Raw genomic sequence first — 55480 nt, 5'->3', positions numbered from 1 at the left:
CCTTGGCCCAGCGCTCTTCGAGCGCCGAGGTGCGCGATTTCACGTCGGCCACGAACTTCTGGTCCGCCTTGACGACCTGCACGTTGTTGGCCTGCATGAGGCCCAGCGCGCGGCGATCAACCTTGTCCCAATGGCGGCCGATCAGGCGCGCGGCAACTTCGCCCGAGGCGTCGTCCACCGCCTTTTTCTCGTCCGGGCTGAGCTTGTCGTACTTGGCCGGGTTCATCATGAGCACGAAGGACGTGTTGTACAGGCCCCCGGGGAACATGGTCGCGTGCTTGATCAGCTTGTCCAGCTTGAAGGACTCGATCGATTCGGCCGGGAACAGCGTGCCGTCCATCACGCCGCCGGACAGCAGCTCATACGACTCTGGCGCGGGCTTGAGCGTCACGTTCATGCCCAGCGTCTTCGAGATCTCGTTGACCATGCCACCGCCGACCCGCCACTTCAGCCCCTGCAGGTCCTGCAGCTTGGTGACGGGCGTCTTGGTGTTGAAGACGATGCCGGGCCCGTGCGTGAAGAAGGCCAGCACCTTTACGCCTTCATGTTCCTTCATGAATTCCGGATGCTGCATGGCGACCTTGTTGAAGGCCACCGACATCGGCTCGGCGGCGTCGCCGAGGAAGGGGAATTCGGCCATCTGCGTGAGAACGAAGCGTCCCGGGGTGTAGCCGTGCACCGTGAAGGACACGTCTGCCAGGCCGTTCTTGATGGCATCGAAGGTACCGGGGGGCGCGGCGACCGCGCGGGGCAGGTGGTTGCAGCGGATCTTGTTCTTGCTGTTCTTCTCGACCAGTTCGCACCATTCCTTCTGGGCCACGGTCAAGGCATGGGTCGGCGGAACCCAGCTCGAGGTGGTGAGGACGGTCTGCGCCGAGGCCGGCGCGGCAGCCAGGAAAGCGGCGGTGGCCGAAGCGGCCAACAGACTGCGTTGCATTGCGAGGAACTCCTTGGTTGATGGGGTGACTGTAGGCTGCCGCGGCCCGCGGGGTGGTCATGAATTACCCGCATGCGCAGCAATGCCGAGCGGCCGCAGCCGTCACTCAGCGAGCTTGCGTGGGAAGGGTGTGTGCCTTCCCGCCGTGCGCCACCCGGCGAACTGCGCACACCGGATGCAAAGTAGGACGTTTCTCACAGCCGCGGTGAACAAGCTTGTGGAAAACCGCCGCATAAGCCGGCAGCAGCCGCGCCAGGTCTAGACTCCTGTCGAGCTGCCTGCAAAATCAGCAGCTGGCATCGGAGGATCGCTGCCCCGCACCGGGCCGCGACTACAGGAGAAACGCTAGTGCGCACGAACTTCAGCGCTTCGCGGCTCGTGCGCCTGCTGGACGCGCCGCATCCACATTCGCGCCCGCCGCTGGGCGCCGACTTCGACATCACCGAACGGCTCGGACACTGGGTCAGCGCGTTCGACGCCGTGACGCTCCATGCTTTGCACCAGTCCCTGGCAGCGCTGCCGCGCGGTCGGCTTGCGACGGTGGCTCCAGACGCGCTCGACCAGCTCGAGGCGCAGTTCCGCTCGGTGAGGACGGTGCTGGTCGGCACAGCGGCCGCAGGCCTCGCGATCGCGCAGGAGTCCTGGACGCATGGGGATGCCGCAGGCGCGGCGCAGCGGCCGTCCTTTGCGCCTTTGCGCCGTCACTACCAGGAGCAGCAGCGACAGATGGGACTGAAGATCGACCCGCTGCGTGCCGAGGCGCGGCGCGTCCTCTCGCGTGCCTCGCCCGGCCTGCGGAAACTCGCCATGCTGGACGCCCTGTGGGAGCAGATGCTGGGCGCGCGCGAGCACAAGTCTCTGGCCGTGGTGCCGTCGGTGCTCGAACGCCGCTTTGAAGCCTTGCGCGCCGCGCAGGCCGCCGCAGGCGAACCCGCACAATCCGCCACCTGGTTGCAGGATTTCGCGCACCAGGCGCGTGACGTCCTCGTCGCCGAGATCGACATGCGCCTGCAACCGGTCGCCGGTTTGATCCAGGCCTTGCGCAGTGAATCGAAGACGCAGTGAAGTGAAGAGATCGCAAGCAATGAGCCGATTCGTTTTTGCCGCGGCGTTCGCCGTCGGACTGGTGGCCGTCTCCTGGGTGGGTGCAGGCTTCGTCGGCTCCAGCCCGATCGCGCTGGCCATGACCGTCGTCATTGGCGCGGTGTACCTGCTCGGAGCCTTGGAGTTGCGCCGGTTCCGGGACGACACGGCCCGACTTGGAGCGGCGCTCGGCGCCATCCCGCAACCGTTGACCGCGCTCGGCGACTGGCTCGGGAGCGTCCCCGCATCCCTGCGCGATCCGGTGCGCCTGCGCATCGAAGGCGAACGGGTGGGCCTGCCGGGGCCGGCGCTGACCCCCTACCTCGTAGGCCTGCTGGTGATGCTCGGCATGCTCGGCACGTTCCTGGGGCTGGTCCTGACTTTCCGAGGAGTGGTCCTCGCCTTGCAGGCTTCGGCCGACCTGCAGGCGATCCGCTCGGCGCTCGCCGCTCCGGTGGGCGGCCTCGGGCTCGCGTTCGGCACGTCCGTCGCCGGCGTCGCCGCCTCGGCGGTGCTGGGCCTGCTGTCGGCCATCAGCCGGCGCGAGCGCGCCGCTGTCGCGCGGCTGCTCGAGGCACGCATCGCCGCCGAGCTGCGGCCGTTCTCGCTGGTGCACCAGCGCGAAGAGACCTTGCGTGCCCTGCAGGCGCAGGCCCAGGCACTGCCTGCGCTGGTGGATGCGGTGAAGTCGATGGCGGTCGATCTCGAGCGCCGAAGCGAGCAGCTGCACGAGCGGCTGCGTGGCCAGCAGGAGCAGTTCCACGCCGGTGCCCAGGCGTCCTATGCCGGCCTCGCGACGGAGGTCTCGGGCGCCCTGAAGGACAGTCTCGCTACCAGTGCCCGCATCGCGGGCGAAAGCATCAGGCCGGTGGTCGAGGACGCCATGGCGGCCCTGGTGCGCGAGGCACGCACGTCGCACCAGCAGCAGGCGGAGGCGGCGGCGCGGCAGGTCGATGCGGCCTCGCGGCAGGTCGATGCACTCGCGGTGCGCTTCGGCGCCGCCACAGAGCACGCTGTCGCCCGGTGGACCGCGGCGCTCGAGCAGCAGGCGCATCTCAACGACGCACTGCTCGCGCGGCTCGATGGCAGCCTTGCCGGATTCGCGCAGACCTTCGACGCGCGCTCCGGCGCCCTGGTGGACGCCGTGCAGGAGTCGGCGGCCCGCACCCAGGCCGAGCTCGCCCGCAACGACCAGGAGCGCCAGCGCGCCTGGGTGGGCGCGCTCGAGTCCACCGCAGGCACCCTGGCGAGCGCGTGGCAACGCATGGGCGAGCAGACGCTTGCGCAGCAGCGCGCCACCTGCGACGCGCTGGAGCACACGGCCGCCGAGATCGGCGCGCGCGCGAGCGAGCACGCGAGCCGCACCTCGCAGGCCATCGAGTCCGTGCTGTCCCAGGCGGAGGATCTGATGCGCAGCCGCGCCGACGCGGAGGTGCGCTGGAATGCGCAGCACGCACAACGCATGGACGCCATGGCGGCGCTGTGGCGCAGCGAACTCGCTGCGCTGCGCCATGAAGAAGCGCAGCGCGGGGAGGCCGCGGTCGCACGCCTTGGCGAGCTGCAGGCGGCGCTCGCAAGCCAGCTCGCGCAGCTTGGCGGCGCGATCGAAGCGCCGATGGCGCGACTGATGCACACGGCCGCGGAGGTACCGCAAGCTGCCGCCGAAGTGCTTGCGCAGCTGCGCCAGGAGACGGTCCGCCTCACGGAACGCGACAACGCCGCGCTGCACGAACGCGCCGGCCTGCTGCAGGAGATCGGTGCGCTCGTGCGCAGCCTCGACGCCGCCTGCCAGGATCAGCGCAGCGCGATCGCCTCGCTGGCGGCGTGCGCAACGGGCGTGCTGGATGACGCGAGTGGGCGATTCGCCGGAGCCCTGCAGGCGCAGGCCAGCGCGGCTGCAGATTCCGCGGCCCACATCGCCGGCGGCGCCGTCGAGCTGGCCAGCCTGGGCGAAGCATTCGAACACGGCGTGCGGCTGTTCACCGAGACCAACGAAAAGCTGATCGACGGGCTGCGCCGCATGGAGGCGACGATGGAGCAGTCGATGTCGCGCAGCGACGAACAGCTTGCGTACTACGTTGCGCAGGCGCGTGAGGTGATCGACCTCAGCGTGAGTGCGCAGCAGGGCATCCTGGAAGACCTGCGCCGTCTGCGCATGGAGCCCATCGCGCTGACGGAGGGCGCGGTGTGATCGCCGATTTCGACCGGATAGACGAGGCGCCGGAGCAGGCCGCTTCGGTGTGGGCTGTCTTCGGCGATCTCATGGCCGGTTTGCTGGGTGCCTTCGTGCTCGTGCTGGTGGGTGTGCTGTTCGTCCAGATGGACCTGGTGAGCAGCCTGCAGGCCGAGGTCGCCAAGCGCCGCCAGGAGGAGCAGCGTCGCATGGCGCTCGAGAAGGCCCTCGCCGTGCCGCTGCAGGCCGGGCGCGTCACCCTGCAGGACGGGCGCATCGGCATCAGCGGCAGCGTGCTGTTCGCGCTCAACTCCGACCAGCTTCGCCCCGAAGGCCGGCAGTTGCTCACGAGCCTGGTGCCGCCGCTGCGCGTGTACCTGAGCGAACGTGCGGAGATGCTCATGGTCAGTGGGTTTACCGACGATGCGCGCATCCAGGAGGGCAATCGGCGCTTCGAGGACAACCTGGAGCTTTCGGCGCAGCGCGCCCTGCGCGTGACACGCGCGCTGATCGAGGAAGGCATGCCTTCTTCGCAGGTCTTCGCCGCCGCGTTCGGCGCCGAGCAGCCGGTCGCCTCGAACGCCGACGAACGTGGTCGTGCCCTGAACCGCCGCGTAGAGATGGCTCCGGTGCCCAAGGCCGCGCCGGCGGGTACCCCGAGGCCGTGAGCAGCGACCAAGGTAGCGCGGCCGGCGCAGCGGATTCAAAGCATCCGGCGGAGGATGCTGCCTCGACGCACGCGTTACAGGCGGCGCGAGCGCCATCGACACAAGCCGTACGAGCCGTACAAGCCGTGCAGCCGGTCGCGGCGGTCCAATCGTTGCGGGCAGCAACGGTCGAGGCGGTCGATGTGCCCGGTATGCAGTCTGCGGGGGCTGCGGCGCTCGCGGCAGTGCCGGCGAGTGCAACGAGCGCAGAGCATGCGACTGAACCCAGCTCTCTGCAGGCGCTGCGCGACGTACGAGCGCAGGCGTTCGACCCGGTTCGCTTCCACTACCTCGAAGCCCTGTCCCGGCGCGTGCCGCGCCAGCACCCGGCCGTGCGGCCGATCCTCGAGCGGCGCCTGCAGCAGGCGATCGCCGACTACGCAGCGCGGTTCGCCGAGCGTGCGCGCTGCACGCCCGAGCCGCCGGCCGCCGCGCGCCGCCCCGCCGGCACGCCTGGGGCAGGCGGTTCTGCGTTTCCCACTGCCCCCGCCGAACGAGCCGCACAGTCGCCCGCAGGCGGTACGGCGCCCGGCGTCGTCCGAGCCCCTCGAATCGCCCAACCCACTGCCCGCGCGCACACTGCCCTCGGGCTGCTGAACCTCTACCTGCGCCAGCGCACCGAGGATGCTCCCGCTGCATCGAGCGGCGGGCCTGCGCCGGAGACCGACAGCGTTCATGAGATCCGAAGCGCCCGCCGATTCCGCCAGACCTGGGCGCGCATGGCTGCCGAAGACCAGGTCCGCAACGCGGCGCAGCGCCGTCCTGAGGGCGCCGGTCCGCTCAACTCCCAGGTGCTGGTGCTGCGTTCGCTCGAGTGGATGCGCGAGCTCTCGCCCGACTACCTGCAACGGTTTCTCGAAGTCGCGGACACGCTGCTGTGGCTGGAGCAGGCCGAGCCGACGAAAGCCGCCAGTCGGCCTGGTGCGGGCAAAGCCGCGGGCACCGCGGCCAAAACATCGCCGCGGCGCGGCGCCCGCGCCGGCGGCGGCAGCAGGTAAGGCTCAGCCGGTCGCGCCCACCGGCGTGAACTTCGCGCGATTCGCGTCCAGCCAGTCGCGCGCGCGCCGGTCGTCGTGCTGGCGGGGATGGAAGTCCGCCCGCATGTACTCGCGCCACGGCTTGAACGTCTGGCGCACCAGCCCTCGGCGACCGAAGAAGAAGGCGGCGGCACTGCGCCAGGTCGACCATCGCCAGAGGGTGCCGTCCTGGCGCAGGTTGGAGACCGTCTGGCGCAGCACGTCCGCAACGAAGAACACGCTCACGCGTCGAAACCAGCGCAGGCGCCACGCCTCGTTGCCGCCGAGCGCGCGGTACAGATCGAAAGCCGTACTGCGATGCTCGGACTCTTCGGCGCTGTGCCAGAGCCACAGCGTGGCCAGCCGCGCATCGTCGTCGCCGAGCAGCTCCGGATTGCGCAGCATCCACTCGGCGAAGATCGCGGTGAAGTGCTCGTTGGCGGCCGTGACGGCCAGCCAGTGGCGGATGTCCGCGCCTTTGAACATCCCGAGCCGTTGGCGGGCGCGCGGTTCCCAGTGATTCACCAGCCCCAGCGCTTCGAGGTGCCGGTTGTAGAGGGCGTGCAGGCGACGGTGCGTCGCTTCCTGGCCGATGAAGCCCTGCACCTCCTTGCGAAAGCGTTCCTGGTCCTGCGGCGCGAGCGCCTGCAGGCCGCCGCGCACCGCATCGATGAAGAACTGCTCGCCCACGGGAAAGCTCATGGAAAGGGCGTTGAACAAGGCGCTGCGGAACGCGTCGCCCGCGCACCAGTGCCGGGCGATGGGCTGTTCCATGTCCACCAGGAGGCGGCGCACGACGAGGTCGGTCATGGGGTGGAGGGCGAGCAAAGATGATCTGGACGGTGTCTGCCTGCACCACGGAAACGGCGATGAGGACACCGTGGTACGAAGCGGTACCGATGCTGCGGGATGCTCCTGGTACTGTCAAGTACCATCACCGGGATGTCCCCCCCGGCAGCACGCCATCCCGTTTCGCCAAGCACGTCGGCGCCGCCCGAGGGCGAGCACCTGCCGCGGCTGCTCGAGGCGATGGCGCGCACCGTCGGCTCCAAGGGCTACGCCACCACCACCATTGCCGACATCGTTGCCGAGGCGCAGGTCTCGCGGCGCACCTTCTACGAACACTTCCAGACCAAGGCCGACTGCCTGGTGGCACTCTACGAGCACGCCAGCCTGCAGGGCCTGCAGGTGCTGCGCCAGGAACTCGACGGCCGTTCTCCCTGGCAGGAGCAGGTCGAGCGCGCGCTGCATGCCTATCTGACGTGGATGGCGCGCAATCCCATCCTCATGCGCACGCTGTTCCTGGAGATGCTGAGCCTGGGTCCGCAGGGGATGCAGGCGCGACGGCGGGTGCACGCGCAGCTGGCGCAATTCATCCAGCAGACGGTCAACGGTCCGCGACGCAAGGCGCCGCCTTCTTCGCGCGAGTTGTCGATGGCGGTGATCGGCGGACTGCACGAGCTGGTGCTCGAACGCATCGAGGCCGGCGACGTCGCCGGCCTGCCCCAGCTCGCCCCCGTGGCGGCCGACCTGGTGCGCCGCGTGCTCGCGGTTTCGCATACCTGAGCTTGGACCTCAGGCGTCGAGCACCGAAGCATCGACGTCAAGCCTGGCGGCCCAACTGCGCAGCCCTGCGACAGTGTCCTCGTCGAGTGCGAGGCCTTTCGCGAGCTGCTCGCGGCGCAGCGCCAGTCCGCGTTCGCCCGGGGTGCGCACCGGCTCGCCCGCCTCGAGCGGCGGGTTGGCACGGCAGTGTTCGGCCACCCACTCCATCTTGTCGTTGAACGCGGACACGCCGGCGAAAGCCTGCGGCTCGAGCACCTGCACGAACAGCGTGGCGCCCCAGGGCGCGTTCGCGTCGCCGCGCCCGTGCCCAGACAGTCCGGCCGTGAGAGCCTCCACCATCAGCGACAGCCCGTAGCCCTTGTGCCCGTTGTCCTTGCCGCCCAGCGGCAGGATCGTGCCCTTGCCCGCCCCCAGCGCCGCCGGATCGTCCGTCGGCCGGCCTTCGCGGTCCTGCAGCCACGCATGCTCGAGCCGGCGGCCGGCGCGCAGGTACTGCGCCACCTTGTTGTTGGTGGTCGAGGAGGTGGAGACGTCCACCAGCACCGGGTCAGCGCTGGCGCCGGCCGGAAACCCCGCGGCGATCGGGCTGGGCGAGAACAGCGCTTCGGTGCCGCCGAAGGGCGCGACGCTGCCGCCTGCGGGCGCGGAGGACATCAGCAGCAGCACCTGCCCGCCTTCGGCCACGCGTCGTGCATACGGCGCCAGGGCCGCGACGTGGTGGCACTGGCGCACGCTCACCGCTCCCATGCCGAACTGCCGCGCGCGCTCGCTCGCAAGTGCTATGGCGCGCAGGGTGACCCAGGGCCCCGGCAGACGCCGACCGTCCCACAGCGCTACGGCGCCACCATCGCGCAGCACCAGCGGCTCGCCCTGCACGGCCATTCCGCCGGAGCCGATTTCGCCGAGGTAGGTCGGCAGCAGCCGCAGGCCGTGTGTGCGGTGACCCAGAAGGTCGCCTTCGACCAGCACGGATGCGACATCGACGGCCATCTCGGGCGGCATGCCCGCGGCGGTCAAGAGCGACTGGGCCAGGGACTCGAGCGATGCGGCGGTCAGGGTGCGGGGCATGGGCCCGGATTATCGCGACCGGGCACCGGGGCGCTGCATCGCCCGATACGTCGCGGCGTGCTCCTACACACCGGCAGGCGCCCGGAAAGCCGTCGCGTGCGGGCATGCTGCTAGCCTTGCGGCTCCCGTCACGGGTGATCAGAAAGAGGGCAGGAACGCACGATGGAGAAACTGGATTTGACGGACAAGCTCCGTGCCTGGGGCGCCACGCATGCGCAGGCACGCATGACACGCGCTGCGGCTGCCGTGCAGCGGGATGGCGCTTCGCAGGCGCTCCATGAAAAGGCAAGCGCGCTCGAGCAGCGCGCGAACGCATTGCACCGCGAGATCTACGGACAGCTCGACTTCAAGCAACGCGCGCCGGGCTGAGGCCGCGACGGGCTTCGCTGGGCTGGACAGGCGCGCCGCGCCGCCGGCCCCTTGCGCGCGCCGTCCTGGCTTGACGCAGAGTGCGAGGCCGGATACAGATGCTGTTACCCCCACACAGCACCGGAGACAGCCATGCAGCCCACGATCGATGGCCTCGCGTCCGACCGCACCACGGTCGATCCGAAAGCCCTTCACAGCTTCGCCGAGTTCTACCCCTTCTACCTCGCCGAGCACAGCAACCCCAGCTGCAGGCGCATGCATTTCCTGGGCTCCAGCCTGGGCCTGCTGTGCGTTGCGGCGGCCGTGGCGACCTGGAACCCGTGGTGGATCGTGGTGGGCCTCGTGAGCGGGTATGCCTGCGCATGGATCGGCCACTTCGGCTTCGAGAAGAACAAGCCGGCCAGCTTCAAGCGCCCCCTCTACAGCTTCATGGGCGACTGGGTGATGTACAAGGACATGTGGCTCGGCAAGGTGTCCTTCTGAGCGCTCGGGCACTCCTGTGGCGTACTTTTGTCGCAAGGTGTTAGGGTCGTAAACGCGTTGGCGCTGCGGGCGCCGAACGGCTCCTGTGCGAAACATCTGCATACGCGAGCTCTCTCATCCGACCTCAGCATGCGCAGCTCATCAATACGAGGAGGACGCATGCACAACAGGATTTCGCTCGCCGCTGGTCGGCTTCATCGCGTGGCCGTGCTGGCCGTGCTCGCCGCCGCCACCCTGGCAGCCTGCGGCGGCGGCAGCGCCCCGGCCGTCGAGCCCGGCACGTTGCGGCTGGCGCTGACCGATGCGCCCGCCTGCGGATTCGATCATGTCTGGGTCACCATCGCCGGCGTGCGCGTGCACGCGAGCGGCACTGCCCTGGATGCCGAGGCCGGATGGCGCGAACTGCCGGTCGATCCGCCGCGCCGGATTGACCTGCTGACGCTCACCAACGGGGGCTTGCAGGAACTCGGCGGCCTCGAACTGCCGGCAGGCCGCTACGAGCAGATGCGGCTGGTGTTCGCGCCGACCGGCGAAGCTGGTGCGCCGGTCGCGCCGCATGCTGTGCAGCCGAGCGGCGGCGCGATGGCGCTGCCGCTGGAAGTTCCCAGCAGCCAGCTGGTGGTGAACGTGCCGCTTGCTGTCGATGTCGCTGCCCGGCAGACCTCGGACCTGGTGCTCGATTTCGACGCCTGCAAATCGGTGGTCACCGCGGGTGCCTCGGGGCGCTTCCAGCTCAGGCCCGTGGTGCAGGCGCTGCCCCGTGGTGCAGGCGGCGTCCAGGGCACTGTCGCGGCCGAGCTGGCGCGGCCAGGCACTACGGTTGCGGCGCAGCAGGACGGCGTCACCGTGCGTTCGACGCAGCCCGACGCCAGCGGCAAGTTCGCCATCCCCTTTCTGCCGCCCGGCAGCTACACCGTCGTGGTCAGTTCCCTGGACCGCGCCACCGGCGTGGTTACGGACGTTCCTGTCGAAAGCGGCCTGACAACCGTGAACACCTTGCCCATCGCGCTGCCCGCCTCGGCAATGGCGGAGCTCACCGGCAGCCTCTCACTGAACCTCGAGGCCGACGCCGTCAACGCGGCCAGCACCAGCCCGCTCGCCGACGCCGAGGTTCGCGCATTGCAGTCACTCGCTGGCGGCCTGGCAGTCGAGGTTCGCAGCCGGGCCGTCGATGGCGTGCTGGGCAGCTACAGGCTGCTCGTACCCCGATCCGCTGCGCAGCGCGCCGCCTACAGCCCGTCGGGCACGCTCGCATTCGTACCCGATGCCACCGAGCAGGGGCAATACAGCCTCGACGTGCACCTGCGCGGCGGTGCACCGCTCGAATGACGGTGGCGTTCGCCTGTGCGTCGAGCTGCCGGAGTCATCTGCGTGGCGCTCGATTCCGGAGGGCGAGCTGCCGGGCCTTTGCCGCAGGGGGGCCGCGGCCCTTCTGCCGGGGACGGGCCGATCCGCAGCCGTCCTACCGCTGCAACCGCAGGAGGCCGACGCAGCGCCCACGGGCTCTTTTGCAGCCTTGGAGCGTCATCGTTATCCGCACGAGAGCCGCCATGGAACGCAACGCATCGCACACACCGATCCGCCGCGCAGTCACCCGCATCGCCGGCCTGCTCCTGTTTGCCTCGGCGCTGCCCGTCGCCGCCGGTTCGGCCGGCGAACGGCCGACGCCCAAGACCGGTACCGACCACACGGGCGAGCCCCGCGTGGGCATCGCCTCCTTCTATCACGACCGCTTTGCCGGCCGGCCGATGGCCAACGGCAAGCCGATGCAACCGGACCAGGACAATGCCGCCAGCCGAACGCTTCCCCTGGGCACGACCGCGCGCGTGACCAATCTCGAGAACGGTCAGAGCACCGTCGTCACCATCGAGGACCGCGGCCCGTACGTGGACGGGCGCATCGTCGATCTCTCTCCTGCCAGTGCCGAGGCCATCGGGCTGACCGAGGAGCAGGGGCTCACGAAGGTGGAGGTCGCGCCCATTCGCGTGCCGCTGCCGGACGGCTCCGCCATCATGGGCGCGGGCGCGCAGCCCTGAGTCGGCGCGGAAAGGGCGACCGCGCCCTCCCGGAGCGTGGGGAAGGAGCCTTATCGGAGCGGCAATGCCGATCAGCCAGGTGGCACCCACGGCATGCCACATCGCAGGCGAGCGCGTCAGTGCCGCCGCGGACCTGCAGCTCTGAACGCACGCCTGCGGTTCTGCAGGCCAAGCGCGTCTGCAGCGCGGCGCCTGCCCGGCGAGCTGCTGGCCCGCTGTGCCGCGGACGACTGAGGCAGTGATCACAATTCCAGACCGCTTCGCACCGGCTCCGCGGTGACCTCGCGCGGTCGGATCAGCCGCGGATCAGGACGCCCCCGCTCGGTACCTGTGTCTCCAGCACCGTGCAATCGCCCGGGGGCGACTGCCGGCCCGGGGGCACGCCGGGAATCCAGATGCGGCAGGTGCCTGGCGGCGGATAGTGCCCGGCGGAGATCCGCAGCGAATCGCCCGGTGCGGGAGCCGGCGCGGGTGCTGGTGCGGGAGCCGGCGCGGGTGCTGGAGTCGGCGCCGGTGCGGGTGCCGGCGCCGGCACCGGCGGGGGAACAGGTACAGGAGCCGGAGCCGGTGCGGGTGCAGGAACTGGCGCCGGCGGCGGTGCAGGCGCAGGCACAGGCCCCGGTGCCACCGGGTCCGCGTACCGGCTCGCCCGCGAAATGAACCCGATCCGACGATCGTCCCGCATCGCGAGCGACACCAGGCGGGGCGGCGAGGCCTGCGTGTCCAGGAAGGCGACGCCGTTCACGCGCGTGCCGTTGCCGTGCATGCAGTTCTGGCCGACATAGGTGAGCCGCAGGTCGAACACCTTGCGCCCCGAAGGCCGCGGGGTGGCCTGCCCGGTCAGCACGCAATCGTCCGAGGCGATCCAGTTGAAGTCGCCCGCCTCGCTGATCGCCAGCACCGTGTTTTCGTCCAGCGCATAGCGTCCTGCGAGCGCACCTGGGGAGGCGGGTTCCTCGTAGGACGGGTCGTAGTCCAGGCTCAGGCTGCGCGCACCGGGGGCTTGGGCCTCGATGCGTCGCGGCGCAAGCACCGCTCCGCTGTAGGTCACGTCCGCCACAGAGCCGTCGGCAAAGCGGTACTCCGTCACCGCGGCGCTGTAATTCTGCTGCGCGTCGATGGCGCTCGTACCGCGCGCCCCGCCGGTGATCGCGACGGCATCGGCGTAGACGCCCCAGGTGCTCCCGTCCTCCAGGATGATGTAGTCGGCCCAGCCCCCGGCGGCGGCACGCCCGCTCCAGAAACCTTCCGCCGCACTGCGCGCCGCCGCGTCGCCCAGGCCCAGCGCGCCGCCATCGACCGACCCGTCGCCGCCGCCCCCGCCGCATCCGGCCACGAGACCGGTGAGGGCGAACAGGAGGGCGGTGTGGGGGCGGTGTTTGGGCATCGGGGTCCTGTGTGCTTTCGTGAACTACAGCCTAGTGCAGGCGCCCACCCGCTGCGGAAGAGGCTTACGCATGATTGCAGTTCATACCTCGCGCGACATCCTGCGAGAGCTGCCGAACGGCCTTCGCGGTGCGGCGCTCACAGTGCGGTGTCCAGCACCATCATCAGCGCGAAGCCGGCCATCAGGCCCAGCGTCGCGGCGGTCTGATGGCCATTGCGGTGGGTCTCGGGAATGACTTCGTGCGACACCACGAACAGCATGGCGCCCGCGGCGAGCCCCAGGCCGACCGGGTAGGCCGCCAGCGAGTTGCCCACCAGCATCACCCCCAGCACCGCACCCACGGGCTCGAGCAGCCCGCCGGCTGCGGCGACGCCCACGGCCTTGACGGCGGACACCCCGATGGTGCGCAGCGTCATCGCGACGGCGAGTCCCTCGGGAATGTCCTGCAGCGATATGGCGGCCGTCATGGGCAGGGCCACCCCCAGGTCGCCCTGGGCGAAGCTCACGCCGATCGCCATGCCCTCGGGCAGGTTGTGGATGGCGATCGCAAAGATGAACAGCCACACGCGGTTGCAGCGCTCGTGGCCCGGCCCGCAGGGCCCGGAGCGATCGTGCTCGTGCGGCGTGAACGCGTCGATTCCCAGCATCAGCAGCACGCCCGCACCAATGCCACCCACCACCAGGAACGCGCCCATCCAGCTGCTCCCCGTCAGCCCTTCGCCCGCCTCCAGCGCCGGCAGGAGCAGCGAGAAAAACGCGGCAGCCAGCATCATCCCGGCCGCACCGCCGAGCATCACGTCCTCGACGCGTTGCGGCAACCCCCGCAGGAACAGCACGGGGAGGGCGCCCACGGTCGTCGCAGCAAACCCCGCCATGCCGCCGTAGAAAGCCCAGAGAACGTGCGTGCCTGCCTGCGGTGCGGCATCGCCGGAAATGCCGTGGCCGAGGACGCCCAGGGCGACAACCGCCACGACGAGTCCGGCAAACGAAAGAGGGTGGTTGCGCGCGTGCCGGGCGAGCGTGAGCGCCCAGCCGGCAGGCGGGTTGGTGTGTTCCATCGGCATTGAGGATGGCACCTTCCGCCAGCGCCGCGCCCGAGGAAAGAAGGCTCGACGCTGTCTTCGAAGGCGCCTATGGGCGCTGCCCACGTCGGACGACGCCTACCGCGGCATGCCGGCGGGCGCGCAGTGGCGCAGTGGCGCAGTGGGCTGCATCTCGTGCGCGTGCGGACGGCTGGCGCTCCATGGCGCGCGATCGGTGGCCGGTACCTGCTTAGCTGCGTGCGTGCAGGGTCGAACGCTGCAAACCAGGTCCCGTCGTGCGCGTGTCCGCCGGGCCGACGGCATGAGCGACGGCGGTGCGAACGCGCGGTGACGGACGAGTAAGGGCGGACGCCGGGGCGGCACCTGCGCGGCACCTGCCGGTTGCGCGAACCCGGCTCGGGGACAAGCCGTTGCCGTGTCAGCTCCGAATCCGGCAGCCCGGCGCTTGCTACTGCAAGGTCGGGCTCCCTGGCGCCCACGGCTCGCCGGCATGGGCGTCGGCGCACGAACCCGAGGCTTTCGCGCCCAGGCGGAGCCAGTGCTCGTGCAGGTGCCGCACGGCAGCGCGGAAATTCGGATTCAGTGCCGGATGCCGGTCAAGCTCATCGAGATTCGCGCAGATGCGGTGGGTCATCATGAGTCGGGCCTGCGGACCGCCGCTCGGTGCAGGGCGTTCCGAGAGGCAGGGCGTGCAAGAGGCAGGTCGCCTTCAACCGAGCACGCGCCAGTGGTTGTCCAGCTGAAGCGCTGCATCGACGTCGAACGCCTGCGGCGAACGCGACAGCAGTTGCGCCTGCGATTGCCCCGCGGCCCACAACTCGGATGCCCTGGCATCCACCGCGCAGGCCGTGGCGAGGCGTGTCCAGCCGGTCTGGCGCCCGTGCGCATCGAAGCGGGCCAGGCCGTTGCTGCGCGGGCAGCTCACGACGAAGCTCCCTGCGGCGAAGGCCACGCCGCCGCCGTAGCCGGACAGCGGGGCAGCCGGCGCCCGGCTGCGCAAGGCGCTGCCGTCGAATACGGCCAGCACGGGCGCCGCAGCCTTGGCCACGGGGTCGTCGTGCTCGGCCTGCAGGGCGATGCCCAGCATGCTGTCGCCGCCGGCCGTCCTCCCCCAGGCCAGGTGGCGCAGGCCCAGCCGGGCATCCGGCAGGCGCCACTGTCCGCGCAGCCTGCCGTCCCCAGCATCGAGCTGCACCAGGCTCGAGTCCATGCGGTGCAGCGCGTGCTTGGTGCGGCCGGTTTCGGCAAGGGTCAGGATGCCGCCATTCGCCACCCACACTGCGCCGCCGGGGCCGCGCACCAGCTCATGGGGATCGGCTCCATGGGTCGGCCATTCATCGACCTTCTCCAGCGTGGCGGCGTCGCGCACGCCGAGCAGGCCCTGGCCCGTGAACTGATCGGTCTCGGTGGTGAACAGAAGCCGCTGGTCTGCGCTCTCGAGCGCGTGGCCGTTGAAGCTGCGCCCCGGCTCGGCCCAGGCCCATTGCGCGTCGGCTGTGTCCGGGTGCCAGCGCAGCAGCCAGTCACCCGGCCGGCGGGACACCGCCAGCACCGCGCCCCCCGGCTGGGGCAGCAGGCCGTGGGCCCTGGTGGGCACGTCCACCACGCGATGCGGGCGCAGACTGCCGCCTTCGCGCAGCAACACGCCGATTCGCGCGCCCGCTGCAGCGTCGTTCCAGGCCGCGGCGAAGCGCGTCGGCCCAGCCGCAGCACCCGCCCGCGGCAGCCCCTGCAGCAGCGCGCCGGCGGCAAGCAGCATGCAGTCGCGCCGGCTCCAGCCGGCAGGGGATTCAGTCGCCATCGTTGTCGGAAAAGCCGATCTGGATATCGAGGGCCGCAGCCACGTCCGTTTCGGCCAGGCGCTTGAGGGCGGCCATGGCATTGGCCGCGGCAAGCACGGACTGGGCGTCTGTCGGCTCGGCCCGAGCGAGCTCGCGCGTGGCCTGCGCGCTGGCCTGCGCCAGCCGGTCGGCCAGGGCGTTCGAGCCGCGGCCTCGCAGGGTGGCCTCGAGGGCGATCGGACGGGAGGGCTTCGCCGCGCCTGCGAGCTCGCCGCTCACGCCGAGCGCCTGCAGCGCGCGCCACCGCGCGCCCCAACTCGACGCCGTGCCGCCGCTCGCCATGCGCGGAAATGCCGGCGTCTCGTCCGGGCGGCCAGCGCGTTGCGGCTTCTCCATGTGCGTCCAGCGCAGGCGCTCGAGTCCGCCGATCCACTGGTTCATCGCCTGCTCCATCGCCGCGCGGGCGCCCGCCTCGTCCGATGCCCAGTCGCGTGCCGCAAGCTCGGCGAACGCCTCGCGCAGCGCGCGGGCCTCGTGGTCGATATCGCGTGCCAGCAGCACGGCATAGCGGCAACCAGGCGTCTGCGGCCAGGCGGGGCGGGTCCAGAGCAGCCATTCCAGCGCGGGGAACCCCTTCGCCGGCGTTCCCACCCGCTCCAGCGCCGGCAGGTCGGCCGGTGCTGTCCGCAGGGCACGCTCGATCATCGCCGGGCGCGCCGGAGAGAAGTCGATGCGCATGGCCGATCGCCGCCCGACCAGGGGGCCGAGCGGCACTGCCGAGAGCGTGTCCCAGGTCACGGCCGCCGAGCGCCAGGCCGCGCGTGCCCGCTGCAGCGCCGCCGGGGCCCGGTCGGCCGGCGCCTCGCAATAGGCCTGCAGCGCCGGCGGCAAGGTGGCCGCCTGCTCGGCGAACTCCCGGGCCCTCGGCGCAAACCAGTGGCGGTACAGGCCCTCGGCATAGGCCGTGGCCGTGGGCTGCGCGATCGGCCCTGCCGGCGCCGCATGGGAGGAGGTCGCCGACGACGCGGCAGCCTGGGAAGGAGCCGGGGCGGTCCACGACAGGGCGCCGACGGCCCCGGCGAGGGCGAACACAGGCCAGGCCTTCATCACAGCGACTCCACGAACTTCACCAGCGCGTCGCGTTCGGCGCGCGTCATCTCCAGCACCGTGCGGCGGCTGTCTTCGGCTTCTCCGCCGTGCCAGAGGATGGCCTCGAGCACGCCGTCGGCGCGGCCGTCGTGCAGCAGCCGCTGGTGACCGTTCACCTCGCGCAGCAGACCCAGGCCCCACAGCGGCGGCGTCTTCCACTGCCGCCCGTTCGCCAGGAAATCGGGCCGCCCGTCGGCCAGGGCCTCGCCCATGTCGTGCAGCAGCAGGTCGGTGTAGGGAAAGATGCGCTGCCCCTGCAATGCCTTGCTGGCCAGTCGCGCGAAGGGGCCGCTTGCCGTCACGTACTCCGGCCGGTGGCAGGCCGCGCACTGCGCGCGGGCAAACAGCGCCTGCCCGGCGCGCACCTGCGCATCGTCGGGCGCACGCCGCGCGGGCGGTGCGATCGTGGCGCTGTAGAACGCCACGTCTTCCAGCGTCTTGTCGTCAATCTCCGGCCTGCCGCCGTCACCGCCACGCGGTGCCGACAGGCAGTCCTTCTGCACGGCGGTGCAGGCTTCGCGCGGGAACAGCGACGAGGTGATGCCCATGTCGGCGTTGAAGGCCGCGGCGGTCTGGTGCAGCACCGTGGCGACGTTCGCCTTCCAGCCGAAGCGGCCGAGCATCGTTTTCTGCGCCGCAGCATCCCACACCCGGTTGGGTGTGCCCTTGACGGGGCCCGGCGTGTCCGCCTGCGCGCGCGCGTTGGCCAGGATCTCGCCCTCGGGAATGGCCTCGAGCAGACCCATTCCGATGATCTGCGGTGCGATGCGCGCACTGAGCTGCACCTGCGGGTGCAGCGGCCCGTGGGCCAGCGCGCGCAGGCCAAAGGCCGGCTTGCGCAGCGTGTAGCGGCTGCCGTCGGCGAAGCGGCCGTGCACGAGTGTTTCGCGCAGTTCGACTTCACCCTCGGGCTGCACGCCACGCACCGCGGCGTTGGTGAACTGGTCGCCATAGGTCGGCTCGGGCCGCACGCCCAGGTGCGGGTCGGCATCTCCCGGGATCGACAGGCGCAGCAGCAAGGCCAGTGGTTGCGTGTCGTTGACGCCGTTGAGCAACTGCGGCGGCGCCCCCCGGCCGTCCAGCGTGTGGCAGGCCCCGCAGGAGCGCGCGATGAAGTGCGGGCCCAGGCCGTCGCGCGCCCGCGTCGAGGAGGGCGCCTCGACCCAGTTGCGCTTGAAGAAGGAGTTGCCGATGACGAAGCGGGTGCGCTCCGCATCGGCGAGGTTGGCGGCGGGGAAGGAGAACGCGTTCTTGCCGGTGGCGACGACGGTGGTGGCCCCGCCCGGGCGCGTGTCGTCGGCCCGCGGCTCGGCGGCGGCCACCCCGATGCAGCCTGCCGCGGCGCCAAGGACGGCGGCGGCGGACACGGCAGTAAAGACGGCGGCGGCGCCTTGCGTGCGAGACGGCCGCATCAAGGCTGCACCAGATTCAGCTGGCGGATGCCGATGGCGCGTGCCGCGTCCACGAGGTCCTTGCTTTGCCGGGTGAGGCTGTCGATCGCCGCCTGCACGCGGCGGCGCCCCGGCGCGTCAGCTCCACCCCGGATCTCCTGGTCGAAGGGCGGACGGATGGCCTCGGTCGCCGCCACCGACGCGGCGATCTGCCGTGTGGTCCGCTCGGCCAGCGCAGCGTCCGTCGATGCCACCAGGGCGCGCAGCGATGGCCCCTGGAGCACGCTGCCGTCCGCCCGTCGGTAGCTGCCCAGCCAGACGTTCTGGACGCCGCGCGCGTTGGTCACCGCATCGCGGTGCGTGTTGTCGGAAAAGCAGCTGTGCTCGTCCTCCTGGTCCTGCGTGCTCAGCGCCACCTCGAGCCGCTCGCCGGCCAGCTCGCCGCGCGAGAGCGAGCCCAGGCCCACCACCATGCGCCGCAGCGACTCCTGTCCGCCCCGCTCCAAGCGCGCGCGGTAGTTGCCCTGGACGCCGGGTGCCCACGCCTTCACGAGCGACTGGAGATCGTCCACCAGCAGTTCGGTCACGGTCTGCAGATAGCGCCGGCGGCGGTCGGCATTGGGAGCCTTGCCATCGACGAAGTCCTGGAAGTCGCGCCTGCCCGGCCCGTCGTCGAACGTGTCCTGTCCCCACAGCATGAATTCGATCGCGTGCCAGCCCGTCGCGACGTTCTCCTCGCCCCCGCGCTCGTTCATGGCGGCCAGCGCCTGCTTCGTGATGTCGGCCTTGCGGTCGTTGACCAGCCCGGCACCGGGGCGGCCTGCAACCGAGTCCACATACGACTCGTCCATCGGCCACGCATTGAGGCGCCCCTCGCGGCCGCTCTCGTCGTCGATGGGGCCGCCGTAGAACCGGAATGCCTCGGTCTGCCCGTACACCTCGCGTCCGGCCAGCCAGGCCTTGCGGGCAGTGTCCAGCGCGGCGGCCGAGGGCGCCCGTACGAACGCGTCCACCGCCTTCTGCAGGTGCCGGGCCGCGGCCAGCGCATCCGAATAGCTGGCGTGCACCAGCGCCGCGTAGTGGCGGGCCACTTCGTCGCGGGTGGGCGCGGCGGCGCCGCCGACGGAGGCCGGCCCGGCCGCGACCCACGACGGCGAACCGCCGGCCAGCAAGGCGGCTGCCACGGTGAGGCAGGAAAGCGCGCGCGTATTCATGAGCTATGCGAGAGAGAGTGGCGGGAGAAAAGCATAGGGCATGCGCAAGTCCCCAGCCGGGACCGCACGCGAGCGCAAGCCCACCCGAGCGCGAGCCCGACCACGAGCGCCCGCGCCTCCCCCATGAGCGCTGCTGGACGCCCTACACGAATGCCGCGCTGGAGGACTGCAGCGCCTGCGCTCGCAGCAGCTGAACGGCCGGGGTATTTCGCGATCGGAGCTGCAGACTCATTTCTTCTGCGCGGACCCGTTCGGTGGTTGCGGCTCGGGCACACGGTTACTCGTCGGCGGGAGCGTCTTGAGGTGCGCGAAGATCGCCTTCAGGTCGTCGTCCGAGAAGTTGTTGTAGACCGGTATCGGCATCGGCGGGAGGATCTCGCGCCCGCGCCCCATGCGGCGTCCCGTGCGGAAGGTCTGGATGAAGTCGCGCTCGGTCCACTCGCCCAACCCGGTCTGCGGATCGGGGGTCAAGTTGGCGGTGTAGGTCACGCCCCACGGACCCGCGAACGCGGTATTGGTCGCCGAGGAAATCACCAGCCAGGGACCTTCCGGCAACGCCGGCGGCGGCGGCATCTTCAACGATTCCGGGTGGCCCGACAGATGGCGGCTCATGTCGGGTTCTGGTCCCTTGGGACCCATCTTCATGGGGGTGTGGCAGTCGATGCATCCCGCCGTGTCCACCAGATACTTGCCACGCGCCGCCTGCGCCACCGAGGTGGTTTCGCCCGCACTGCCGGACGCGTGGGCCAGGGGTGCGCACGACAAGGTCATGAGCGCACAGAGCACAAGAGGCGGAGTGTGTTTCATCGGTGGCCTTCCTTTCGGGGTGACAGGTCGTTGATCCATGCGGAGAGCAGCGCGAGCGCCTGCGCGTCGGTGACCTGGGTGCCCAGCGGAGGCATCTGCCGCAGCGGATCGCGCGACTGCATGCGCTGGACCAGCAGGCTCTGCGCAGACTTGCCCGGCGACACGATCGGCGCTTCTTCGTCGGACTGCGCGCGCCAGCGCCCGTTGGCATCGACGGTGGCACGCAGCACCTCGAGCCGCGAAGCCGCTGGATCGCCCGCGCGTTGCGCCAAGGTCAGCCGCACCGAGACGCGGTTGGGGCTGCTGTTGTGGCAGTGGCCGCAGTTGGCGTGCAGGTAGCCGAGCGCTGCGCGTTCTACCGGCGTCGATCCGGCGATGGCCGGCGGGCTCGTGAGCATCGCCTCCGGGAGCTTGACCAGCACCCCTCGCGCGACCAGCGCGCGCAGATCGGCTTCGGCCGTCCCGCGCGGCTTGCCGCCTGGGGCCAGCGGATCGCGTGTGCCGGACAGCTGCACTGCCGAAAGACCCAGCACGGGGACGGCAGCACTGCCGTGGCAGGCGAGGCAGTCCATGCGCGAGGGCAGGGCGTAGCGGCCCTGCGGTGCTCCCTGCACCGCAACGGCCTTGACGCCCTCCGCGGGTGCCAGCACGGCGCTGCGTTTCGCGTCGTCCCAGACGTAGGTTGCAAATCGCCAGCTGCCGTCGGCCTGCCGCTCGATGAAGCGGGTCTCGACCGGCTGCCCTGCGTATTCGAACTGCTTCCACAGCCGGGTTCCCGGCGGGAACTCCCACTGATCGGGGCGGGACGCATCGATGCGGCTGCCCGGCGGCAGCCAGAGCCAGCGGCGCTTGTCCGCGCCGTCCGACCAGAGCGGGTACTGCGGAGAAAACGCAATCACATCGGGGGCGATGGTCGCATTCGAGCCCGGGGCATACAGGCCTGTTTCGTGCAGCGAGGCAGGCAGCCCGGCACCCGGGTCGTGCTGCGGCCGGGCCTGGCCCGGTCCGCCGCGGGCCATCGCGCCGGGCGGCAGGCTCACCGCCAGCGAAAGAACAACTCCACCCGCGAACAGATGCCGGATGCGCATGCTCTTCTCCCATCGATGTCGAGCAAGCCCGTGACCTAGATCTTGATCGGGTCATCACCCGCACGGAACGTGAATTGAGCTCCCCTCGCGCACCGCGTGTCAATCGGCGCTTCGTCCTGTTTTCTGCGTCGATGCGCTTCTTGCGCCGGAGCTTCGCTCGGCAGGCGCGACGGGGCGAACGCCCCGCCGTTCAGAACGTCACCGGCACTTCCGGAGCCTCGCCCCGCTGGATCTCATGCACCAGGCTGGGCGAGCCGTTCTCCCAGACCAGCAGCATCGACCGCTTGGGCGAGTAGCCCCGATGCCGGCAGTAGGCCGGCATGGCGGCCATGTCGCCCGGTTTCATGATGACGCGCGCGAGAGGCTTGCCGGTGTTCTTGTCCGCGCAGTCCCAGTGGATCTCGTCGCACATCTGGAAGAACCACTCGACGCGGTCGTTGCCGTGGATGATGGGCAGGATGTGCTCCTCGGTGGTGGGGCACATGATGCTGTGCTTGACCACGCTCGTAAACGACGGGTTCCAGGTGACCTGGCTGCGCGAGAGGAAGGCGAACAGGTTGAACGCATGCACCTCGTGCTCGAACCCCGGCTGTGGATGCAGCTCGGGCTGGTCCTGCGGCACGTCCGCGAATGCGCGGTTCACCGGGGAGCCGCGCGCGTCGGTGCGCAGCGGCAGGTCGCCGGGCAGGCCTACGCAGCGCGTCGCCAGCTCGCGCGCCCGTGTGATCGCCGGCCGGTTGTGGCCTCTCTTGCGGCCGTAGGGCGTGCCGGTTTCCTGGGGCGCGGCAAAGGGGTCGAAGCCGTCGTTGGTCCAGTCGTCGAGCATCTGCTCGAAGGTGGCGCGGATGCAGTCGGTGGGAAAGTTCTCCAGCAGATCGACGCCGGCGTCCTTGTAGCTGCCGTTGAAGCTGCCGGCGTACAGATCTACCGAGTTGTAGTGGTTGACCGTACCGACGACTTCGTCGAAGTTGACCCATCCGTAGAAAAAGCCCCACGCCACGTCCCGCATCAGCGCACGCAGATAGTCGGCGATGTCCATGGTGTGCGAAAGCGGGCGGCCGTCGCGGGTGGTCCAGCGGATGTGCGCGAAGTACTCGTCGCGCTCGAAGCTGAAGCTGCCCAGCGTGAAGCTCTGGTAGCCGAAGATCGGCTCGGGCGGGGTGGCCGTGATGTCGAACAGGCGGATCGGTGCGTTCATGGCGGATGCTCCTCGTGCGTTCAGGCTGTCTGGCAGATATCGGCCCACTTCTCGACGGAGAGTGGGCCCTTGCAGGTCTGGATGACCGCCACCGCCGCCGAGGCGGCGCGGAACTGATAGGCACTGTTCCTCGGCAGCAGGCCCTGATGGCCGCGCCGCAGCACCATCCAGCCCATGTGCTCGCCTCGAGGGGGCGCTTCGACGAGCACGGCGCCGTTGTGCTCGGCGTCCGCAAGCTGCTGGCTCGCATCGAGCTTGATCAGGTGCACTTCGAGTTCGCCATCCATGCACAGCACGAATTCGTCGTGGGCGCAGGTGTACCAGGGCGAGCGGCCCTCGGCGCGCGCGACCTCCATCACGTAGATCTGGTTCTGGCCGAATACCACCCGCTGGTAGGGAGGGCTCTTTGACGCGATGTCGAAGCAGTTCGAGAAGGCGTAGTGCTTCACGTTGTCGGCGATGGGCTCGACTCGCCCTTTCTCGTGGCTCGCAAGCGAGCCGAACCTGGTTTGATAGGCCACGATCACGGTGTGCTCCTCGGTCCTGCAGCGACAGGCTGCGCAGCCGAATGTAGGTACCTGGGGTCCCTGCCGCTAGGCACCGGCTGCCGTTCGATTCGTTCGCATTTCGCGAACGATCTCCTACCCGGTGCCCCTACGCTTCGATGAGCTCGCTGGGCAGCAGGCCGGCTTCCATCAAGGCCGCGTCCCAGGGCGGAACCGTCGTGAAGGCCGAACGGATGTGCGCGATGAACAACTCCATCTTGTAGGCGCTGCGCAAGGTCGCTGCGTACACCGCGCTGAGGCGAAACGATGAGAGCTGATGCCGCGGCAGCACGATCTGCAGGCGCCCGTCCAGGATGGCGTCGCCGGCAACCAGCGTGGGCAGGCAGACGATACCCGCGTGCTCCAGCGCGTACTCGCGCAGCAGATGCACGCTGTTGGTGAGCAGGGCCGCCTCCAGGTAGGTCGTCAGCTGCTGCCCCTGCTCTGCGTGGAAGGTCCAGCGGTCCCTTGTCGGGTAGCCCGAATAAAGGCCCAGCCTGTGCTGGTGCAGCTCGCGCGGGTCGGCCGGCGCTGCCTTGCGGGCCAGGTACTCGGGCGTCGCGCAGAAGACGCGCCGCACGGGGAACAGCGGTCGCGCGACGAGCTCGGTGGACGCGGCAGGAAAGATCTGCAGCGCGCAATCGACGCCGGCCTTCACCGGATCGACCACCGCGTCGCTCACGTTCAGTTCCAGCCGTATGTCGGGATACGCGGTCTGGAATTCGCGCAGCAGCGCGCCGAAATGGCCGATCACGAAGCCCGTGAGGGCGTGCACGCGCAGGATGCCGCCGGCGCGACCACGCGCGTCGCGCATGTGGTCCACGACGTCGTTTGCGCGGCCGACCAGCTCGGTGCAATCGATCAGGAATGCCTGTCCGAGTTCGGAGAGCCGCACCACGCGGGTGCTGCGATGGAACAGCGGCGCACCCAGGTAGTCCTCGAGCTGCTTGATGCGGGTGGTCACTACCGACTTCGCCACGCGCATCTGGCGGGCCGCTTCGGCAAAGCTCTGGGTCTGCGCGACGCGCACGAAGGTCTCCAGGTTCTGCAGTCGGTCCATGGCGAAAACGACTATAGCCACGGCATTCCACATGCGCGATCGCGGCGGCGCGCCAGCTCTGCTGTCGTAACGGGCACAGCGGCGTCCGGTGACTCGGCACGTGCGTCCCAGGTAGGTCGTCTCCTACCCGGGTCCGCGAAGCCGGACGATGTGCGCCCGTGTAGCGCTAACCACCATGAGGCTGAGCCCCGCGCCCCGTTGCCGCGCAAGGCTTTCGCTGCCCGACGCAGCGGATTCGACGATCCTCTCAAGGAGCCACGACATGCAAGCAGTCATAGGTGCCTTCGACGACCGGGCCCATGCCGCTCGCGCGCAGGAGCAGCTGGTCGAGGCCGGTTTCGCGCCCGGGGACATTCACCTGGAGCGGCACGAACCGCAGCTGGCCAGCGGCAATCGCGAACTGGACACCGCCGAGCGACGCTCGGGCGGCATTGCCGGGTTTCTTGCGAGCCTCTTCACATCGGAGGACCAGGCCAACACCGGACATGCCCACAACTACGAAGAGGCTGCACGGCGCGGCAGCACGGTGCTGGTTGTCCGAGCCGCCGATGGCTCCCTGGCGGAGCGGGCCTGCGCGATCCTGCACGAGGCGGGCGCAGTGGACGTGGACGAGCGGGTGCGTCAATGGCGCACCGACGGATGGAGCGGCGCAGCTGGCGGCCCCTCCGCTGCGCACCCGCTGGACCGCGGAGGCGTGCGGGTGTTTCCGCGCGGCGACGCAGGTTCTGGTCGCTCATAGCGCGAGGCAACGCGTGCGGGGCGTCCGGTGACTGCACGAGCCCACACCTGGACGCCGGCGCGCAACCGGGTAACAAGCGGCGACGTGCCGGATCGGCACTGAGGGAGCGGCCGAGGAGGCTCGGATCGAGGCGTCCCCGCGGTGGAGCGCGGCAGTCTGGGTAGACTGGCGGACCTTGCTATGAGCAGATACACCACTCTCGTTCCCCTGGTCCTATTCCTCGTCGGATGCAACCCGATCAGCCCCTTGGGCGGCTACGAATACAAGGAATGCCAACTGAATCTCGAGAAGCTGCCGCGCAGCTCCGAGCTCGGCGGTGGCGACCGGCTGGTCTTCATCGACCGGTGCATGGCGGAAAAGGGTCTGCGCCCTTCCGAAAGGTGTGTCGCTGCGGGCGCCCAAGGCAAGCGGCATTGCGAATACGAACGGGCATAGCAGGGTGCCCTCCGGCGCTCGCGTGACGTGGGGCGTGCGCGCCGTTCTGCCCGGCTCGGACGGTGGTTCGCTGAACATTCACGCGCTCCATCCTCAACGCAAGCACCACTGCCCGAGGCTGCGGGTCATCGATGCCCGATCGCGGGCTCCGCATGCTCGCTGCCCGCGCGCGTGCGGCATCCGAAGCCGCCAGCTCAATACACCGGACCATCCGTGCTGGACCCGGCACGCTCGGCGGCAACGCTGCGCCGCGGCCTCAGCAGGTAGAGCGGTTTGGCGAGCACGCGAAAGTCGAGCGGCGCGCGCATCGTCGTCACCTCGCCGTCGAAGGCCACCTTGACGCCGCGGCGCCCCTGCGGCAGGGTCGGCCGGACCACGAGGTGCTCGAACTCGAAGCGCTCGACACCGGCCGCTTCGCCCAGGCGGCCCATGGCCCCGTGCAGCATCAGCCTCAACATCGACAGCCTACCGATGGGCCGCAGCACCAGTCCGGCCATGCTGCCGTCCCCCGGAGTGCCCGGAAGGCTGTCTTCCGGCTCCGCGCCCAACTGCTGCAGTTGCAGGCGGTTGTTGCCCGCGAACAGCGCCAGGGCCTCCAGCTCGCGAACCGTGCCACCCATCTCGATGTGAAGCCGAAAGCGACGCGGCGCGCGCAGCAGGGTCGCACCGGCTGCCACCAGAGCCACCCAGCGGCTGCGGCCAAAGCGGCTCTTGTAAGCCTCCCGGTCTTCGAGCAGCTCGGGGTAGAGCCCGAGGCTGGCGTTGACCAGAAACACATGGCCGTTGATGCCGGCCACCTGCACAGGCAGCGGCGAAGCACGCAGCAGCAGGCGGATCGCATCGGCCGGATCCGCCGGAATGCCGTTCACGCGAGCGAAGTAGTTGAACGTGCCCTGCGGCACCACCCCCATGGCGCAGCCAGCGGCGTGAGCGCCCTGCGCCACCGTGTTGAGCGTGCCGTCGCCTCCCACAGCCACCACGGCCGTGCGGATCGACAAGGCCCTGAGTGCCGCTTCGCCTGCGACGCTGGCGAGGTGGGCGGGCTTGCAGAAATGCAACTCACCCAGCCGTCCCTGCGCGTGCAGCACGGACTCGATGACTGCGCGCTTGGCCGCGGCGTCGCTGCTGCCCGCAGCCGCATTGACGACGAACTGGACCGGGGCAGCAGGATCGAGCTCGGGAAGATGCGTCATGCAGGACGGGACCGATCGTATGGATACCGTCGATCTTGGCACGGCAGCTTTCCGCATGCGGTGCGCGCGCGCTCCAGCCTGGTGTGAACTCGCATGGCCTCGCAGCGCCACGACGCATGGATCAAGCACCCTATCAGGAGCACCGTGTCGAGCAGCATGGCGCGTGTGTGCGGTGATGAGGACCTCACGCGCAGCACAGCCGTGAAATCAAGTCCGCGTGGCGCTGCGGGACAAGCGCAGATGAGCTTCGTAAAAAGCATAGTTTCGATCAGCGAATATCTTGTTTTTCCAGGGGCGTGCGTTCACTAAGCTCCCTGGCCATGACCTTTCCTGTTCGATCGCGGTGCGCCTGCCGCACCTCCACACGCGCGAGGGCCCTCGCATGGTGATCCTGAGCTGGCTCTTCTTCGGTGCGCTGGCCCTGGTGTGGACCGGCGGCGCCTTCGTATTCGCCGAACTGGCGCAATGGGGCGCGCAGGCGCTCGCTTCCGGCGTCGCCGGGGACGCAGCCCGGGGCCTGGCGACCCTCCCGGTGCCGCAGTGGATCGTGCTGTGGGTCGATCCGGCCCTGGTGCAGACGGCCCAGTCCATGGTGCTGTGGACGTTCGATACAGCCCGCGAGGCCGTGCCGCTGCTCGGGTCGGCCGCCGGTTGGCTGGCCCCGCTGGTCTGGGTCGTATGGGCTGTCGGCCTGCTCGCTGTGCTGGTGGGCGCGGGAGGCAGCCACCTGGTCCTGCACCGCCTGCGCGGCCGCATCCGGCAGAACTGAGCGGTCCTTATGTCCAAACGACTGGCCGCGACCTTTCGGCGCGCGGCTCGGAAACAGGCGAGCTGCGATGCTGCGGGGCTGCAGCTCACCCTGCCTGGCTTGCTGCACCTGCACGGCAGCGATTCGGCGGCCGTCCTGCTGCTGCTGCTGGCACTGTTCAGCGGCACGCCCATCGCAGGAGCCGGCACGGTGCTCGCCTTCGTCATCCTGGCGCTGGCGTGGCGCTGGCATCGCGGCGCGGACGCAACGCCCCGCCTGCCTGAGCGCCTGGGTCGATTGGTCCTGAGCGAAGCCTGGTCACGCCGCTGCCTGCATGCGCTGAGCTGGCTCTATGGCACCTCGGCCCGCGTGCTGCGCGCGCGCTGGGCGCTGCTGTACCACCCCCGCACGCACGTGGGCTGGGGCCTGTGGATCGGGCTGATGGGCGTGCTGATCCTGCTGCCGCTGCCCCTTGGCAACGTGCTTCCCAGTCTCAGCCTCATCCTGCTCAGCCTGGGATGGATGTTCCGCGACGGCGTTGCCCTGCTGTCCTCGGCGGTGGTCGGCATCGGCGCAGTCGGCTTCGCCCTGACGACCGTACACCTGCTGGCGGACTGGGCCCACACCGGCCTGAGCTGGCTGCAGCGGCTGGCTTGAGGCGCACCGGTCCCGAAGACCTCTTTCTGCTTCAACGCGGCGCCTGGTTCGAGCGGTGTGAGTCGCTCGACCCTTGATGGGCCGTGCACTTGCCATCGATGCGCAAGCGACCCGGCGCCGACTGGCACCAGGCGGTCGATCGGCCGTGCAGCGTCCGCCCCCGGACAGGGCTGGCCGAGCGACACGGCCGCCTCCTACAAGGTGCCGCACCGCCGCCCCGTAGCGTGCACGCTTCCCATCGCCGGCTGCCGCCATGCCCAAATCCACGAAAACCCCTCCCCAGCCCCCCAGCCGCGCAGCCGCGAAGTCCGCCTCCCGCAACACCGACAGCGGGCCGAGCGCCGTCGCCGGTGCGATGCTGGACGCCCCCTCGAAGAAGATGGTGCAGGTGCAGGAGCTGGCCGCGGCCATGCCGCAGAACTCGACCAAGCCGGCCGAGCACGGCTTCGAGAACGGCCTGTCGCCGATGTCCGGCGCCACTGCGAAGCCGGCGTCGCGCCTGCCCACCGGCAGCACGCTCTCGGAGGAGAACACCAACGACAAGGTCGGCACCGTCGCCGATGAAGGCCGCAACCCCCTGGTGAACCCCCTCGACCGCGTGCGCGTGGACTCCTCCGGCCAGGTGCTGACCACCAACCAGGGCGTGCGCGTCGCTGACAACCAGAACTCGCTGAAGTACGGCACGCGCGGGCCGGTGCTGCTCGAGGACTTCATCCTGCGCGAGAAGATCACGCACTTCGACCACGAGCGCATCCCCGAGCGCATCGTGCACGCGCGCGGCTCCGGCGCGCACGGCTTCTTCGAGTGCTACGAGCCGCTGACCGGCATCACCAAGGCGGCGCCCTTCCGCGAAGCGGGCAAGGTCACGCCGGTGTTCGTGCGCTTTTCCACCGTGCAGGGCGAGCGCGGGTCCAAGGACACAGCGCGTGACGTGCGCGGCTTCGCCGTGAAGTTCTACACGGACGAAGGCAACTGGGACTTGGTGGGCAACAACATTCCGGTGTTCTTCATCCAGGACTCGATGAAGTTCCCGGACCTGGTGCATGCCGTCAAGCCCGAGCCGCACCACCAGATGCCGCAGGCGGCCAGTGCGCACGACACCTTCTGGGACTTCGTGTCGCTCATGCCGGAGTCCACGCACATGCTGATGTGGCAGATGAGCGATCGCGCCATCCCGCGCAGCTACGCCACCATGCAGGGCTTCGGCGTGCACACCTTCCGCATGGTCAATGACCAGGGCGAGTCCGTATTCGTCAAGTTCCACTGGACGCCCATGGCGGGCACGCATTCGCTGGTGTGGGACGAGGCGGTGAAGATCTCCGGCGCGGACCCCGACTACCACCGGCGCGACCTGTGGGAGCGCATCGAGGCAGGCGCCTACCCCGAGTACGAACTCGCGCTGCAGGTGTTCACCGAGGAGCAGGCCGAGCAGTTCAGTTTCGACATCCTGGACGCCACCAAGATCGTTCCCGAGGAGCTGGTGCCGCTGCGGCCGGTCGGGCGCATGGTCCTGAACCGCAACCCCGACAACTTTTTCGCCGAGACCGAGCAGGTCGCCTTTTGCGCGGCGCATGTGGTGCCAGGCATCGACTTCAGCAACGACCCGCTGCTGGCCGGCCGCATTCATTCCTACGTGGACACGCAGATCTCGCGTCTGGGCGGGCCCAACTTCCACGAGATCCCCATCAACGCGCCGATCGCGCCCGTGCACAACAACCAGCGCGACGGCTTCCACCGGCAGGCGATTCCGCGCGGCCGCGTGTCGTACGAGCCGAACTCGCTGGCCGGCGGCTGCCCCTTCCAGGCCGGGGCCATGCAGCAGGGCTTCGTGTCGGTGCCGGCGCGCATCCGCGCCGAGGACCAGCAGGGGAAGGTGCGCGCCAAGCCCGAGAAGTTCGCCGACCACTACACGCAGGCCAGGCTGTTCTTCGACAGCCAGACGCCGGTGGAGCAGGACCACATCGCCAACGCCTTCCGCTTCGAGCTGTCGAAGGTCACTGTGCCCGCCGTGCGCGAGCGCATGGTCGCGGGCCTGCGCCACGTGTCCGACTGGCTGGCGAAGAAAGTGGCGACCGGACTGGGAATCGACCCCCTGCCCGATCCGCTGTCGCTGGCGTTGGCCCAGCCCACGCCGCCGGAGGTGGAGCGATCGCCCGCGTTGTCCCTGCTGGCGCGGCCCGGCAACGGGTCGCTGCAGGGCCGCAAGGTGGCGCTGCTCGTCGCGCCGGGCGTACACGGCGCGTCCATTTCGGCGGTGCAGCGGGCGCTGGTCGAGGAAGGTGTCGTCGCGCGCCTGGTGGGCACGCGGATCGGGCGCATGCCGACCTCGGACGGCGACGTGCTCGACGCCGACGCCTCGCTGGAGAACGAGCCCGGCTTTCTCTTCGACGCCCTGGTGCTGCCCGACGGCGAGGAGGGCGTCGCCGCGCTCGCGCAGGACGGCCATACGATGGAGTTCATCAAGGACCAGTTCCGCCACTGCAAGACCATCCTGGCGATCGGCTCCTCGCACCGCCTGATGTCGCGCGCGGGGCTGCCGATGGTGCTGGACAAGAGCTACGAGCAAGGCGGCAGCGGCCTGTTCTTCACGGACAGCGCGACCGCGCGCGAGGCCGCCGCCTCGTTCATCGACGCGATGCGCAAGCACCGGCACTTCGGCCGCGAGATGGATCCGCCGCTGATGTAGGCGCCGAACCGAACAAGGAAGACACATGCCCGAAGCCCCCCACAAGGACGCGTGCGATTTGCTCGACGCGGACCACATTGCCGTCAAGCACCTGTTCGTCGAATACGCGCGGCTCGCAATGGCCATGCCTGCCCAGTCGGTGGAGCAGCGCACGGCGCTGGCAACCCGCATCTGCGACGATCTCACCGTGCACGCGCAGATAGAGGAGGAGATCTTCTACCCCGAGCTGCGCCGCACCGTGCCCGACGCGTCCGACATCGTTCAGGAAGGCGTGGAGGAGCACCAGGAAGCCAAGGACCTCATCGCCCGCATACGCGGTCTGGGATCCGCGGGCGACAAGATGGACGCGCTGGTGTCCGAACTGGCGCGCGCGGTCGAACACCACGTGAAGGAAGAGCGCGACGAGCTGTTCCCGAAAGCCCGGTCAGCCCGGCAGCTGGATCTGCTTGCGCTGGGTGAGCGGCTGCGGGAACGCCGGCAGGCGCTCCAGGGGGCGGTAGCGGCCTGAGGGGCTACACGCAGAGCCCCTGCAGGTTCGTCCTCGTCCAATCAGGTGATGGCGAGCTGCCAATGACGCCTCGTGGTCCGGCAAGCCGGGAATCTATCCAGACTTTGCCGCGGAGCTCCTATAGCGAAGCTGCGAACCACCCAAAGGACTCGCTCTGAACGGGAGTGGTCAGTCGCTGGCCATCGGATCGCCGGATCGCACCACCAGCACCGGAACCGGCGCCGCCCGCAGGATCTGTTCTGTGCCGCTGCCCAGCACGGCGCGGGCGATGCCACGCCGGCCGTGTGTGCCCGTTACCACCAGGTCCGCCTCCCACGACCGGGCTTCGCGGGCGATGAGGTCACCTATGCGATGGCCGGGCGCATCGACCAGGTGCGACTCGGCCGGCACCTCTGCATCGCGGGCAAGTTGCTCGGCCGCCGTCAGCAGCTCGCCGGCCTGGCGATGGGCGGTGGCGACCAGGTCCGGCGCCCAGCCGTAGCCGGATACGAAGTCAAGTTCGTCCAGCACGTGGACGAGCCGGACGCGGCCGCCCGACTCGGCGGCCATCCGCAAGGCCGATTCGAGGGCACGGGTCGAAGGACCGCTGCCATCGACGGCCACCAGGATGCGCTTGTACATGGTGATCTCCTTCAACATGGCCATCATTCGACCCTGGCGACTGCGCCGACTTGAGCCGCATCAAGAAGTGGCCAAGATGCGACGGCCACTGAGGGCGCTCTGAAACCTAGGTGCATCATGGCTGACTGGCGGTGTGCCGCCCAGCTTGAACCAAACCGCAGGACGTGGTGAATGAAAATCCCCATCGGCTCCGCCGACGCCCCGCCGCGCAAACTCTGGGTGCGCGCGCTGCTCATGGCGCTTTTCTCGGCGGCGTTCCAGCTGTCCGCCTGGCTGCTGCTCTGCACGGCAATCATCCAGTTGGTGTTCACGTTGGCCACCGGTGATGCGAACACCCGCCTGCGCGAATTCGGCGGCAGCATAGGCCGCTATCTTTCGCAGATCGCCGATTTCGTCGCGTTCCGCACCGAGGAGTTGCCTTTCCCATTCACCGACTGGCCTTCGCAGCCGTGAGGGCGTCACCCACCAGTCGCCGCTGGTGCCTTGATCGCCGCGCCAACGATCACCCTCACAGCACCCGAATGTCCCGCACCCGCGCCCGGTAAAACGGAAAGTAGTCGTCTGTTCCGAAGAAGTTTCCGCCGTCCACGCGAAACGGAAGCCGGTATCCGCCTACCTGGCGGAAGTCGGACAGCTCGCCGCCGAAGGGCTGCACCCTGAACTCCTTCTGCGGGTTGGCATCGGTCCACCGGGGAATCCTGACCCACAACGGCTGGCCCTGCGCGTTCACCCGGATGTCCACCTCCTGGACCATGCCTCGATGCGTAACGGTGGCCCGAGCCGTGTCCGCGTCCAACTCCCGCCACTGAACGTTGGCCTGGGGCAGCACGGACGCGGGCGACCAGATCGCCGCCTCGGCAACGACCCGGCCGAACGACGCACGCGAGTGATCTGGGCTATCGCCGGCCCGCACAATGGGCACGAGGCCGAACAGCCAGAAGCGCGTCCACGAACGGCCCTGCACCATGCCGTCCGAGCCCGACATGCGCAGCCATCCCGAACCGGCCTGCACGCGCCACACCAGCCCATGTGGAGACACCAGCAGTTGGCGGGCACGCATGGGCTGGTACTTCGGATCCTCCTTCGTGCCGAGGGAGAGCTCGCCCTCCATCGTGATCTCCACGGCCGCTGACAGCTGCGTGCCGGGCTGTATGGCGTAGGCGAAGAACCGTTGCGCCGGTTCGGGCAGCCCGGCCACCATGGATGGATGGAAGCGCTCGGAGGGCGCGGCAGCAGCTCCAAGCAACTGGTCCCAGGCGAGGTCGGCCTGCCGCTCGTCGGCTGTCCGGCGTGAGCCCTGCAGCGCCGCCGCCGTCGCCGCACCGACGGTGACCGCAAGAGTGGCAAGCTTCAACATGGAAGTGAAACGGACAGGCGGCATGACACGCAATCAAGTTCCCGTGCAGTTCAAGCGCGCATCGCCCTTCTCCTCGCGGACGACAGCGGTTTTCATCATGGTCGTGCTAAGTGCTCCTGAAGCTTCTTGATGAAATTCGCGCCGCCCATCGCGCCATCGACCACCTCCGCTACTACACGACGGTGGCTTGTGGCAAACCCGCCGACTCCACCTGCGCGACGCGCCTTACCGTCGCCACGAAGCTGTCTGGGTTCAGCGAGATGGAGTCGATGCCTTCCTCGACCAGGAAGGCCGCGAACTCGGGGTAATTGCTCGGTGCCTGCCCGCAGATGCCGATCTTGATGCCAGCCGCGTGCGCTTTGACGATGGCTTCGTGAACGGCTCGTTTGACCGCTTCGCTGCGCTCGTCAAACAAGGGTGCGAGATCGCCCGAGTCGCGATCGACGCCCAGAATGAGCTGGGTCAGGTCGTTGCTGCCGATCGAGAAGCCGTCGAAGCGCCGCGCGAACTCCTCCGCCAAGATCACGTTCGAAGGGATCTCGCACATCATGTACACCTGCAAGCCGCCTTGTCCCCGGGCCAGCCCGTTGTCGGCCATCGCGGCCAGCACGCGGTCGGCCTCGTCGGGTGTCCGGCAGAACGGGACCATCACGATCACGTTGTCTAGCCCGATCTCCTCGCGCACCTTGCGCAGGGCGCGGCACTCCAGGGCAAACCCTTCGCGATAGCGGTCGTCGTAGTAGCGCGAGGCACCGCGCCAGCCCAGCATGGGGTTCTCTTCGTGCGGCTCGAAACCTGCGCCCGCGACCAGGTGTGCGTACTCGTTGGTCTTGAAGTCGCTGAGGCGAACGATCACCGGATGCGGGTAGAAGGGCGCCGTGATCTTGGCAATGCCCTGCGCCAGCATATCGACGAAGTAGTCCGCCGGGCTGGCATAGCGCCGCGTCAGCTCGCGGATCTCGCGCTGGGCCTCGCGGTCCTCGACGCGTTCGGGGTGCACCAGCGCCATGGGGTGCACCTTGATGAGGTTGCTGATGATGAACTCCATGCGCGCCAGGCCGATGCCGCGCGCAGGCAAGCGCCACCACTGGAAGGCCGCGGCGGGGCTGGCAATGTTCACCATCATCTGCGTGCGCGTGGACGGCAACTTGTCCAGCGCCACATCCTCGACCTCGAACGCCAGTCGCCCGGCGTAGGCGTGGCCCACGTCGCCATCGGCGCACGACAGCGTGATTTCCTGGCCCTCCTGCAGCACGTCGGTGCCAGTGCGTGTGCCGACGATGGCGGGCACGCCCAGCTCGCGGCTCACGATGGCGGCATGGCTGGTGGTGCTGCCGTGGTCGGTGATGATGCCCGCGGCCTGCTTCATGATCGGCACCCAGTCGGGGTCGGTGATCTCGGTCGCGAGAATCGCGCCAGGCCGGAAGAGTGCTAGCTCGCTGGCGCTGCGGATCACGCACACCGTGCCCGTCGCAATCGCCTGGCCGATGGCCGCGCCCGTGACCAGCGGCTGCCCACCCTTGTCCTTCAGTCGGTAGACCTTCATCGCGCCCGCGTCTGCATTGGCCTGCACGGTCTCGGGCCGCGCTTGCACGATTGCCAGCTCGCCGGTCTCGCCGTCCTTGGCCCACTCCATGTCCATCGGGCGGCCGTAGTGCCGCTCGATCACCACAGCCCAGCGGGCCAGCTGCAGGATCTCGTCGTCGGAAAGCACGAAGCTTTCGCGCTCGCGGCGGGTGGTGTCGATGTTGCGCGTGCGGCCGCTGCCGCCAGCGGCATACACCATCTTGCGTTCCTTCTCGCCCAGGCTCTTCTCCAGGATGGGGCGCAGGCGGGGCTTGTCCAGCAGCGGCTTGAACACGAGGTACTTGTCGGGGTTGACTGCTCCTTGCACCACGTTCTCGCCCAAGCCCCAGGCGGCGCTGATCACTACCGCGCCGGGGAAGCCGGTCTCCGTATCGATTGAGAACATCACGCCCGCGCCGGCCAGGTCGGCCCGAACCATGCGTTGCACGCCGATCGACAGCGCCACCTGCAAGTGGTCGAAGCCGCGTGTCTCACGGTAGCTGATGGCGCGGTCGGTGAACAGAGATGCGTAGCAGCGGCGGCAAGCGTCCATCAGAGCACGCTCGCCGCGCACGTTCAGGAAGGTCTCCTGCTGGCCGGCGAAGCTGGCCTCTGGCAGGTCTTCGGCCGTGGCGCTGGAGCGCACTGCGACTGCGACTTCGTCCAGCCCGCTCCGCCGCGACAGCTCGCGCCAAGCACCGCGGATCGCTTCGGCAATGTCCGACGGGAACTCGCCCTCGAGGAACAGCCGTCGGATCGCCTCGCCGGTTTCGTGCAGCGAGGCCTTTCCGCTGGCCTGCGCCTGCAGCCGTGCCTGCATGCGCTCGGCAATACCGTTACGCGCCACGTACTCGCGAAAGGCGTCCGCGGTGGTGGCGAAGCCGTCCGGCACCCGCACGCCCTCGCGCTTGAGGCTGCGGATCATCTCCCCGAGCGAGGCATTCTTGCCGCCGACGCGCGCGACGTCCCCGCGCCCGAGCGCCTCGAACCATTCCACGTAGCGCGTTTGCTGCTGTGCCATCGATCAATCTCCAGGTTTCGATGTGGGCGGATGCGCGGATTCGCATTCGACCGCGCCAGTGTTGGCCGGTCCGATAGCTGCGGCACTTGACCGAGATCAACGAGCGGGGTCGGACCATCGTCGGCTCACCGATGAACGTCTTGACGAGGCGGCGATAGGCGACGGCAGAGCGAGCCGGTCGAGCCCGGCCCGAACCGAGAACTCTGCCGCTGCTGCAGGTACTTTTCTGTGTCGATGGCCAGCCGGGGAGCAGGGCCCGCGCTGAATCTGGCGTTGGCGGGCCGGGCCGGTTTGAGGCCGGGTGGGTTAGCGGCGCCGTGCGGTACAACGCTGGCAAGCGAGGCTGCTTCACGCAGCGTCCCCGTCGCCGTCTTTTCGCATCCCGCTCGGTCGACTCTTGGAATCGTGAAGTAGAAGCAGCTTCCCTCGCCCCGCGTGCTCTCGACCCAGATGCGACCGCCGTGCGCCTCGACCAGGCTCTTGGCAATCGCCAAAACGGGCTGCGGCGGTGCAAGCGACCGGACCCGGGCTAGGTCACCGGCTGGTCGCCAACAACTCCGTGTTGGCGGACATCAGCCAGAGCCAGAGGTCCAGCCGCCGTGAGTGCAGTGGGTAAGGCCTGCACCAGCCATTCACGCGCTCATTGAACGTCTATCTGGCGCGTATCCGAGCGCGCCTTCTTCGGCAGGTCGAGAGTCAAGACACCGTCCGAATACTTGGCATGCACGCCGGCAGGATCCACGTCCTGACCCAGCGAAAAGCTGCGGGCGATGGTGCCGTAGTACCGCTCGCTGCGTAGCACCTTCTCGCCTTCGCGAGTTTCCTTCTCGCTGCGCGCCTCGGCTTCGATCTGTACGAGATTTCCGTCTACACGAACGCTGATGTCCTCCTTTTTCACGCCCGGAATGTCGGCCTTGACCTTGTAGGCCTTGGCGTCTTCGGTGACATCGAGGCGCATCTTCAGGTGTGGCTGATCGGAGTCGAAGAGTGAGACCGGAAAGAACCGACGAAAAGCGTGTTCGAAGTTGTCCCCGAAGGTCGGATCCAGTAGGCGAAGGTTGCTCATGCTGATTTCCTCGAAAGTGGTGGAAGGGTGTGCGCCAAGCTGCGCCGGATTACTTTAGGAACCACGGTCAAAGGCTCTTTGATCCTGCTCAAGACTTGCCTGATTGCACTTCCGAATTCGTGCTCGAGCTCCGGCGCCGTGGGTGCTCGTCCTGGAGAACCGAAACAAGAGGGGCGGCCGCTTGCGCGTAATCAAAGTCCATCCGGCCCCTGGTTCCTACGATGCCCCGCGCATCGCTGCAAGAAGTCTCGTCAGGAGCTGAGGTCCGGTGACCCGCGGCGGCCACCCCTTTCCACATTCTGCAGTTGACTACCGAATGAAGCTCAAGGCCATCGCCCTTGACTACGACGGCACGATCGCCGAGCACGGCCATCTGGTTCCGGCGGTGCGGCACTCCATCGTGCGCGCTCGCGAGCGTGGCTTGGCCGTGATCATTGTCACTGGTCGAATCCACCGGCATCGCACCAAGTACTTGGACGTACCTGTCGCGCCTCAGCATGCCTTCGTTTTCTCGCAAAAAAGCGGCGAGATCGGTGGAAGAGGGCAGGCACCTTGCGCGACTTCGTCCAGTTGCTGGAGCGATGCCCCTCACCCGGTTGTGATGCACACGTGTGGCGCGGTGACTTCTCTCGCTGGGTGATGGATGTCTTCGGGGATCGGGCACTCGCCAGGGACCTGCGCCACCTGGAGGAGAACTACCGACTCGGCCGCATCAGCGACGTCAATGGCGCAATTACCGCGGCAGTGCGGACGCGCTATGAAATCGCTCCTTAGCCAAGTGGCTGGCGATCTGCGGATCTCTTGCGAAGGATCAATTCAGGCTCTCCGGCTATCACTAGATTGGCCCGACCGGCATCACCATGTCGGCGACTGAATTGCTGTGGGACGCGGCCGTCAACGCCGCCCATGTTGGCGTTGCCGTCAATGAGCAGGTCGTCATCTACAGCAGCAGGTGAAACAGGTAAAAAGCATTGTCCTGCGCCTTGTGCCAGATCCCGCGACGACGCCACGCCTCCAGTTGGATCTCGTCTGCCCTTCCCACGTAGTGATCGAAGATGTCATCGAGCCGTGTGGCCAGTGAGCGATCGAGAATGCCCAGGGTCAGCTCGTCGTTGGTTTCGAACGAACGGTCGTCAAAGTTGCTCGATCCGATGGCGCTCCAGGTGCCGTCCACCGTCATCACCTTCTGGTGCAGCAGGGTGTGGGGGTACTCGAAGATACGCACTCCGCACCGCAGCAGCTTCTCGAAATTGCGGTGCGCGGCGTGCTGCACCTTGGGATTGTCGGATCCACTGGTGGCTGGAACCAGTACCTGTACATCCACCCCGCGTGCTACCGCCTCGCCGAATGCGTCGATTGCCGCCGGCTGCGGGATGAAGTAGGGGTTCTGGATCCGGATGCGCTCGCGCGCCAGGCCGATCACCGTGTGGTGCAGGATCTTCACGGCCGAGGCGGATCCCTCCGGCTTGAGGTACGCCGGATGAACGCTGACATCACCTGCTGGCTCCAGGTGCGGAAACACATCCGCTCCGCTGAATACCTCGCTGGTCTCGCCCACCCAGTTCTCGCTGAAGACGCCCTGCAGCACATTGACTACCGGCCCCCGCACCGCGACGCTGAGGTCCGCGTGATGAACATGGTCCTCGGCATTGCCGAGCCACTGATCGACAATGCAGTGGCCGCCCACCAGTGCCTCGCGGCCATCGATTACCACGAGCTTCCGGTGATCCCGGTTGTTGAGGAACCCAATGTTGCGCAGCGCGGTATCGTGGAAGAACGCAACCCGGCAGCCGGCCCTTTCCATGATCGACCGGTTTCCCTCTCCAATGAACCGGCATCCGTTCGCATCGAGCAGCACACGTACCGCGCAGCCTCGCCGCGCGGCCTCGGCGAGGGCGGTTGCCAGCCGCCTGCCGATATCGCCGTCTTTCCACAGAAACGTTTCGACGTGTACCGACCGCCGCGCCGAATGGATGCGCTCGAGCAGGACGTTGAAATAGCGGCCGTTCTCCAGCAACTCCACGTCATTGCCTGCTACGAGTGGCCCCAGGGCGACGCCGGCAAGCGACGGCAGGAGCTGCTCGATGCCCTCCGGGCTCGTCATGCTCAAGCTCACGTCGTGCTGCCGCCGAATAGACCACAGCACGGCTACCAGCAAGACGAGCAGCCCAAGCAGCAGAACCAGCACCAATCCGATTACCAGCATCTGCTCGTTGTTTCTTGTGGGGCCATCGCCTGCGCAATCAGGCCATGGCGAAACCCGAAGTTACATGGGCGAGGCCACCAGGCGATGCGCACTTGATCCGGATCATGCAGCAGATCTGACAGCCTCGTAGATTGCGTGTGAGGAACCCATCTGGCAAGTGCCCCTTCGCTCGGGGTCCGGCCGAATCCTGCTGTTTGAACGATGGCCCATGGCTATTCTGGAGAGCGCGATGCTTGATATCCGATCCATCCTCGTACATCTCGATGATCCGCAATCTGCTGTGCCGCGACTTCAGTTGGCGCACCGCCTCGCGCTCGCCCATGACGCGTCGGTGACCGTTGTCTACGCGGCCGTGCCGTCCCTGACCTTCGCCCCCTTCCCCGAAGAGGGTGGAGCGCTGGTCGTGAACGCGCTGATGGACATCGACGAACAGCGGCGTCGCGATACCCGCGAAGCGTTTGAAAAGACAGCCGCGGCGACCGGTCTTCGCGCGCAATGGACCGAACTCGAAGGTGCGGCGGGCATTGCAAACCTTCTGGGGTTGCGGGCCATGTATGCGGACCTGTTGGTCCTCGGCCAGCATCAAACCACGTCTGCGGGGGGCGCGCCGGGGGACTTCGCGGAGATGGTGCTTGCGCGATCGGGGCGATCGGCCGTGCTCGTTCCCTTTGCCATCGATCCGCCCGCGTCTCTTCGGCGTGTGGCGATCGCGTGGAAGGAGACGCCAGAAGCCGCGCGTGCGTTGGCAGCGGCTCTCCCCATTCTGCGCAGGGCATCGGAGGTTCATGTCCTGAGCTGGGGCGGCGAGCCGACGCAGTGGCGCCCAAGGCTTCAGCACTACCTGGGTAGCCATGGCGTCGATCCGATATGGCACGACGGTGGTCCAGAGCCCAAGTACATCGGTGAAATCATCCTTTCTACTGTTGCGGACCTTTCGTGTGACATGCTCGTCATGGGCTGCTACGGCCACAGCCGCGCGCGCGAGTGGCTGCTGGGCGGCGCTACGCGGACGCTTCTTTCATCAATGACCCTGCCTGTACTGATGGCGCACTGAGCGGCAGCGCCCATCAGGATCGCTATCAGCAGTCCAGTCACCGGATTGACCGCCAGGCCCATCAGAAAGGCTCGGCCAATACCAGCGCCTGCTCCTGCGGGGAGAGCTCCTCGAGCGCCAGCTGCAGCTTATCGAGCACCGTCGCGTCTGCTTCGGACGCGTCACCGCGGCGCGTGGCCAGCCTCTGCCGGAGCACTGTCGGATCCGCCGTGCAGGCCACGATCCCGAACGGAACGCCCATTCGCCGCGCGAGCGCGTGCGCCCTGTCACGCTCCTCGCGCCGGAGGAAGGCGCCGTCTATGACAGTCGGCCAGCCGGCGGCAAGGGCGATGGCAGCCAATTCCAAGACGCGCCCGTAGGTCCGGGTGCTGGCTTCGTGGGTGTAGATGTCGAGGCCGCGGTGCGCTGATCGCTCCGAGGGTTGCAGGCCGAACATGCGCTTGCGTTCGACGTCGGTGCGCAGCCGGACAGCGCCCCAGGATTGCAGCAGGTGTTGGGACGCGAAGGTCTTTCCGGAACCGGGCAGGCCGTGTGTGATGGCCAGTCGCGCTCGTGCCGGTCGCGCAAGGGTCAGGGCCAGTGCCGCATAGTTATGCGCGGCAGCCTGCCCACCGCGCAGCGCCAGCACCTGCGCCCGCACGAGCGCGCGGTAGACCAGTCCATGTCGCAGCAGCGGTAGGCCCGCATGCTCACCGGTCTCATCGAGCCAGAGGTTGAAGAAGCGCCAGCCCAAATCGGCCCGGCTGCGTGCCGCGAAGTCCATCAACGTGAAGCAGGCGTCGTCGATGACGTCGATGAAGCGCAGCGTCGGGTCGAACTCGATGCAGTCGAACGCGGCCACCGCCCCATCCAGGCTTACGACGTTGTCCAGGTGCAGATCTCCATGGCCTTCGCGGACATGCCCCGACACGAAGCGCTCTTGGCGGGTTGCGTGCAGTGCAGCATTGCTCGCCTCAAGCCAGTTCCGCAGAAAGCGCGCATCGCCCGGAGGCATCAGCCTGCGTGCACCGTCCCAGGCGGCGAGTGCGCGGCTACCAACACCCGCGGCCTCGAACGGCCCAGTCCAGGCGGGGGCCCGACGATGCAGGTTCGCAATCTTCACAGCCAGTTCATCGACAGCATCTGTACTGAGCACGTTGCGCATGAGCTGCTCGCTGAAGAGAGCTCCCGACGCGAAGCGGCGCATGCGCACGGCGTAGTCGAGCACCGGTCCCTGCCCATCGATTTCGGGCGCATCGGGTGGTCCGGTCACCGCACTCACGCCGAGGTACAGCTTCGGGGCGAGCCGCTCATTCAGTCGAACCTCCTCCTCGCACCAGTGGCGCCGTAGCGCGAGCGTCGAATAGTCCAGGAACGGAAGCCGCAGCGGCTTCTTCAATTTGTAGGCCGTATTGCCGGTCAGCAGCACCCAGGAGATATGGGTTTCAACCCGCTGCGCCTGCAGCCTGGTGGCCAGGTGCCGTACCCAGGCGGGGTCCTGGTCAGCCGGCGGAGCGTGGGTGTGCGCCATGTCGTCGATGGTCGGCGTCGCTGCGGTGTGTGCTTTGCGCTGCATCAAGCGCCTGGCTTGACCGTGCCAGCAAGCGCCCTCGGCCGTATCCTGGAACGCCATGGACCTCACCTTTTTCGGTGCAACATGCGGCGGAGATCGAAGCATGGCTTCGGCAGATGTCGGCCAAACCCCAGCGAACTTTCGTGACGCACGGTGAGCCTGCTGCCGCCGATGCGCTGAGGCAGCGTTTGCAGGAGCATCTGGGTTGGTCCGCGGTGGTGCCGGAAATGGGGCAGCGCTACACCCTCACTGCTTCCTGATTGCCTGGTGTGGGTCGCCGCGAGTGGAACGCGCGTTGACCCGCCCCATGCACAGCGACGCGTGCGCCCGGCGTAAGCCAATCCCGCTCAGTTCGAGCAACTGGCTCGCGGCACACCCTCATTGCCGTCTGATCTGCACTCGTTGTCCATCAGAAACCGTCGGCGGCGGATAGACGATCAGGGCCTGCCCTGGTTCCAGGCCACTGCGGATCCACGCCTCATTGGCGTTCCGGCCCGCGACCTCCACCGGCTGCAGCCGGGCACGGCCGTTCGAGATCTGGTAGACGGCCATGCCGCCGTCCGCGAAGGGAAAGAGGGCGCCAACCGGGGCCAGCACCGCGTGCGGGACGTCCTGGATGACGATCCGGGCCGTGACACGGAAGCCATCTCCCATAAGTTCCCAGCCCGCGGGTTGCTGATCGAGGTCGATCAGTACCTTGACCCGCTGCTCCTCGATGCCCAGCGCAGAAACTTTGGTGAAGGCAGCGGGCTCGACGCGCCGAACGCGCCCCTGCACCGGTGGTCCGCCCCAGCGTTCGATGATCGCGCGATGCCCCAGCCCGGCCTTGACCGCATCGGTGGTCAGCAGTTCGGCCACCACCTCCATGCGAGCGGGATCGCCGATCTCCAGCAGCGCAGTCCCCGCCGGCAGCGTTGCCTCGCTGGGTTGCGTGACCTTCAGGACTACGCCGTCGATTGGCGCGTGCACCGGCATCGGCTGCGCCGAACCCTTGTCCAGGCCCAACGGCTGCAGCACGGCCGCGGCTAGCGCCTGCTCCTGGATAGCCATCTCGCGCTCGGCTCGTGCGGCGTCCTGCGCCCGGTGCGCGTTCGCAAGATGTAGTCGGACAATGTCCAGGCGAGCCGCCGACAGAAAGCCTTCACGGGTAAGCAGTTCGGAGCGCTCCAGTTCGATGCGGGCTTCCTCGACCGTAATGCCGGCGCGCTCCAGCGCCGCGTTAGCCCGCTGCACGCCCGCTCGAGCCGCTGCCACCCGAGCGGCCGCTTCGCGGGCGCTGCGCTCATCGACCATGGACGGCATGGCCGGCAGCAGCACGGCCACGGGGTCACCCGCCGATACCCTGTCGCCCTCACGCAGCACGATGCGTGTCAGGCGCGCCGCCACTGGTGCCGAGACGGTGTAGCGGTCCTTGAGACGTGTGCGGCCATCCTCCTCGATGCTTTCCTCGAAGCGGCCGGTCGTCACTGTGGCGGTCTCCACCGCCACTGGGCGTGGCACGAAAGCCCATGTGAGCAGTGCCAGAGTCGCGGCGCCAGCACTGCCCCAACCCAGGATCGAGCGCTTGTTCATCTTCATTCCCTCGTCTTGAGTGCAGCAACCATGTCGAGCCGGTCGATGCGGCGCCGGACCACCAGTGCGCTCGCCACGCCCGCGGCGACCACGCAGAGCCCCGCCCAGGCGTAGGTGCGCGGACGAATCACCACCGGAAACATGAATTGGTCGGTTTGCATAAGCCCGACTACGGCATGGGTCAGTCCCCAGCCGAGGAACATGCCCAAGGGCAACGCCAATGCGATGCCTATGGCCAACTCGCCCAGAAGCAGAGCCGAGACCTCCCCGCGGCTGAAGCCCAGCACCCGCAGGCTGGCCAGTTCCCACGTGCGCTCCGCCAAGGCAATGCGCGCGTTGTTGTAGACCACGCCCACCGCGATTACGGCGGCGAACGCGGTAAGGATCGAGCTCATGATCAGCACGTTGCGTGCGCTGACCTCCTGCATGTTGCGCAGCATGGTGGCCTTGCTGAAGGCTCCAGCGACCTTCGGCAGGTCCTGCGTCGCGTTTAGCACCGGCGTGGCAGCGCTCGGCCCGGTTCGAAGACTGAAGAAGTTGGCGAGATCGCCATCGCCCAACGCCCTGTTAAGGTTGCCGCGCTCGATGAAGGCGTTCAGTCCCATCATGTCGCGAACGGTGCGTTCAACCCTCAGTTGCAGCACCTCGCGCCGCCCTTCACGCAGTTCCACCGTCACCATTTCGCCGGGTTCCAGGCCCAGCTTATGGGCCAGGCGATCGGTCATCAGCACGCCGTGGGTTCCTGGCAGCCGCGCCACCTGTTCCACGTCCACGACGCGTTGCAGGCTTGGGCGGCCGGGGTACGCGTCCAGCAAACCCTTTTCGCTGCGCGGGCCATGGATGAAGCGCACGTTCAGCCGCCGTCCGGCTTCGACCTCCAGCACGCCCGGTAGGCGTGAGAGCTCGCGGGCGGCGGCACCGGCGTCCACCGCCTCGGTTGTCCAGACGACGATGTCGCTGCGCATGCCGATGTTGAACTGCGTGTCCACGATGGTGTCCATGGCGTCACGCAGGAAGTTGCCCATGATCACGATCGCCACGGCGACGGCCATCCCGCCGATGGTGACCGCCGCGCGCAGGGGGCGGCGCTCCAGGTTGCGTACGATCATGCGCAGGCTGGGCGGCAGGCGAAGCCAAGGCACACGCTCGAGCAGCGCGCGCCGGTAGCGGCCGGGGGAGGGTGGTCGCATGGCCTCGGCCGGGGAAAGGCGGACGGTGGCAGCAACCGCGGTGAGGGTGCCCAGCACCGCGGTCATGCAGACCAGGCCCAGCGCCGCCAGCGCCAACCCTACAGGCATGCGGTAGTGGAAGCGCGGAAAGCGAAAGAATTCGGCATAGAGGGCTGTCAGGCCTGCCCCCATCAGATGGCCAAGCGCCAAGCCGAGCAAATAGCCTCCCAGCACCATGGGCGCCACCAGCTTCAGGTAGTGCAGCGCGATGGAGCTGTCGCGATACCCCAGCGCCTTCAGGGCAGCGACCTGCTCGCGCTGCGTCGCCACCAGTCTCGCGGTGACCACGTGCAGCAGGAAGCCGGCCACGCCAAGCAAGATGACTGGCAGCACGGTTCCCAGCACACGCTGCGAGCGGATTTCGTCAGCCAGCATGGCATGCGATCCCTGTTCAGCGCGGCCATGTGCGGGCGCGCCTCCAACGACGGCCAGGCGCCGCGCCAGGTGGTCGAGCACCTTGGGCTCGGAAGCCCCTGGCCCGAGCTTGAGGGCCACGTGGTTGAAGGCGCCGACCATGTCGGTGGCCGCAGCCAGCTCGTCGTGGTCGATCCAGAAAACACCGAACGCCCGTAAGTCGGGCATGCCCATGAGGCCGCCGAAGATGTACTCGGGCGACAGCGCGGTGCCGGTGATGCGCAAGTTGCGGCGCTTGCCGTTGATGAGGGCGGAGACCGTCGCGCCCGGGCGCAGGTGGTGAGCTTCGGCGAAGCTCTCCGTCACGACGGCTTCAATTTCGCCACCGGCACCGCGGCCGCCTTCCGGCCAGCGGCCCGAACGAAGCCGCACGCGATTGAGCCGCTGCGGCTGGCGCGCGTCCAGCCCGATCAACTGGCCGATCACCGGATCCGCGCTGCCGGGCACCGTCACGCGTGCCGCGCTCTCAACCGTCGTCTGCACATCCGCCACGCCGGGGATCTCCAATAGCCGCGAGGTCATGCTCAGTGGTGCGCGCTTGACGCTGGCAAACACGTCGGCGAAACGACCACTGGCATAGAAATCATCTCGTGCCCCCGCCAGCGAACCGACCGCCGAGAGCGTAGCCAGGAATCCGCCGATGCCGCTGGCCACCACCAGCGCTATGGTGAGCGCCTGGCTCCAGAGCAGATGCAGGTCCCGCAGCACCTTGCGGTCGAGCGCTTTCATGGCATCACCAAGCCAGTTCGGCTGGCGTGAGGCGCCGCTCGGGTCTGTCGATACTCGCGATACGACCATCGGCAACGCGCACCACGCGATCCGCCATCCCGGAGATCGCTGCGTTGTGCGTGATGACCAGCGCCGTGGTGCCCAGCTCCCGGTTGATGCGCGCAATCACCTCGAGGACCAGTTTCCCTGTGGTGTAGTCGAGCGCTCCGGTGGGCTCGTCGCATAGCAGCAGTTCAGGCCGCTTGGCAATGGCCCGTGCAATAGCCACACGCTGCTGCTCGCCACCGGAGAGCTGCGAGGGGAAGTGATTGCGGCGCGGCATCAGAGCGACGAGGTCGATCGCCTCATCCACGGGCATCGGGTCGCGGGCGATGTCGGTGACCAGGGCCACGTTCTCGGCCACCGTGAGACTGGGAATCAGGTTGTAGAACTGGAAGACGAAGCCCACGTGCTCACGTCGGTAGGTAGTGAGTACATCGTCGCCTACGCCCGTCAGCGGATTGCCGTCGAACAGCAGGGCGCCGGAGCTGGGCTGATCCAGGCCGCCCAGTATGTTCAGTAGCGTCGATTTGCCGCTGCCGGACGCGCCGAGCAGGACGACAAACTCCCCGGCTACCACCTCCAGATCCACATCGCGCAGCGCATGCACGGCCGTGTTGCCGCTGCCGTAAATTTTGCAGAGCTTACGGGCCTCGAGGATGGGCTTCTGGGGGACGTTTGCGGGGTGCATCCGATTGGCGGGGTGTAGGGCGTGGCGCAAAGATGGCGGGGGACGACTTGGGATGCTCGGAGCGATCAAGGGCCCCGGGCAGCGTTGATCACTCTCAAGAGGCCTGCCCAGCAGAGCCGGGCACCAGCACCGCCGCGCCGGTGACTGAGCCGGTGCGCAGTGCCTCGACCGCAGCGGGCGCCTGCTCGAGCGGGAAAACCACGACCTGCGTTCGAAGCGGCACTCGGCTCAACAGGTCGAAGAACGCGCTGCCATCCTCTCGCGTGAGGTTGGCGACGGACCGTAGCTCGCGCTCACCCCACAGCAGCTCGTAGGGGAACCGCGGAATGTCGCTCATGTGGATGCCGCCACAGACCACGCGGCCGGCCTTGCGCACGGTGGCCAGCGCCGCCGGCACCAGCGCACCGACTGGCGCGAAGATCAGGTTCGCATCGAGCAGCTGGGGCGGCGCCTCGTCGCTTCCCCCCGCCCAGGTGGCTCCAAGTTCCCGGGCGAAGGCTTGGCCCTCATGGTCGCCCGGGCGGGTGAACGCGTGGACTTCCTGGCCATGGGCCGACGCCAACTGACAGACGATGTGTGCGGCCGCGCCAAAACCCCAGAGACCGATTCGCCGGTGAGCGGCGCCACCCGCCAGCCGCCACGTGCGGTACCCGATCAGCCCCGCACAGAGCAGGGGCGCGGCATGCGCGTCGTCGTAGCTCGGTGGCAGATCGAGGCAGTACCGCTCGTCCGCCACCACATACTCGGCATAGCCACCGTCCCGGTCGTAGCCGGTGAACGCTGGCGCGTCGCAAAGGTTTTCGAGCCCGCTGAAGCACCAGACGCAATTGCCGCAGGTGTGGCCCAGCCAGGGGACACCCACTCGCGAACCTACCCGGAATCGATTCGCGCCCACTCCCCGGCCAACCACCTCGCCAATGATCTCGTGGCCGGGAATCACCTGGGGACGATGTACCGGCAGCTCGGCGTCGATGATGTGCAGGTCAGTACGGCAGACGCCGCAGGCGCGTACCCGCAGCAGCAGTTCACCGTCAGAAGGGCGGGGAACCTCGCGCCGCACCGGCCTCAGCGCATGGGCTAGCGGATCGACGGCCATGGCAAGCATGGTGTTGGGCATGGGATCAGTGCTCCGTCGAGCAGTATTGACCCCATGTGCGGCGGGCCGCTTGATCTGGCGCAAGCGGTCCGACGGCGCTGTGCCTGAGCCGCAGACGAGTCTCCGAAGCACCCGCAAGTTCGACACTGCCCGACCTGGCGATCGGCTGGTCTTCATCGACCGGTGCATGGCGGACAAGGGCTGCGTCCGTCCGAAAAGTGCGCCGCCGCGGCGCACAAGGCAAACGCCATTGCGAATACGTCCGGGGTTAGCCGGGCGCCCTCCGGCGCTTGCGTCCGGGCGGCTGTGCGTGACGTCCATCGCACGAACCCTCGCAGGCCCGGCTGCGCCGGATCGCTCGCCCCGAGCCGCAATGCGAAGCAGCGGCCGGAGCCGGATTGGGTGAATTGGCGGTTCCGCGCCAATGCGCCCGACCTGCTGTGGGTCGCCGACCTCGATGACGTCCAGACCTGCGCCGGGTTTCTCTACCTGGCCGGAGTACTAGATGCCTCCAGTCGCACGCTGGTGGGCTGGGCTGGGCGAGCGCATGACAACGAAATCATCGCTTGAAGACAAAGTACTCCGTGACTCCTGGGCTCATCGGTACGATGAAAGTGCCCGCACACCGGAAGCCCTGGCTCGAGAAAAACCCCAGCGGCACCTCTCTTGGAGTCATGCTGTGCGCATGATCTGCCCCTGATTCCACCCATTTCATCATTATTTCGTTGGTAACGCATTCCGCAGTCAGCAAGTCGAATACAACTACGCTGCGCTCGCCGGCGACCCGAGCCATCTCAATCAAATAACGGAAGATCGTAAGTATAGAATTTCCGTACAGAACCTTGTGGCTATGGACGAGGTCAATCGACCCGGACGGGGTCGATGAAAACGATACTCCGTCTGCGGGTTGTGCAGTGACTTGGTATGTCTGCACCAGCCAATCCCTCCATGGCTCTGCCGTCTCGTAGATCTCGTAGTACTCCGGCGAGCAGAGCTTCTTGACTTTATCGAGATACCGACCCGAGCCTGGTCCAAGCTCACACACTCGATGGATCGGCTGGTTGAAAGCTCCTAACTCCGACATTTTGTTGATCGTCAGCTGCGTTGTGCCAGGAACGTTGAAAGTTTTATCGATGAAGTCGCCGAGAGACTGACCCGAGCGCTCGGCATCCTTCAACGTCTGCCTGACGGAAATGTAGCTCTGGAATTCCCGACCCTTCCTCACCAGTTCAAGACCAACCGGCCTGAGAGCCTCGTTCGTCCTGTTCAAGACTCGCCTCTTCCAGCTGGTCGTCATACATCACCTCCAAAAAGTGCGTGCCGGTCTTGCTGCAAGTGCGTGGCCACTCGGGGACTCGTCACGAAGTCGCTTTGGTAACGAGGAAGGCAGATCTTGGATCCTTATGGCACTTCGGATTGTTCCGGAACCCGCGGAAGTGTCCATGGGATGAAACTCCCATGTGTCACACTCGAACTCAACCGGTCTTCATATAAGCAACTTCGTCTGCGCACTTCATCGGGTTGTATGTCACGTGGCAGGCAGGACAAAGCGCCCTTCGATCGGTTCCAGCGAGCCCCGACACTGGAAGCCATAGCGACGGTCGCGCGGGAGGTAATTACGAACTGACCACTTGCGTGCACCTGGCGTTAACTGCTCGGGGGGTAGATGACAGACACGACCGGACTGAGCAACGGTCACCCGGCGAAGACTCGTTCGGCGACCATATCCCTGCCGCTCATTATTTCAAGCACCGTGGCCGTTTTGCTCGGTGCGCTCACCATTTATAATGGCCCTTCTGTTATAGCAGCCCCGACAGACGTTTTCATTCTAGTAAACGGCGCCTGGCGTTTGACTCTTGGCCAGATCCCGCATGTGGATTTCCACAATCCCATCGGTGTGTTGACTTACAGCTTGGTCGAACTCGGAATGGCATTAGAGGGTCCTGAGTCTCTCGGGTTGAGCTGGGCGGGGTTCCTTCTGCTCGCTCTCGCCGGACCATGGGCGAGTTGGGCGGCGTATACACGGCTCGACCCCTGGTTGGCCTGCACGTTCGTCATGTTCGTCTCCTTGGTGTGCGTTGCCACGCGCCCCCTTGGCTACGACCCCACCAATCACTCGTACGCAATGCTCTACAACCGCGTCGGTTGGGTGTTTTTATCCATTTTGGTGCTCCATGCATTCTTCGCTCGCGTGGCAGCCAAGCCCCACGAAGAAACGTTAGACGCTGCAGCGCTTGGCGTGCTGTTGGGCCTGCTGTTCTACACGAAAATCACCTTCGCTCTGTTCGGCGTTGCGGCGGTCGCGTTAGCGCTGATCGCTCGGCCCTTGCTACGCAGACCGGTAGCCCTGCTCGCCGGTGGACTTGGCGCTGCGCTACTGATCACGGTGATTTGGATCCTTACTGGTGCTGCGCCAATAGCCTATGTCGCTGATGTCGCTGCAGCTGCGCGTGTGCAGTCTCCTGAACTCCGCGGCCAACAGCTTGTCGCCGCCATCAAGTTCGCCGTCGTTTCCCTCGGACCGCTGACAATGGGACTGCTCGCGGTGGTTGGACGCCGCGTACTTTCCGAGCGTTCGCTTCGCCCCGACATCGTATGGCTCACAGTTCAGTTCGGGTTTCTCTGTGCCGCCGGAATTGCTATTACGGCGGCGAATACTGGTGAGCGCGGCGAGGTGCCTCTTTACGTCTTGGCTGGTATGCTGCTGATAAGCGGTCGCAGGGTGATTACCGATGATCGGTTCCGGCGCAAGATCCTTTGGAGCACGACGGCCATGACCGCTCTCATTGCTTTATTCATCAGTGGGCGGGACGTATATTCGATATTACACACTAGCGCAATGCGCTCTTACAGGACGGATCTGGCGCCCGCCTCTCAGCGCATCGACGCGCCGCCTCTCCGCGACTTCGTTGTGCCGCATGTGTCCGTACACCGAACGCAATTTTGGCGAGCTGACAACATGCCGCAAAAAATCAATGAGGGGCTTGCTTTGCTGCGCGCACACGTAGGCCAGGACGCCCGGCTGATTGTGTTTGCGCTCAGCGATCTGTTCTCTTTCCCACTTCGCCTCGAGCCGCCCACCGGTGTGCCACTTTGGTGGGATCGCAATCTCAGCTACGACTTGAAGGAATACCCGCCGCCAGAGCAGGTGTTCGCCGACGCCACCCATTTGATGATCCCGCAGCTCAGTGCAGATGACGGAGGCTGCTGCAGCGAAGTCGTCACAGATCTCGAGCAGATGTACGGGCGTTACCTGGCCGCCCACTTCGTTGAAATAGCCCGGACCGACACGTGGGTTCTCCTCCGGAAAAGCGCACCGATGGACCCCGTCAGACGCCAATTGAGCACTGCGGTCGGCAGCCGAAAGGATTAATCGTAGAACGACCAGTATCCCGTCCGGGGGTGGGTCACACGTCGAAAAGGGGAGTCATCAAGCGCTCCTGCCAAACACGAAGTGCTTGTCCAATAGGTATTTGATCCAGTTGCCGATAGACAAACCCACCGCCGCACCGACGTATTTCGCAGTACTGGTCTGCCAATAGCGCCACGCGCCCAGCTCGATCGACCAAAAAAGAAGCGCCGTTCCGCCACTGGACAGGCCGTAGAGCGTGACCATGCGAATCTCTGCTTGTTGACCTTCGTACCGGCTCATAAAAATCCATCGCTTGTCTAAGACGTACTTCATGAAGAAGCCCGCGCATGTTCCGATCAGTATGGACACTGTCACTGGTACCGATGCCATCCGAATGGCGAGCTCCTGCGCGCAGATATTGGACAGCCCGGCGAGGATTGCAAACAGCACGTAGCGTGTGAGGATTACCTGCGGAGGTAGTGCGCCCGTATTCCCGTGCATGGTCGGTGAGGTCATGCTGCGCCGACCACGATCAGCGCAATCAGAGCGCCGCACACGAGACTGGTACGGTCCTTGAGGGCGAACTGGATCGGATCGTCGTGGAGCATGCGCCGGCGCGCCAGCATCAAGGTGCGTCCGAGCCAATACATGAGGAGTGGGCACACCAGCCACAGCGCTTGAGGCCGATCGTAGAGCTGTCGCACCGTGTCCGATGACACGTACAGCGCGAACACCGTGACGGCATTGAACCCAGCCGCAGCCGCGAGTGCAGCCACAAGGTCCAGGTCCGATTTCCGGTATTCCCGGTTCGACGGATCGGGCAAACCAGCATCGAGAAGGCTGGCCAGTTCCACATACCGCTTGAGCAGCGCCAACGACGTGAAAATCATCATTGAAAACGCAAGCAGCCATTCCGACACGGGCACGCTAATGGCCGCCGCCCCTCCGATGACCCGGAGGGTGTAAAGCGCAGCCAGGGTGACGATGTCCACCAGCATCTTGCGCTTGAGAAAGAAGGTATACGCAGTTGTCAGGCTGATGTACACGAAGAGGACGCCTGCGAACAGAGGCCCTAGCGCAAGCGCCAGCGCCATCGCGGTGAAGAGCAACGCAAGCGAAACCGGAATGGCCGCGGTGATCGGCACGGACCCCGCTGCCAACGGACGGCGCTTCTTCGAGGGATGCTGTCGGTCCGCCTCAAGGTCGGCTATGTCATTCACAATGTAGGCAGCCGAGGCAGCGAAGGAGAAGGCCAGGAACGCTGCCACGGCGAGTGCAAGGGAAGCTGGCCCGAACTGCTGCGCAGTGATCAATGGGACGAAGATCAAGATGTTTTTCGCCCATTGGTGGACGCGAATGAGCTTCAGCCACGGCTTCATGGAGCCTTTCGTCGGCGCCACGATCGTGACGTGGGAGCCGCGTGCCGCCAGCGCTTCTCGAAGGCCGCGCGTCGGGTCCAGAGCCCACCCCCTTCTGCAGACTTCCCAGACGGGAAGATCGGCTTGGCCACTGCCAGCGTAGTCGAAGCCTTTCTCGCCGAACGCTTCGACCAGTAGCTGCGCCTTGGCATCGGCTGAGAGGTTCGGTGCAGTGCACGAGGCGAACCAGCCGTCCGCTCCGACGTGCTCGGCCACGTCGGCCACGTAGCGCTCATTATTGGCTGAGGCAATGTAGACCCTGCGGCCCTCCCGCCGCGCGTCCCGGATCAACTCCAGAACGCGCTCTTCGTACGGGAGGGTGGATGCGGCGATCGAGGTGCCCGCCGCAATGCCGTCCTTCACCGCAGCCTTCCCGAGCGACAGCAGCCGAAGCAGCAGAATGCGCGCCGGACCAGCTCCCGCACACTCGAGGGCCGACTGCGCGAGGAGGTCGGCGCGCACCAGTGTGCGATCAAGGTCTACGACCAATGGTTCGGTCGCCGCGAGCGGTGCGGTTGCCTCGGCGCAGGCCTCTAGGCTGGTGATGGTATTCATGGAATCGAGTGCTGGGACGTTCAACCTTTGTACGCCGCGAAGAGCACCGACCCAATAGGAGAAGGATCCCGGGTCTGGCGGTCCTTACGCCCCGGTCCGCGCTGTCCGAGGGACTGGGGGAACTGGAGCTAGGCACCAGTGGACGGAAAAGCCTGGTCTTGAAGTTGACCCCTTTTCACGGACGCCTTACCGTTCAGAACGGAAGACTCCAACGTGTCCAAATCCAGGCCGCCATACCCGGCGGAGTTTCGCCGGCAGATCATCGAACTTGCCCGCGCCGGCAAGACGCCGGCCGAGTTGTCGCGTGAGTTCGGTCCGAGCGCGCAGAGCATTTCCAATTGGATCGCGCAGGACGCGCGTGATCGCGGCATGGCGCTGCCCGGCAAAGAGGGGCTGAGCAGCGTCGAGCGCGAGGAGCTGGCGCGACTGCGCCGACAGGTGCGGCAGTTGCAGTCCGAGCGCGACATCTTGGCAAAGGCTACGGCCTGGCTTGCCGGCAAAAGCGAGAAGACGTTCACGCCGTCTACGAACTCGTGAGCGCGATCCAGTAGCAGTTAGCCGCCCAATCCCAAAGGCACAATGTGCTCGTCTGTCAGTCCGTCCGTCGCCTGGCAGTAGATGCAACGACCAACAGGCGCGTAGCGGCGAGGTTTGGAGTTGAAGCACGAAAGTCGGAGGGCCGTCGTCCTTCGCTTCCTTGAGGTGGCGCCAGACTTGCAGTTCCTGAAGGTCAAGCCAGATGTGCCGGCTGGGGTAGTAGGTGTGCTTCGCGCCTTTCGGGTCGATGTACTCCAGCGCCTTGTCTTCGTGCTCCGTCACCTCCACAACCACCTTCGGGTCTCCATAGCCCATCGTCAGCCTCCTAAAGTTCGGGGCAGTTTGGGCTCAGCTATTGGAAGCCAGACGAATGGAAACCAGTGCCTCTCGGCTACAAGCTGGCTGCATGGAGTGCTTGAGAGGCGCTTGGCAGCATGGAGTTGCTACAGTGCCTGTAGCGATTTCTCCAACGCTGACAAGGCTTTGAAGGTGGTGGGTCCTGAAGGATTCGAACCTTCGACCTACGGATTAAGAGTCCGCTGCTCTACCAACTGAGCTAAGAACCCGAGCCCGTCGCCACGGCGGTCCGATTTCGCGGATGGTGGTGCGGGAGCGGCGGCCATTGTAAGGGACCGCAGGGGCCTATCTCGTGATGCGTGGCCGGAGTCGGCTCAGAGACCTGCGAGAGGTGAGCGGTCGATCGCGGTCGTTGCGAGCCCGGCTGCTGCAACCGGGCCTCGCCGGTGGCTACAAAGGTGCAATGTCCCGCGTGGCGCAGCGGCTAGCATGCCGCGCATGACGCATGCCTCGACGGCGATCCCGTCCCCACTCGCTCCGGCGCCGGACCTGAGCCCCTACTACCAGGCGCCACGGCTGGACACGCTGCAGGACTGGTGCAACAGCGAGTCCTTTGCCGTACTGCCTGACGACTGGCTGGTCTTCGTCGCGGATGTGGAGCAGTCCACCCGCGCCATCGAACAGGGTCGCTACAAGCACGTCAACGCCGTCGGCGCCGCCTGCATCGTCGCAGCGGCCAACGCCTGCGGGCGCGACGACCTTCCGTTCTGCTTCGGGGGCGATGGCGCCACCGTGGTGGTGCCTGCCGCTTTCGACGAGGCGCTGTCGCGCGCCTGGCGGGGACTGCAGGCGCAGGTAGCCCAGGGGCTCGGACTGCGCCTGCGGGTGGGCCGCGTGCCGGTGGCCGACCTGCGCGCGCGCGGAGCCACCTTGCGCGTGGCCCGTCGCAGCCTGTCGGCGGGCTTCGAGGTGGCGCTGTTCGCGGGCGGCGCGCTGACCTTGGCCGATCACCTGGTCAAGTCCGATCCGGCGCGCTACCAGCTCGCCGCGGGCGACGAGCCCGCCGCATCGGTCGAGGGGCTGGAATGCCGCTGGAACGACGTGCCGTCCCGCAACGGCCGCATCCTGACCCTGCTGGTGCGGGCCCGCGGCGACGACGCTGCGGTGCTGTCCGAGGTGATGGCGCAGGTCGAGCAGACCATGCCGGTCGCCGCGCCCGTGCGCCTGGACAACCTGCCGCCGATCTGGCCGCCACGCCACCTGGGCGTGGAGATGGCCCTGCGGCGGCCGGGCCGCTGGAGCGGTCGTGCCCTGTTCATGGGGCTGTGGGCCGAGTGCGCTTTCTTCGCACAGCTGATGCGACGCCACAAGCACGATGCGCGCACGTCCGCCGGTCGCTACGCATCGGAGCTGGTCTCCAACACCGACCACCTGAAGCTGGACGACACGCTGCGCGCCGTGCTCGACGTGACCGGCGACCAGGCGGCGCGGCTCGAGTCGCTGCTGGAGCGGCTGCATGCCGAAGGCAAGATCGACTACGGCCTGCACTACAGCGACCATGCGCTGATCACCTGCTTCGTGCGTTCCCTCGAGCGCCACCTGCATTTCGTCGATGGCGGCGGTGGGGGCTATCACCTTGCCGCCGCGCAGCTCAAGGCGAGCGGATCGCAGGCATGGCAGGACGCGCGCGCCGCAGCCTGAGCGGCGGCAGGCGCCCCGGAGATGGCCCACCCGCGGTGCGCGCCCAGGGGGGGAGGGCGAGAGCCTGCCGGCGAGGGCAGATGCGTATCAGGCCACTCGCGGCGTGGCCGCACGGCTCCGCATGCGGCTGACCGGATCGACGGCGGTCATGGCCTCCAGGATCAGCGCGGGCTCCTGCAGCAAAGGCGCCATGCACCAGCGGTCCAGCGCGTCGTTGCCGATGCGCACCATGCCGATGTGCTGCGCCAGGTCGGCATCGCGCGCCGGATCGGGATCGAAGAAGCCCATGCCGAATCGCAACTGCTCGACGGCGTCCTTGGTGCCGGTGAGGAAGGTCCAG

The 55480-nt window shown here is 67.6% G+C and carries 53 protein-coding genes, 1 tRNA gene and 1 pseudogene (2 of these 55 cut by a window edge); 23 read left to right on the top strand and 32 right to left on the bottom strand.

All coding sequences use genetic code 11. The features are described 5' to 3' along the window. Positions 1 to 937: the 5' portion of a TRAP transporter substrate-binding protein gene (locus WG922_RS07620; protein ID WP_340281802.1), read on the bottom strand. The gene continues 80 nt to the left of window position 1, outside the view; only the first 937 of its 1017 coding nucleotides appear in the window; it begins with the start codon at positions 935 to 937; its stop codon lies beyond the left edge, outside the window. A gap of 348 nt (positions 938 to 1285) precedes the next feature. On the opposite strand from WG922_RS07620, the gene WG922_RS07615 reads away from it, so the two are divergent. The 4 genes from WG922_RS07615 (at position 1286) to WG922_RS07600 (ending at position 5898) form a co-directional block, all read left to right on the top strand. After that, positions 1286 to 2002, top strand: a complete 717-nt coding sequence (locus WG922_RS07615; protein ID WP_340281800.1) for a DUF3348 family protein — start codon at positions 1286 to 1288, stop codon at positions 2000 to 2002. Positions 2003 to 2021: 19 nt separating this feature from the next. Further along, positions 2022 to 4211, top strand: coding sequence for a DUF802 domain-containing protein (locus WG922_RS07610; protein ID WP_340281799.1), 2190 nt, complete (start codon positions 2022 to 2024; stop codon positions 4209 to 4211). Next, on the top strand, positions 4208 to 4861 hold the full coding sequence (locus tag WG922_RS07605; RefSeq protein WP_340281798.1) for an OmpA family protein: 654 nt from the start codon (positions 4208 to 4210) through the stop codon (positions 4859 to 4861). Before WG922_RS07610 ends, WG922_RS07605 begins: the two co-directional genes overlap by 4 nt. Positions 4862 to 4986: 125 nt before the next feature. Continuing rightward, positions 4987 to 5898 carry a DUF2894 domain-containing protein gene (locus tag WG922_RS07600; RefSeq protein ID WP_340281797.1) on the top strand — a complete coding sequence of 304 codons (912 nt, stop codon included), beginning with the start codon at positions 4987 to 4989 and terminating at the stop codon, positions 5896 to 5898. Between the two features lie 3 nt (positions 5899 to 5901). Here the strand turns inward: WG922_RS07600 and WG922_RS07595 are convergent, their stop codons facing one another. Next, positions 5902 to 6726: a metal-dependent hydrolase gene (locus WG922_RS07595; RefSeq protein ID WP_340281795.1), complete on the bottom strand. Its 825-nt coding sequence runs from the start codon at positions 6724 to 6726 to the stop codon at positions 5902 to 5904. Positions 6727 to 6858: 132 nt separating this feature from the next. Between WG922_RS07595 and WG922_RS07590 the strand changes: the two genes are divergently transcribed. Then, positions 6859 to 7482, top strand: a complete 624-nt coding sequence (locus WG922_RS07590; RefSeq protein ID WP_340281794.1) for a TetR/AcrR family transcriptional regulator — start codon at positions 6859 to 6861, stop codon at positions 7480 to 7482. A gap of 9 nt (positions 7483 to 7491) precedes the next feature. Here WG922_RS07590 and WG922_RS07585 read toward each other — a convergent pair whose 3' ends face one another. After that, on the bottom strand, positions 7492 to 8550 hold the full coding sequence (locus WG922_RS07585; protein ID WP_340281793.1) for an Ldh family oxidoreductase: 1059 nt from the start codon (positions 8548 to 8550) through the stop codon (positions 7492 to 7494). 162 nt (positions 8551 to 8712) lie between these two features. Between WG922_RS07585 and WG922_RS07580 the strand changes: the two genes are divergently transcribed. The 4 genes from WG922_RS07580 to WG922_RS07565 all read left to right on the top strand — a co-directional run bounded on the left by WG922_RS07580 (position 8713) and on the right by WG922_RS07565 (position 11438). Beyond that, the gene (locus WG922_RS07580; protein ID WP_340281792.1) at positions 8713 to 8919 is read left to right on the top strand and encodes a hypothetical protein; all 207 of its coding nucleotides are present in this window, start codon (positions 8713 to 8715) and stop codon (positions 8917 to 8919) included. 132 nt (positions 8920 to 9051) lie between these two features. Beyond that, positions 9052 to 9402 carry a DUF962 domain-containing protein gene (locus WG922_RS07575; RefSeq protein ID WP_340281791.1) on the top strand — a complete coding sequence of 117 codons (351 nt, stop codon included), beginning with the start codon at positions 9052 to 9054 and terminating at the stop codon, positions 9400 to 9402. A gap of 159 nt (positions 9403 to 9561) precedes the next feature. Beyond that, a complete protein-coding gene (locus tag WG922_RS07570; protein ID WP_340281790.1) occupies positions 9562 to 10731 on the top strand; it encodes a DUF4382 domain-containing protein in 1170 nt (389 codons plus the stop codon). A gap of 221 nt (positions 10732 to 10952) precedes the next feature. Next, positions 10953 to 11438: a septal ring lytic transglycosylase RlpA family protein gene (locus WG922_RS07565; protein WP_340281789.1), complete on the top strand. Its 486-nt coding sequence runs from the start codon at positions 10953 to 10955 to the stop codon at positions 11436 to 11438. A 295-nt stretch (positions 11439 to 11733) separates the two neighbouring features. Here the strand turns inward: WG922_RS07565 and WG922_RS07560 are convergent, their stop codons facing one another. The 12 genes from WG922_RS07560 to WG922_RS07505 all read right to left on the bottom strand — a co-directional run bounded on the left by WG922_RS07560 (position 11734) and on the right by WG922_RS07505 (position 24101). Beyond that, positions 11734 to 12825: a hypothetical protein gene (locus WG922_RS07560; RefSeq protein ID WP_340281787.1), complete on the bottom strand. Its 1092-nt coding sequence runs from the start codon at positions 12823 to 12825 to the stop codon at positions 11734 to 11736. 137 nt (positions 12826 to 12962) lie between these two features. Then, a complete protein-coding gene (locus WG922_RS07555) occupies positions 12963 to 13883 on the bottom strand; it encodes a ZIP family metal transporter (RefSeq protein WP_445322803.1) in 921 nt (306 codons plus the stop codon). 433 nt (positions 13884 to 14316) lie between these two features. After that, entirely contained in the window at positions 14317 to 14502 is a 186-nt protein-coding gene (locus tag WG922_RS07550) for a hypothetical protein (protein WP_340281783.1), read from the bottom strand. A 75-nt stretch (positions 14503 to 14577) separates the two neighbouring features. After that, positions 14578 to 15669, bottom strand: a complete 1092-nt coding sequence (locus tag WG922_RS07545) for a DUF1513 domain-containing protein (RefSeq protein WP_340281781.1) — start codon at positions 15667 to 15669, stop codon at positions 14578 to 14580. Beyond that, positions 15659 to 16756 (bottom strand): imelysin family protein, encoded by a 1098-nt coding sequence (locus WG922_RS07540; RefSeq protein WP_340281779.1) that lies wholly within the window; start codon positions 16754 to 16756, stop codon positions 15659 to 15661. Before WG922_RS07540 ends, WG922_RS07545 begins: the two co-directional genes overlap by 11 nt. Further along, on the bottom strand, positions 16756 to 18210 hold the full coding sequence (locus WG922_RS07535) for a di-heme oxidoreductase family protein (protein ID WP_340281778.1): 1455 nt from the start codon (positions 18208 to 18210) through the stop codon (positions 16756 to 16758). Before WG922_RS07535 ends, WG922_RS07540 begins: the two co-directional genes overlap by 1 nt. Next, positions 18210 to 19403 (bottom strand): imelysin family protein, encoded by a 1194-nt coding sequence (locus tag WG922_RS07530; protein WP_340281777.1) that lies wholly within the window; start codon positions 19401 to 19403, stop codon positions 18210 to 18212. The genes WG922_RS07535 and WG922_RS07530 overlap by 1 nt, the downstream gene beginning before the upstream one ends. Positions 19404 to 19631: 228 nt before the next feature. Further along, complete coding sequence (locus tag WG922_RS07525) at positions 19632 to 20210, bottom strand: c-type cytochrome (RefSeq protein ID WP_340281776.1); 579 nt, start codon at positions 20208 to 20210, stop codon at positions 19632 to 19634. Then, positions 20207 to 21298: a c-type cytochrome domain-containing protein gene (locus WG922_RS07520; RefSeq protein ID WP_340281775.1), complete on the bottom strand. Its 1092-nt coding sequence runs from the start codon at positions 21296 to 21298 to the stop codon at positions 20207 to 20209. The genes WG922_RS07525 and WG922_RS07520 overlap by 4 nt, the downstream gene beginning before the upstream one ends. A 190-nt stretch (positions 21299 to 21488) precedes the next feature. Continuing rightward, positions 21489 to 22496 (bottom strand): hydroxyquinol 1,2-dioxygenase, encoded by a 1008-nt coding sequence (locus WG922_RS07515; protein ID WP_340281774.1) that lies wholly within the window; start codon positions 22494 to 22496, stop codon positions 21489 to 21491. A 20-nt stretch (positions 22497 to 22516) separates the two neighbouring features. Continuing rightward, a complete protein-coding gene (locus WG922_RS07510; protein ID WP_340281773.1) occupies positions 22517 to 23023 on the bottom strand; it encodes a hydroxyquinol 1,2-dioxygenase in 507 nt (168 codons plus the stop codon). 127 nt (positions 23024 to 23150) lie between these two features. Continuing rightward, a complete protein-coding gene (locus WG922_RS07505) occupies positions 23151 to 24101 on the bottom strand; it encodes a LysR family transcriptional regulator (protein WP_340281772.1) in 951 nt (316 codons plus the stop codon). Between the two features lie 262 nt (positions 24102 to 24363). Here WG922_RS07505 and WG922_RS07500 point away from each other — a divergent pair, with 262 nt between their 5' ends. Continuing rightward, positions 24364 to 24840: a hypothetical protein gene (locus WG922_RS07500; RefSeq protein ID WP_340281771.1), complete on the top strand. Its 477-nt coding sequence runs from the start codon at positions 24364 to 24366 to the stop codon at positions 24838 to 24840. Between the two features lie 246 nt (positions 24841 to 25086). Next, positions 25087 to 25275, top strand: coding sequence for a hypothetical protein (locus WG922_RS07495; RefSeq protein ID WP_340281770.1), 189 nt, complete (start codon positions 25087 to 25089; stop codon positions 25273 to 25275). Between the two features lie 194 nt (positions 25276 to 25469). On the opposite strand, the gene WG922_RS07490 is transcribed toward WG922_RS07495, so the two are convergent. Then, the gene (locus WG922_RS07490) at positions 25470 to 26468 is read right to left on the bottom strand and encodes a diacylglycerol/lipid kinase family protein (RefSeq protein WP_340281769.1); all 999 of its coding nucleotides are present in this window, start codon (positions 26466 to 26468) and stop codon (positions 25470 to 25472) included. Between the two features lie 382 nt (positions 26469 to 26850). Between WG922_RS07490 and WG922_RS07485 the strand changes: the two genes are divergently transcribed. The 4 genes from WG922_RS07485 to WG922_RS07470 all read left to right on the top strand — a co-directional run bounded on the left by WG922_RS07485 (position 26851) and on the right by WG922_RS07470 (position 31067). Beyond that, entirely contained in the window at positions 26851 to 27237 is a 387-nt protein-coding gene (locus WG922_RS07485; RefSeq protein WP_340281768.1) for a hypothetical protein, read from the top strand. Between the two features lie 9 nt (positions 27238 to 27246). Next, positions 27247 to 27873, top strand: coding sequence for an exopolysaccharide biosynthesis protein (locus tag WG922_RS07480; protein ID WP_340281766.1), 627 nt, complete (start codon positions 27247 to 27249; stop codon positions 27871 to 27873). Positions 27874 to 28126: 253 nt separating this feature from the next. Continuing rightward, positions 28127 to 30559, top strand: a complete 2433-nt coding sequence (locus WG922_RS07475; RefSeq protein WP_340281765.1) for a catalase — start codon at positions 28127 to 28129, stop codon at positions 30557 to 30559. Between the two features lie 25 nt (positions 30560 to 30584). After that, entirely contained in the window at positions 30585 to 31067 is a 483-nt protein-coding gene (locus WG922_RS07470) for a hemerythrin domain-containing protein (RefSeq protein WP_340281764.1), read from the top strand. A 168-nt stretch (positions 31068 to 31235) separates the two neighbouring features. Here WG922_RS07470 and WG922_RS07465 read toward each other — a convergent pair whose 3' ends face one another. Next, positions 31236 to 31706, bottom strand: a complete 471-nt coding sequence (locus WG922_RS07465; RefSeq protein WP_340281763.1) for a universal stress protein — start codon at positions 31704 to 31706, stop codon at positions 31236 to 31238. 153 nt (positions 31707 to 31859) lie between these two features. Here WG922_RS07465 and WG922_RS07460 point away from each other — a divergent pair, with 153 nt between their 5' ends. Beyond that, positions 31860 to 32141 (top strand): DUF4389 domain-containing protein, encoded by a 282-nt coding sequence (locus tag WG922_RS07460; RefSeq protein WP_340281762.1) that lies wholly within the window; start codon positions 31860 to 31862, stop codon positions 32139 to 32141. Between the two features lie 55 nt (positions 32142 to 32196). On the opposite strand, the gene WG922_RS07455 is transcribed toward WG922_RS07460, so the two are convergent. The 4 genes from WG922_RS07455 to WG922_RS07440 form a co-directional block, all read right to left on the bottom strand. Further along, the gene (locus WG922_RS07455; RefSeq protein ID WP_340281761.1) at positions 32197 to 33045 is read right to left on the bottom strand and encodes a DUF6544 family protein; all 849 of its coding nucleotides are present in this window, start codon (positions 33043 to 33045) and stop codon (positions 32197 to 32199) included. 172 nt (positions 33046 to 33217) lie between these two features. Next, entirely contained in the window at positions 33218 to 35632 is a 2415-nt protein-coding gene (ppsA, locus tag WG922_RS07450) for a phosphoenolpyruvate synthase (protein WP_340281760.1), read from the bottom strand. 125 nt (positions 35633 to 35757) lie between these two features. Beyond that, positions 35758 to 36126, bottom strand: a complete 369-nt coding sequence (locus WG922_RS07445) for an ATP-binding protein (protein ID WP_340281759.1) — start codon at positions 36124 to 36126, stop codon at positions 35758 to 35760. Positions 36127 to 36272: 146 nt separating this feature from the next. Beyond that, entirely contained in the window at positions 36273 to 36698 is a 426-nt protein-coding gene (locus tag WG922_RS07440; protein ID WP_340281758.1) for an Hsp20/alpha crystallin family protein, read from the bottom strand. Positions 36699 to 37014: 316 nt separating this feature from the next. Here WG922_RS07440 and WG922_RS07435 point away from each other — a divergent pair, with 316 nt between their 5' ends. Continuing rightward, positions 37015 to 37338 (top strand): HAD family hydrolase, encoded by a 324-nt coding sequence (locus WG922_RS07435; RefSeq protein ID WP_340281757.1) that lies wholly within the window; start codon positions 37015 to 37017, stop codon positions 37336 to 37338. 300 nt (positions 37339 to 37638) lie between these two features. Here WG922_RS07435 and WG922_RS07430 read toward each other — a convergent pair whose 3' ends face one another. After that, on the bottom strand, positions 37639 to 38904 hold the full coding sequence (locus tag WG922_RS07430) for a phospholipase D-like domain-containing protein (protein WP_340281756.1): 1266 nt from the start codon (positions 38902 to 38904) through the stop codon (positions 37639 to 37641). A gap of 208 nt (positions 38905 to 39112) precedes the next feature. On the opposite strand from WG922_RS07430, the gene WG922_RS07425 reads away from it, so the two are divergent. Continuing rightward, the gene (locus WG922_RS07425; protein ID WP_340281755.1) at positions 39113 to 39958 is read left to right on the top strand and encodes a universal stress protein; all 846 of its coding nucleotides are present in this window, start codon (positions 39113 to 39115) and stop codon (positions 39956 to 39958) included. 61 nt (positions 39959 to 40019) lie between these two features. Here the strand turns inward: WG922_RS07425 and WG922_RS07420 are convergent, their stop codons facing one another. Then, positions 40020 to 41570: a bifunctional aminoglycoside phosphotransferase/ATP-binding protein gene (locus tag WG922_RS07420; RefSeq protein ID WP_340281754.1), complete on the bottom strand. Its 1551-nt coding sequence runs from the start codon at positions 41568 to 41570 to the stop codon at positions 40020 to 40022. Between WG922_RS07420 and WG922_RS21965 the strand changes: the two genes are divergently transcribed. Beyond that, positions 41498 to 41770, top strand: a complete 273-nt coding sequence (locus tag WG922_RS21965; RefSeq protein WP_445322800.1) for an MBL fold metallo-hydrolase RNA specificity domain-containing protein — start codon at positions 41498 to 41500, stop codon at positions 41768 to 41770. The two genes, WG922_RS07420 and WG922_RS21965, sit on opposite strands and share 73 nt — an antisense overlap. Positions 41771 to 41888: 118 nt before the next feature. Here WG922_RS21965 and WG922_RS07410 read toward each other — a convergent pair whose 3' ends face one another. The 4 genes from WG922_RS07410 to WG922_RS07395 all read right to left on the bottom strand — a co-directional run bounded on the left by WG922_RS07410 (position 41889) and on the right by WG922_RS07395 (position 47289). Further along, positions 41889 to 43088, bottom strand: coding sequence for an efflux RND transporter periplasmic adaptor subunit (locus WG922_RS07410; protein WP_340281753.1), 1200 nt, complete (start codon positions 43086 to 43088; stop codon positions 41889 to 41891). Continuing rightward, entirely contained in the window at positions 43085 to 45454 is a 2370-nt protein-coding gene (locus WG922_RS07405) for an ABC transporter permease (RefSeq protein WP_340281751.1), read from the bottom strand. Before WG922_RS07405 ends, WG922_RS07410 begins: the two co-directional genes overlap by 4 nt. 4 nt (positions 45455 to 45458) lie before the next feature. After that, complete coding sequence (locus tag WG922_RS07400) at positions 45459 to 46184, bottom strand: ABC transporter ATP-binding protein (protein ID WP_340281750.1); 726 nt, start codon at positions 46182 to 46184, stop codon at positions 45459 to 45461. 94 nt (positions 46185 to 46278) lie between these two features. Then, positions 46279 to 47289 carry a zinc-dependent alcohol dehydrogenase family protein gene (locus tag WG922_RS07395; protein ID WP_340281830.1) on the bottom strand — a complete coding sequence of 337 codons (1011 nt, stop codon included), beginning with the start codon at positions 47287 to 47289 and terminating at the stop codon, positions 46279 to 46281. Positions 47290 to 47682: 393 nt separating this feature from the next. Here WG922_RS07395 and WG922_RS07390 point away from each other — a divergent pair, with 393 nt between their 5' ends. Next, positions 47683 to 47850, top strand: coding sequence for a hypothetical protein (locus tag WG922_RS07390; protein WP_340281748.1), 168 nt, complete (start codon positions 47683 to 47685; stop codon positions 47848 to 47850). Here WG922_RS07390 and WG922_RS07385 read toward each other — a convergent pair. Then, positions 47840 to 48577, bottom strand: a complete 738-nt coding sequence (locus WG922_RS07385) for a hypothetical protein (protein ID WP_340281747.1) — start codon at positions 48575 to 48577, stop codon at positions 47840 to 47842. The two genes, WG922_RS07390 and WG922_RS07385, sit on opposite strands and share 11 nt — an antisense overlap. A 369-nt stretch (positions 48578 to 48946) precedes the next feature. Here WG922_RS07385 and WG922_RS07380 point away from each other — a divergent pair, with 369 nt between their 5' ends. Beyond that, positions 48947 to 50653: a hypothetical protein gene (locus tag WG922_RS07380; RefSeq protein ID WP_340281746.1), complete on the top strand. Its 1707-nt coding sequence runs from the start codon at positions 48947 to 48949 to the stop codon at positions 50651 to 50653. A gap of 57 nt (positions 50654 to 50710) precedes the next feature. On the opposite strand, the gene WG922_RS07375 is transcribed toward WG922_RS07380, so the two are convergent. Together WG922_RS07375 and WG922_RS07370 are read right to left on the bottom strand one after the other, a co-directional pair. Further along, positions 50711 to 51148 (bottom strand): GtrA family protein, encoded by a 438-nt coding sequence (locus tag WG922_RS07375; RefSeq protein WP_340281745.1) that lies wholly within the window; start codon positions 51146 to 51148, stop codon positions 50711 to 50713. Beyond that, the gene (locus WG922_RS07370; protein WP_340281744.1) at positions 51145 to 52605 is read right to left on the bottom strand and encodes a UbiA family prenyltransferase; all 1461 of its coding nucleotides are present in this window, start codon (positions 52603 to 52605) and stop codon (positions 51145 to 51147) included. The genes WG922_RS07375 and WG922_RS07370 overlap by 4 nt, the downstream gene beginning before the upstream one ends. A 213-nt stretch (positions 52606 to 52818) precedes the next feature. On the opposite strand from WG922_RS07370, the pseudogene WG922_RS07365 reads away from it, so the two are divergent. Next, a pseudogene (locus WG922_RS07365) lies at positions 52819 to 53153 on the top strand (transposase); the annotation flags it as partial. 479 nt (positions 53154 to 53632) lie between these two features. Here WG922_RS07365 and WG922_RS07360 read toward each other — a convergent pair. Beyond that, positions 53633 to 53708, bottom strand: a tRNA-Lys gene (locus WG922_RS07360). A 229-nt stretch (positions 53709 to 53937) separates the two neighbouring features. Between WG922_RS07360 and WG922_RS07355 the strand changes: the two genes are divergently transcribed. After that, on the top strand, positions 53938 to 55140 hold the full coding sequence (locus WG922_RS07355) for a DUF3095 family protein (protein WP_340281743.1): 1203 nt from the start codon (positions 53938 to 53940) through the stop codon (positions 55138 to 55140). Positions 55141 to 55227: 87 nt separating this feature from the next. Here WG922_RS07355 and WG922_RS07350 read toward each other — a convergent pair whose 3' ends face one another. Then, on the bottom strand, positions 55228 to 55480 hold the 3' end of the coding sequence (locus WG922_RS07350) for an SCO family protein (RefSeq protein WP_340281741.1). It continues 449 nt past the right edge of the window; the window shows 253 of its 702 coding nt (coding positions 450-702); its start codon lies off the right edge, out of view; it ends in the stop codon at positions 55228 to 55230.

The organism is Ramlibacter sp. AN1015 (genome assembly GCF_037726105.1).
Lineage (GTDB): Bacteria > Pseudomonadota > Gammaproteobacteria > Burkholderiales > Burkholderiaceae_C > Ramlibacter.
The sequence above is the reverse complement of the archived record's forward strand: the minus strand, read 5'-3'. Positions and strand labels throughout refer to the sequence as shown.

Coding starts and splice junctions, on each gene's coding strand:
- WG922_RS07610 (WP_340281799.1), top strand. CDS start 2,022: ATGAGCCGATTCGTTTTTGCCGCGGCGTTCGCCGTCGGACTGGTGGCC.
- WG922_RS07595 (WP_340281795.1), bottom strand. CDS start 6,726: ATGACCGACCTCGTCGTGCGCCGCCTCCTGGTGGACATGGAACAGCCC.
- WG922_RS07590 (WP_340281794.1), top strand. CDS start 6,859: ATGTCCCCCCCGGCAGCACGCCATCCCGTTTCGCCAAGCACGTCGGCG.
- WG922_RS07585 (WP_340281793.1), bottom strand. CDS start 8,550: ATGCCCCGCACCCTGACCGCCGCATCGCTCGAGTCCCTGGCCCAGTCG.
- WG922_RS07580 (WP_340281792.1), top strand. CDS start 8,713: ATGGAGAAACTGGATTTGACGGACAAGCTCCGTGCCTGGGGCGCCACG.
- WG922_RS07575 (WP_340281791.1), top strand. CDS start 9,052: ATGCAGCCCACGATCGATGGCCTCGCGTCCGACCGCACCACGGTCGAT.
- WG922_RS07570 (WP_340281790.1), top strand. CDS start 9,562: ATGCACAACAGGATTTCGCTCGCCGCTGGTCGGCTTCATCGCGTGGCC.
- WG922_RS07565 (WP_340281789.1), top strand. CDS start 10,953: ATGGAACGCAACGCATCGCACACACCGATCCGCCGCGCAGTCACCCGC.
- WG922_RS07560 (WP_340281787.1), bottom strand. CDS start 12,825: ATGCCCAAACACCGCCCCCACACCGCCCTCCTGTTCGCCCTCACCGGT.
- WG922_RS07555 (WP_445322803.1), bottom strand. CDS start 13,883: ATGGAACACACCAACCCGCCTGCCGGCTGGGCGCTCACGCTCGCCCGG.
- WG922_RS07550 (WP_340281783.1), bottom strand. CDS start 14,502: ATGACCCACCGCATCTGCGCGAATCTCGATGAGCTTGACCGGCATCCG.
- WG922_RS07545 (WP_340281781.1), bottom strand. CDS start 15,669: ATGGCGACTGAATCCCCTGCCGGCTGGAGCCGGCGCGACTGCATGCTG.
- WG922_RS07540 (WP_340281779.1), bottom strand. CDS start 16,756: ATGAAGGCCTGGCCTGTGTTCGCCCTCGCCGGGGCCGTCGGCGCCCTG.
- WG922_RS07535 (WP_340281778.1), bottom strand. CDS start 18,210: ATGCGGCCGTCTCGCACGCAAGGCGCCGCCGCCGTCTTTACTGCCGTG.
- WG922_RS07530 (WP_340281777.1), bottom strand. CDS start 19,403: ATGAATACGCGCGCGCTTTCCTGCCTCACCGTGGCAGCCGCCTTGCTG.
- WG922_RS07525 (WP_340281776.1), bottom strand. CDS start 20,210: ATGAAACACACTCCGCCTCTTGTGCTCTGTGCGCTCATGACCTTGTCG.
- WG922_RS07520 (WP_340281775.1), bottom strand. CDS start 21,298: ATGCGCATCCGGCATCTGTTCGCGGGTGGAGTTGTTCTTTCGCTGGCG.
- WG922_RS07515 (WP_340281774.1), bottom strand. CDS start 22,496: ATGAACGCACCGATCCGCCTGTTCGACATCACGGCCACCCCGCCCGAG.
- WG922_RS07505 (WP_340281772.1), bottom strand. CDS start 24,101: ATGGACCGACTGCAGAACCTGGAGACCTTCGTGCGCGTCGCGCAGACC.
- WG922_RS07500 (WP_340281771.1), top strand. CDS start 24,364: ATGCAAGCAGTCATAGGTGCCTTCGACGACCGGGCCCATGCCGCTCGC.
- WG922_RS07490 (WP_340281769.1), bottom strand. CDS start 26,468: ATGACGCATCTTCCCGAGCTCGATCCTGCTGCCCCGGTCCAGTTCGTC.
- WG922_RS07485 (WP_340281768.1), top strand. CDS start 26,851: ATGGTGATCCTGAGCTGGCTCTTCTTCGGTGCGCTGGCCCTGGTGTGG.
- WG922_RS07480 (WP_340281766.1), top strand. CDS start 27,247: ATGTCCAAACGACTGGCCGCGACCTTTCGGCGCGCGGCTCGGAAACAG.
- WG922_RS07475 (WP_340281765.1), top strand. CDS start 28,127: ATGCCCAAATCCACGAAAACCCCTCCCCAGCCCCCCAGCCGCGCAGCC.
- WG922_RS07470 (WP_340281764.1), top strand. CDS start 30,585: ATGCCCGAAGCCCCCCACAAGGACGCGTGCGATTTGCTCGACGCGGAC.
- WG922_RS07465 (WP_340281763.1), bottom strand. CDS start 31,706: ATGTTGAAGGAGATCACCATGTACAAGCGCATCCTGGTGGCCGTCGAT.
- WG922_RS07460 (WP_340281762.1), top strand. CDS start 31,860: ATGAAAATCCCCATCGGCTCCGCCGACGCCCCGCCGCGCAAACTCTGG.
- WG922_RS07455 (WP_340281761.1), bottom strand. CDS start 33,045: ATGTTGAAGCTTGCCACTCTTGCGGTCACCGTCGGTGCGGCGACGGCG.
- ppsA (WP_340281760.1), bottom strand. CDS start 35,632: ATGGCACAGCAGCAAACGCGCTACGTGGAATGGTTCGAGGCGCTCGGG.
- WG922_RS07440 (WP_340281758.1), bottom strand. CDS start 36,698: ATGAGCAACCTTCGCCTACTGGATCCGACCTTCGGGGACAACTTCGAA.
- WG922_RS07435 (WP_340281757.1), top strand. CDS start 37,015: ATGAAGCTCAAGGCCATCGCCCTTGACTACGACGGCACGATCGCCGAG.
- WG922_RS07430 (WP_340281756.1), bottom strand. CDS start 38,904: ATGCTGGTAATCGGATTGGTGCTGGTTCTGCTGCTTGGGCTGCTCGTC.
- WG922_RS07425 (WP_340281755.1), top strand. CDS start 39,113: ATGGCTATTCTGGAGAGCGCGATGCTTGATATCCGATCCATCCTCGTA.
- WG922_RS07420 (WP_340281754.1), bottom strand. CDS start 41,570: ATGGCGTTCCAGGATACGGCCGAGGGCGCTTGCTGGCACGGTCAAGCC.
- WG922_RS07410 (WP_340281753.1), bottom strand. CDS start 43,088: ATGAAGATGAACAAGCGCTCGATCCTGGGTTGGGGCAGTGCTGGCGCC.
- WG922_RS07405 (WP_340281751.1), bottom strand. CDS start 45,454: ATGAAAGCGCTCGACCGCAAGGTGCTGCGGGACCTGCATCTGCTCTGG.
- WG922_RS07400 (WP_340281750.1), bottom strand. CDS start 46,184: ATGCACCCCGCAAACGTCCCCCAGAAGCCCATCCTCGAGGCCCGTAAG.
- WG922_RS07395 (WP_340281830.1), bottom strand. CDS start 47,289: ATGCTTGCCATGGCCGTCGATCCGCTAGCCCATGCGCTGAGGCCGGTG.
- WG922_RS07385 (WP_340281747.1), bottom strand. CDS start 48,577: ATGACGACCAGCTGGAAGAGGCGAGTCTTGAACAGGACGAACGAGGCT.
- WG922_RS07380 (WP_340281746.1), top strand. CDS start 48,947: ATGACAGACACGACCGGACTGAGCAACGGTCACCCGGCGAAGACTCGT.
- WG922_RS07375 (WP_340281745.1), bottom strand. CDS start 51,148: ATGACCTCACCGACCATGCACGGGAATACGGGCGCACTACCTCCGCAG.
- WG922_RS07370 (WP_340281744.1), bottom strand. CDS start 52,605: ATGAATACCATCACCAGCCTAGAGGCCTGCGCCGAGGCAACCGCACCG.
- WG922_RS07355 (WP_340281743.1), top strand. CDS start 53,938: ATGACGCATGCCTCGACGGCGATCCCGTCCCCACTCGCTCCGGCGCCG.